Genomic DNA, 57671 nt, shown 5'->3' with positions numbered 1-57671 from the left:
GTTGTCAGCCATGATGGCCATTTCAGTCTGCTGCACGTGGTCGGCGCTGAGGATGCCGCCCTTGTAAGGCAGGTCGCGGGTGGCGCAGGCGTCTTCCACCAGGGTGCAGCGAAAGCCCAGGTTTTTTGCCGCACGCACCGTGGTGCTGACGCTGGAGTGGCTCATGAAGCCGCAGACGATCAGGTCCAGGGAACCGAGGTCTTGCAGGTGTTTCTCCAGGCCGGTGCCGTGGAAGGCGCTGGGCAGCAGCTTGCCGATGATGGTTTCGTCGGCCTGTGGCTCAAGGCCAGGAATGAACTCACCGCGCTCGCCCTGAGGGTCAAACAACCCGCCGACAGTGCCCAGGTGGCGCACATGCACGATCGGGCGCCCGGCGTTGCGCGCGGCAGCCGCCAGTTGCTTGATATGTTCGACAGCAGCGTCCATGCCCGAGAGGGCGAGGGGACCACTGAGGTATTCCTTCTGGGCGTCGATGATCACGAGGGTCGCATGGTTCAGGTTCGCCGCTGCGTAACCACGACCGCTGAGTTGAAACATCGTCTTTGGAACGGACATTCTGGGGCTCCTGTGAGTGGGGCTTTTGTGACATTGTCCTCTGGCTGAGCGCTTCTGTGAATCGCTACCATCGTAAGGTACGCCGTTGTTGGCGTGCAGCGATGTCAATAGGGCACTACGTTTAGGCAAAAACCACGTTTAAGATGAAATCCGACGTGCGGCAAAGGGTTTTTTCGTACATCGTCGGTACAGCTTAAGACTGTTAGAATCGCCGGTCGTTTTTTCCAGGAGCTTGCCCCCGTGATCACTTCCCGCCTGCGCACCTTGCGCGACCACATCCGATGGGCCGTCAGCCGTTTCCATGGGGAAGACCTGTTTTTTGGCCATGGCACCGACAACGCCTGGGACGAAGCCCGGCAACTGGTGCTCGGCGCCTTGCACCTGCCATGGGAAATTGCCGACAGTTACCTGGATTGCAACCTGGAAGAAGAGGAAATCTCCCACGTGCAACGGTTGCTGCACCGCCGTATCCACGAGCGTGTGCCGACCGCTTACCTGTTGAAGGAAGCCTGGTTCTGCGGCATGTCGTTTATCGTTGATGAGCGTGTATTGATTCCCCGCTCACCGATTGGCGAACTGATCGAAAACCGCTTCGAACCGTGGCTGGGCACACCGCCGGCACGCATTCTGGACCTGTGCACCGGTTCCGGTTGCATCGGTATTGCCTGCGCCTACGAGTTCCAGGACGCCGAAGTGGTACTGGGCGACCTGTCCTTCGAAGCGCTGGAGGTGGCCAACCAGAACATCGAGCGCCATGGCGTCGATGAGCGCGTGTATACCGTTCAGGGCGACGGCTTTGATGGTTTGCCGGGCCAGCGTTTTGACCTGATCGTGTCCAACCCGCCGTATGTCGACGCCGAAGACTTTGCCGACATGCCGGATGAATACCAGCACGAGCCGGAGCTGGGCCTGGCCTGCGGTGACGACGGCTTGAACCTGGTTCGGCGGATGCTGGCCGAGGCGGCAGATCACTTGACCGAGAAGGGCTTGCTGATTGTCGAAGTGGGCAACAGCCAGGTTCACGTCGAGGCGTTGTACCCCGAAGTGGACTTCGCCTGGCTGGAGTTCCAGCGCGGCGGGCATGGCGTGTTCATGTTGACGGCCGAGCAGTGCCGGGCGCATCAGGCGGTGTTTGCCGCCAGGATTTAACCGCTTCCAAGTGGGTAACGCGGTCAGTGTGGGAGCGGGCTTGCTCGCGAATGCGGTGGCTCAGTCAAGATATCCGGTGACTGACACACCGCATTCGCGAGCAAGCCCGCTCCCACATTTTGATCCGGTTTCAATTGATAAACCGGATTACCGATGCGTCGCAATCCAGATCAACAACCCCGCCTGAAACACGGTAAACGCCACCAGGCACGTAATCGTGAAGCGCAACCCGCTGTCTTCGCGCTTGAACTTGGTGACTTTTTCCTCTTCCTTGCGCAGTTTCACTTCCTGTTCCGCCAGGTTCTGCTCGGCCTGTTGCAGCATCTGCGCCGCTTCCAGAATCTCCACGAACTGCAGCTTTTCGGTGTTCCAGCTGTCCAGCACATCGCTGACCTTGCCCGGCTGCACGTTGCCCTTCAAATGCTGGACATCGGCGTACGCCACATCAAAGCCCTGGATACGCAGGAAGTGATCCCGGCGCAGGCGCGTGGCTTCGTTGAGGGCGTCCTTGTTGGCCAGGTCGACGCCGTCGACGCGGTAGTGCGACCACTTCTTTTTCGCCCAGGCGGCGCCCTGGGCTACCAGGAAACGGCCGATGCCGCGGTTAGCCGGCTCGATCTCCAGGCTGTTGCCCGGGCCAAAGTGCACCCGATGGGTCGCGTGATCGACCCAGATATCCAAATGGTTCTGTTCCCGGCGCACCCGCTGGCCCGGCAACTGAATGACCATGCGCAGCAGGCTGTGGTCCTTGTTGTTGCGTTCGGCCCAGCCAAACTGCACAAAGCGCAGGGGCCGCACGCCCGTGGCACGGTCGGTGGCCAAAGGGGCCAGGCGCAGCATCTTGAAATGTTCGGCCTGCACCTCCGCCCACGGTAACGCGGCCGATGCGGCGGCCTCGGTGTCAGCCGTGGTGTCGGCGGTAGGTTCGGGTGTTGCTTCGGTGTTCGTCATTCGGCGCGATCCTGTCCAAGCTCTGCGGGCCGACAGGCTTTTTGCTGTCGACCCATGGCTTATCGGCCGTTTTGCTCAGGACTGGAGGGGCAATACTCGCTTAACTGGCGCGAAGTCCGTCGATAAAGCGAACCAGGCGGGTGCCCAGTTCAGCCGCCAGCGGCAACTGCGGGTCGTTATAGGACTCCAGTTGCTGCTTCACGTTGTTGGGCACGATGCGCATCACGTGGTTCATGCCTTCGATCACCGTCAGCTCGGCGTCGGGCTTGGCCTTCTGCAATTGTTGCGCATCGGCCACGCCGACCTGCAGGTCATTGGTGCCCTGGACGATCAGCGCCGGCATGGTCAATTTGGCAAAGGCCGCCGAAGGGTCGGCGCGGAACAGGCTGATCAGATAGGGCTGCACGCTGGGGCGGAAAATGCCCTCAAGGGGGGTGGGCACATCGGCGTCCACCTGGCCGGCCTTGAGGTGATCGAGAATCTGGTTGCTGCGCAGTAACAGCGCTGGAGGCATATGGTCGGCCAGTTGCTGGCGGATCACCTGGTCCACCGGGCGCGCGCTGCCCGACAGGGAAATCACCCCGGCCGGGTTGAGCTGCGGGGCGGCGAGGGCGGCCACCAGTGCACCTTCGCTGTGGCCCAGCACAATCAGCGGGCCCATGCGTGGGTCGGCCTTGAGCAACTTGCCCCAGGCCACGGCGTCGGACACGTAGGCATCCAGAGTCAGGTTGCGTTCATCGGGGGTGGCGGCAAGGCTGGCGGCCACGCCGCGCTTGTCGTAGCGCACGCTGGCGATGTTGTGCCTGGCCAGCACCCAGGCCAGGCGCTTGAGGCTGTCGTTGCGTGCGCCGTCGGCGCTGTTGCCGTTGCGGTCGGTGGGCCCGGAGCCGGCGATGATCAGCACCACCGGCACCGGCTTGTCGGATTTGGGCAGCAACAGCGAACCAAACAGCTCGCCACTGCCGGTGTCCAGGCTGATGGGCCGTTGCAGCACGACAGGGGAGGCGGCGAAGCCAAGGCTGGAAAACAGAGTGAGGGTCAAAAGCAGAACTCGCAGCATCATCGCGCCATCATGAGGAAGGTGCCGGTTGGACCAACGTCTACCGGTAAGGTTTCGAGGATGAACTAGTCGGTTAGCCTGCGTATACTGGCCGCCTTAAGTTATTACGGTTGACTTGATTCAACTGATTTCACGGAGCGCCCTGCATGTCCGGCAATACCTACGGCAAGCTGTTCACTGTTACCACCGCGGGCGAAAGCCATGGCCCGGCGTTGGTCGCCATTGTCGACGGCTGCCCGCCGGGCCTCGAGTTGTCCCTGGAAGACCTGCAGCGTGACCTCGACCGCCGCAAGCCCGGCACCAGCCGCCACACCACCCAGCGCCAGGAAGCCGACGAAGTCGAAATCCTCTCCGGCGTGTTCGAAGGCCGCACCACCGGCTGCGCCATCGGCCTGCTGATTCGCAACACCGACCAGAAGTCCAAGGACTACTCGGCGATCAAGGACCTGTTCCGCCCGGCCCACGCCGACTACACCTACCACCACAAATACGGCGAGCGCGACTACCGTGGCGGTGGCCGCAGCTCGGCGCGGGAAACCGCGATGCGCGTGGCGGCCGGTGCGATTGCGAAGAAGTTCCTGGCGACCCAGGGCATCGTGATCCGCGGCTACATGAGCCAGCTGGGCCCGATCGAAATCCCGTTCAAGACCTGGGACAGCGTCGAAGACAACGCTTTCTTCTGCCCAGACCCGGATAAAGTGCCGGAGCTGGAAGCCTATATGGACCAGTTGCGCCGCGACCAGGATTCCGTCGGCGCCAAGATCACCGTGGTTGCCGAAGGCGTGATGCCGGGCCTGGGCGAGCCGATCTTCGACCGCCTCGATGCCGAACTGGCCCACGCGCTGATGAGCATCAACGCGGTCAAGGGCGTGGAAATCGGCGCCGGGTTCGATTGTGTGGCCCAGCGTGGCACCGAGCACCGTGACGAGCTGACCCCGGAAGGTTTCCTCAGCAACAACGCCGGCGGCATTCTCGGCGGCATTTCCTCCGGCCAGCCGATCGTTGCGCACCTGGCCCTCAAGCCGACGTCCAGCATCACCACGCCAGGCCGTTCGATCGATGTGCACGGCAACCCGGTGGACGTGATCACCAAGGGCCGTCACGACCCTTGCGTCGGCATCCGCGCCACGCCGATTGCCGAAGCGATGATGGCCATCGTGTTGATGGACCACCTGCTGCGCCATCGTGGGCAAAACGCCGACGTAAAAGTCAGTACTCCGGTATTGGGCCAGCTGTGACCGTGGGTGGCGAGCGAGCTTGCTCGCGCTGGGCTGCGCAGCGGCCCCAAAGCCTGCAATCCGGTAGTACCTGGAGAACTGCGGCGCTTCTATCGGGGCCGCTTCGCGACCCAGCGCGAGCAGGCTCGCTCGCCACAAGTCACTTATGCTGACGCAAGCCCTTCCATACTGGCGACTCTCCAGCTTCTACCTGTTCTATTTCGCCCTGCTGGGGGCGACGGCGCCGTTCCTGGCGTTGTACTTCGATCACCTTGGGTTCTCCAGCGCGCGCATCGGCGAGCTGGTGGCCATCCCCATGCTGATGCGCTGCGTGGCACCCAACCTGTGGGGCTGGCTGGGGGACTACACCGGCCGGCGCCTGGCCATCGTGCGCTTTGGCGCGGTGTGCACCCTGGTGAGTTTCTCGTTGATCTTTGTCAGCAAGACTTACGCCTGGCTGGCGCTGGTGATGGCCTTGCACGCGTTCTTCTGGCACGCGGTCCTGCCGCAGTTTGAAGTCATCACCCTCGCGCACCTGCAAGGCCAGACCTCGCGCTACAGCCAGGTGCGGTTGTGGGGCTCCATCGGTTTTATCCTCACCGTGGTGATCATGGGCCGCTTGTTCGACTGGCTGAGCCTGGATATCTACCCGGTGGTGGTCGTGGTGATCATGGCCGGCATCATCGGCGCGAGCCTCTGGGTGCCGAATGCGCAGCCGCCGGCCCAGGGCAACCGCCTGGCCGGTGACGGCTTTTTGCGGCAACTGCGCAGCCCCGGCGTCCTCGCGTTTTATGCCTGCGTGGCGCTGATGCAAATGAGCCACGGCCCGTACTACACCTTCCTCACCCTGCACCTTGAACACCTCGGTTACAGCCGTGGCGTGATCGGCATGTTGTGGGCGCTGGGCGTGGTGGCGGAAGTCTTGATGTTCCTGGCCATGAGCCGGATTCTCACGCGCTGTTCGGTACGCCGGGTATTGATGGCGAGTTTCCTGCTGGCCGCACTGCGCTGGTTGCTGCTGGGCTCATTTGCCGAATTCTTCTGGGTGCTGTTGCTGGCGCAGGTGATGCACGCGGCGACCTTCGGCAGCTTCCACGCGGCGGCCATCCAGTTCGTGCAACGCAGCTTTGGTGCTCGCCAGCAAGGGCAGGGCCAGGCACTGTATGCGGCACTGGCCGGTACCGGCGGTGCGCTGGGCGCACTCTATTCAGGTTACAGCTGGAACCTGCTGGGGCCGACCCTGACCTTCAGCATTGCCAGCATCGCGGCCCTGGCCGCCGCCCTAATCATTGGCATTCGATTGCAAGAGGAGCGGCCATGAGCGGCTCCCGTGACAGAGGAAGAGTTTGATGAGCTATCTCGCGGTTTACCACGTCTGCACCCCCGACACCCCGAACAAGGTCCTGACTCACCAGGACGATATCGCCTCGACCCTGGCCGAGCTGGGTGTGGGGTTCGATCGCTGGCAGGCGGCTACCCGACTTGAGCCCGGGGCCAGCGAGGTTGAGATTATCGCCGCCTACCAGGCGCCCATCGACAAGCTGATGACCGAGCGCGGCTACACCACCGTTGATGTGCTCCGCATCAGCAATGATCACCCGCAGAAAGCCCAATTGCGCGCCGAGCGACTCGACGAACACCGCATGGCCCAAGACCACGTGCGTTTTTTCGTAGCGGGTCGTGGGCTGTTTACCTTGCACATCGAAGATTATGTGTACGCGGTGTTCTGCGAGAAAAACGACCTGATCTTGGTGCCGAGCGGCATCCCGCACTGGTTTGATATGGGGGAGAACCCGCACTTTGTGGCGATCCGCCTGTTCAGTGACCCTGAAGGGCTGGCGGTCATGCTGACGGGCGACGCGATCGCCGAGGGTTTTCCCCGGCTTGATGACTAAGTTCGTCCGGCAATGCCTCCTGAACAGGGGGCATTTTTTTAACTTCAATTCCTTCAGGTTGGAAATCGCTGTAGGAATAAACTTGAAAGTTTGTGGGTAACAGCTGTTTATCGTTGACCTTACTTGTTACTTCCACTCTTTGTGTAACTCTCTCTGGTCTCAATATTTATTCGCCTGTCAATAGGAGTAATCCGACTTCGGGCGTTACAAGACCTATATGAAGAGAGAGGCCTGCATGAGCGGTTCGGAGCCACAGGAACAACCGTCCACGCAAACGGACAGCGCGCCGGTTGCCAACCGCAAGGCGCGTGCGATGTTGTCGGGTAAACCCCTGACCCCAAAGGAACGGGAAATCCTGCATTGGGCGGTCGAGGGCAAGACGGTGTGGGAAATCAGCAGGATTCGCTCCATCTCCCAGGCCACGGTGAAGTTTCACCTGCGCAACATCTACGGCAAGTTGCAGGTGACTAACCGGGTCCAGGCCGTGAACGAGGCGGTGAAACAGGGATTGTGCAAATAAAAAAAGGCCGTGGTGCGCAACGGCACCACGACCTGTTCGGGTCCTGCATGACGGTCAAGCCGAATGGTAGGTCGGCAGGGCAAAGCGGTTCTGGCTTTGCAGCATCGAAATCTGTGGCAGGTCGCTGGCTTGTTCAGCCAGGTCGCGGCGAATGGCGCTGATGACCCACGTCAGTTGGTCGGCCGTGTGCAGTTGCTGATAAGAGATCGAACGTTTGATCTGCTTGCCTTCGCTGTTACGCAAGGTCAGCAGGATGCCGCCATCAGGACGCGCCTGGGTGGTGACGTCGAAATTGGAGAACACAGAAGAAAATTTATCTTGGATCAGGCTCATGTCTATCAGCTCCGTTAGCTCATGTTTTGCAGCGTGGAGTGATAGGTGCAGTGATTGTGCCAGTACTGACTATCTTAAAAAATCGTTATAAATCAATCAGTTATAAAATTTTAAGATTTCCGGTTTCGTGCAATTTGCATGAATGGCCATCGTGCATCCTGCATTTTGCGGGGTTTTGCCAAGTGTTTCACCGCTGGCACGCAAGGCAGGTCTTCCATAGTGACCACCTGGCGGTGCGCTAAATTCCTTTTCCTTTCGGGATACAAAACTTTTCAAATCCTGCGTGTACAGCCGAAGAACGGCTGGCGTATTTTTCTGCAAGGCATTCGGCGCGGGTCTTACAGTGCGATGGGTGCCTTGAGGGTCATACGAACAATAAGAAAAAGGACGTTCCCGCCATGAACCACCCGCCAAGTGACATGATCACCTGGGGCATGATGCTGCGTAAGGTGCCCACCATTGTCCGTGCACTGCCGCGCCTGGTGCGCGGAATCCGCGTTGCCAACATCACCGATCCCGACCAGCCGTGCGGCCTGGGCTGGACCTTTGAACAAGCCACCCAACGCAACCCCGACGGCGCCGCGCTGCTGTATGGCGACACGGTGCTGAGCTACCGCCAGGCCAACCAGCAGGCCAACCGCATGGCTCACTACCTGCAGCAGCAGGGGATCGGCAAGGGCGACGTGGTGGCGTTGTTTATCGAGAACCGCCCCGAGTTGTTGCTCAGCGTACTGGCCGTGGCCAAGGTGGGCGGCATTTGCGCGATGCTCAATACCTCGCAAACCCAGACCGCACTGGTTCACAGCCTCAACTTGGTGACGCCGGCGGCCATTGTGGTGGGTGCCGAGTTGGTAGGGGCCTACGAGGCCGTGCGCAGCCAGGTGGCCATCGAGGCGGATAAAACCTGGTTTATTGCCGATCAGCAGCACAGCCATGTGCCGCCGGATTACGTCGACCTGATGGCTGCCAGCGCCGACTGCCCGGTGGAAAACCCCGCCAGCACCCAGCAGATTTTTTTCAACGACCCTTGCTTCTATATCTACACCTCCGGCACCACCGGCTTGCCCAAGGCCGGCATTTTCAAACACGGCCGCTGGATGAAGTCCTCGGCCAGTTTCGGCACCATCGCCCTGGATATGGGGCCCGAGGATGTCGTCTATTGCACCTTGCCGCTGTATCACGCCACTGGCCTGTGCGTGTGCTGGGGTTCGGCGATTGCCGGGGCGTCGGGGTTCGCGATTCGCCGCAAGTTCAGCGCCAGCCAGTTCTGGGACGATGTGCGCAAATTCAATGCGACCACCCTGGGTTATGTCGGCGAGCTGTGCCGCTACCTGATCGACCAGCCTGCCCATGGGCGCGACCTGGACAACCGGGTGACGAAGATGATCGGCAACGGCCTGCGCCCTGGGGTTTGGGCTGAGTTCAAGCAGCGCTTTGGCGTTGATCATATCTGCGAGCTGTACGCCGCCAGTGACGGCAACATCGGCTTCACCAATGTGCTGAACTTCGACAACACCATCGGCTTTTCCCTGATGCACTGGGCACTGGTGGACTACGCCCATGACAGCTGTGAGCCGATTCGCGGCGCCGACGGTTTCATGCGCGAAGTGCCCAAGGGGGGCCAGGGGCTGCTGCTGGCCAGGATCGATGACAAGGCACCGTTCGACGGCTACACCGACCCCGAGAAGAACCGCAAGGTGGTGCTCAGCGACGTGTTCGAGAAGGGCGACCGTTATTTCAACACCGGCGACCTGTTGCGCAATATCGGCTTCGGCCACGCCCAATTCGTTGACCGGCTGGGGGACACCTACCGCTGGAAAGGTGAAAACGTCTCCACCACCGAAGTCGAGAACATCTTCCTGCAGCACCCGCAGATTTCCGAAGTGGTGGCCTACGGCGTGGAGATTGAAAACACCAACGGCCGCGCGGGCATGGCGGCCATTACGCCTGCCGAATCCCTGGCCTCCCTGGACATGCGCGAGTTGCTGACCTTCGCCCACGGGCAATTGCCCGCGTATGCGGTGCCGTTGTTCCTGCGGATCAAGGTGAAGATGGAAACCACGGGCACCTTCAAATACCAGAAGGTAAAGCTCAAGGAGGAAGCGTTCGACCCGGGCAAGGCCGGTGATGATCCGATCTTTGCCTGGCTGCCTGGGTCGGACAGTTATGTGCCGGTCACCGGGCAACTGTTGGCGGATATTCAGGCGGGCAAGTTCCGTTATTGATTCTGCCTATCGCCGCTTTTGGGAAAAAAGGCATGACAGTGGGGAACTCCATCGCGAGACTGGGCGCCTTATGAAACACCAGACAAGGAGCCCCACATGTCAGACCAAGCCAAACAAATGACCGAAGACGAAGCCGCCGAATTTGCCGAGCAGGTGTTCGACGTGGCGCGCAAGGGCGATGCCGCGATGCTGGCTGCGTTGCTGGCCAAGGGCTTGCCGCCGAACCTGCGCAACCACAATGGCGATACGCTGTTGATGCTGTCGGCCTACCATGGTCATGTGGACGCGGTGAAAGTGCTGCTGGAATTCAAGGCCGACCCCCAGATTGCCAACGACAAGAACCAGCTGCCGATTGCCGGCGCGGCGTTCAAGGGCAACCTGCCGGTGGTCAAGGCATTGATCGAAGGCGGAGCGTTGGTCGAAGGCGCATCCTCTGATGGTCGCACCGCCTTGATGATGGCGGCGATGTTCAACCGTACCGAAATGGTGGACTACCTGATCAGCCAGGGCGCCAATCCCAAGGCCACCGATGCCCAGGGCGTGACCGCGCTGGCAGCGGCCCAGACCATGGGGGCGGTGGATACGGCGGCGCAGTTGCAAAAACTGGTGTAGGCTTTGCGCCCTCAAAATCAGCCCCGCCACAGGACCACCCCATGAAAACCGCACTCGTCGAACTCATCAGCAAAATCAGCTCCGGCTGCATGAGCGAACCCGAGATCGCCAGGGTGGCGGACGAGGCGGCCCAGGCCTACGCCGATCCCGACGCTTTCCTGGCCGCCAACCCCGACATCAACTACGACGACACTTTCCCGATTCCCCTGGGCGAGTGGATCGTTGTCGGCAGCCTGCCTGACACCGTGCTGTTCCAGGCCGACACCTACCTGGACCTGTTCGCCCAGATCGTCGCCTCCTTTGGCCCCGGCGTGGCGTTCAACCTCAAGCCCAAGCAACTGGCCAAGACCGAAGCCCTGACCGCGCTGAACCGCATCCAGATCCAGATGAGTGCCCTCAACCCGGAGAACGGCGGCTACGTGCTGATGAACTTCAGCCAGTTGCTGGACGACGAGATCCAGGCTGTGCTGGTCTACGGCGACGACGTGCCACGGGTGCTGGAGTTGTGTGCTGAAACCGGCATAAAGGGCGAACCATCGCTGGAAGCCCTGCGGGTTGCGGTACACGTCTGAAATAAAACGGAACCCCCGGCCACGGCTGACTATCCTAAGCAGGCAAGCCCTCACTTAGGAGCGACACCATGGGTTCCACTTTTAATGGTCTGATCGGGTTGATCATCCTCGCGCTGGATATCTGGGCGATCATCAACGTGTTCAAAAGCGGCGCGAGTACCGGCGCCAAAGTGTTGTGGATCCTGTTGATCCTGCTGCTGCCGGTACTGGGCTTGATCATCTGGGCGATCGCCGGGCCGCGCGGTAACGTGCGGATCTGATCCAAACAACGCTATCCAGAGCGGGCACAGTAAGTGTGGGAGCGGGCTTGCTCGCGAATACGGTGTAACAGTCACCTGATGTATCGACTGATTTACCGTATTCGCGAGCAAGCCCGCTCCCACATCTGTTTCCGTACGCCCGTTATTGTGTTTCGAGATATTCGCTGTACAAAATTTTCACATTCCATCCAAGACAATTCGCCGGCTATTTCCCCTGTCGAGTGCTCTAAAACGAGTGCCCACCTACTGCAGGAGTGAGTAATCAATGGCGTTGCCGGCGTTGATCGGGCACCATTTGCGCCATTGCGTTCACCGTCTACCCCAGCCTGCCTGGGCGAGGGCGGGGCGCCGCTGTATTCATTCGCAACTTAAACTTCCAATGGGTCCTAAAACGACATGGCAAACCCGGACGCCCTGAATCAGCAGCGAGCTTCTAATCGCTTGCTGCAACCGACCGTCAAATCCCATCTGGCGTACACGCTGCTTTGTGCCTTGATCATGATGGTGATGTTCTCCCTGCTGCGCCTGGCGCTGCTGGTCTACAACCGCGAGATGATCCTCGACACACCGGCCTCGACTTTCCTTGAAGCGTTCGCCAACGGCCTGCGCCTGGATATCCGCCTGGTGATGTACGTGCTGGTGCCGTTGCTGCTGGCGTTGTTCAGCGTACGGGCCATGGCGGCGCGCGGGTTCTTCCGCTTGTGGCTGACGGTCGCGTCCAGCATCGCGCTGTTCCTGGGCCTGATGGAAATGGACTTCTACCGCGAGTTCCACCAGCGCCTCAACGGCCTGGTCTTCCAGTACGTGAAGGAAGACCCGAAAACCGTGATGAGCATGCTCTGGTACGGTTTCCCGGTGGTGCGCTACCTGCTGGCCTGGGCCGTGGGTACGCTGATCCTGAGCATCGCCTTCAAAGGCGCCGACCGTGCAACGCGCCCACGCGGCCCGTTCAGCGGTGGCAGCATCGGCACTCGCCAGGTAGCGCCGTGGTACACGCGCATCGCGGTGTTCGTGGTCTGCCTGCTGGTCGCCGTGGTCGCCATCCGTGGCACCCTGCGCCAGGGCCCGCCACTGCGTTGGGGCGACGTGTACACCACCGACTCGAACTTCGCCAACCAGTTGGGCCTCAACGGTACCTTGTCGCTGATTGCGGCGGCGAAATCGCGCTTCTCCGAGGAGCGTTCGAACATCTGGAAAGCCACCCTGGAGCAGCCGCTGGCCACCCAGACCGTGCGCGACATGCTGGTATTGCCGAGCGAGAAACTGGTCGACACCGACACCGCCGCGGTACGCCGTGACTTCACGCCGCCGGCCGAGAAGACCCTGCCGATCAAGAACGTCGTGGTTATCCTGATGGAAAGCTTCGCCGGTCACTCGGTGGGCGCCCTGGGCCGCCCGGGCAATATCACGCCGTACTTCGACAAACTGTCCAAGGAAGGCCTGCTGTTCGACCGCTTCTTCTCCAACGGCACCCACACCCACCAGGGTATGTTCGCCACCATGGCCTGCTTCCCGAACCTGCCGGGTTTCGAATACCTGATGCAGACTCCGGAAGGCAGCCACAAGCTGTCGGGCCTGCCGCAGTTGCTCAGCCATCGCGATTTCGATGACGTGTACGTCTACAACGGCGACTTCGCCTGGGATAACCAGTCGGGCTTCTTCAGCAACCAGGGCATGACCAACTTCATCGGGCGTAATGACTTCGTCAACCCGGTGTTCTCGGACCCGACCTGGGGCGTGTCCGACCAGGACATGTTCAACCGTGGCCTGGAAGAGTTGAAGGCCCGTGAAGGCGGCAAGCCGTTCTATGCGCTGCTGCAAACCCTGTCCAACCACACGCCGTACGCGTTGCCGACGCCATTGCCGGTCGAGAAGGTCACCGACCGTGGCAGCCTCAACGAGCATTTGACGGCCATGCGCTACTCCGACTGGGCCTTGGGCCAGTTCTTTGAAAAGGCCCGCAAGGAGCCGTACTTCAAGGAAACCCTGTTCGTGATCGTGGGCGACCACGGCTTCGGCAACGAGCAGCAGATCACCGAGATGGACCTGGGCCGCTTCAACGTGCCGATGCTGATGATTGCACCGGGCATGCAGGAGAAGTTCGGCGAGCGTGACCACACCGTGGGCACCCAGATCGACATCGTGCCGACCATCATGGGCCGCCTGGGCGGTGACACCCTGCACCAGTGCTGGGGCCGTGACCTGCTCAACCTGCCGGAAGGTGACAAGGGCTTTGGCGTGATCAAGCCGTCGGGCAGCGACCAGACCGTCGCCTTGCTCACCGGTGACCGGGTGCTGGTACTGCCCAAGGAAATGCCGCCGAAGTTGTGGGAATACGAACTGGGCGCCAACCCGACCGGGAAAGTGATTCCAGAGTCGCCGGACGAGGCTGCGTTGAAGCAGAAACTCGAATCGTTCCTGCAGACCGCTACCAAGAGCCTGCTGGACAACACCGCCGGTGTAGTGGACGGCAAGCCGGACTAAACACCCGCGCATAAAAAAAGAGGCCTTTCAAGGCCTCTTTTTTTTGCACGCTGGAACGCGTTATATCTTGCCGAGCAACAACAGAATCAACAGCACTACCAACACAGTACCGAGAATACCCGATGGCCCGTAACCCCAATTGCGTGAGTGAGGGAACACTGGAAGACCGCCGACCAGCAGGAGGATCAGAATAATGATAAGAATGAGGCTCATGTTTTGTTTTCCTTATTGTCTTCTGAAAAGACCTGTTATTTAACGAATAGGCCCGACAACTGATACGGACGCCTTAATAACTCCGACCCATGTGTTTGGCAGAAAATTCCGTGTTTTTTTAAAGCTTTTCGCTAACTTGCTTATTTCCTTTAACCCCGTTGCAAATAACTGTCCTTAGTTCAAATAAATGGAACTTGGCGGGTTTCCCGCTATCCGACCCGGCCCACGGTTTGCCTGGGGCATTCAGCAGTCTGATGGTGCGTGGGTGCGGGAAAAACCTTCGCTACACTGCGGCTCACTTCTTCCGTGAACCACAAGGCTACTTTCCTATGCAAAATCGCATGATGATCACCGGCGCCGGTTCTGGCCTGGGTCGCGAAATCGCTCTGCGCTGGGCCCGTGAGGGTTGGCAGCTGGCCTTGTCGGACGTCAGCGAAGCGGGCCTGCAAGAAACCCTCAAGCTTGTACGCCAGGCCGGCGGTGACGGTTTCACCCAGCGCTGCGACGTGCGCGACTACAGCCAGCTCACCGCGTTCGCACAGGCCTGTGAGGAAAAGTTCGGTGGCATCGACGTGATCGTCAACAACGCCGGTGTGGCGTCGGGCGGGTTCTTCAGCGAACTGTCCCTGGAAGACTGGGACTGGCAGATCGCGATCAACCTGATGGGCGTGGTCAAGGGCTGCAAAGCCTTCCTGCCGCTGCTGGAAAAGAGCAAGGGCCGCATCATCAACATCGCGTCCATGGCCGCCCTGATGCAGGGCCCGGCCATGAGCAACTACAACGTGGCCAAGGCCGGCGTGGTGGCACTTTCGGAAAGCCTGCTGGTGGAACTCAAGCAACAGGAAGTCGGCGTGCATGTGGTGTGCCCATCCTTCTTCCAGACGAACCTGCTGGACTCGTTCCGCGGGCCGACGCCGGCGATGAAGGCCCAGGTGGGCAAGCTGCTGGAAAGCTCGCCGATTACCGCCGCACAGATCGCCGACTACATCTACCAGCAGGTGGCTGAAGGGCAATTCATGATCCTGCCCCACGAGCAGGGGCGCATGGCCTGGGCATTGAAACAGAAGAACCCGCAACTGCTGTATGACGAGATGACCGTGATGGCGGACAAGATGCGGGCGAAAGCTCAGTCGCAGGCGGTAAAAGGTTGAATTTCAGGTGAGCACCTGATGTGGCGAGGGCTTGTTGTGGCGAGGGAGCTTGCTCCCTCGCCACAACAAGCTCTCTAGCCACAGAGAGTGCCTGCAAATTTGAACATATCGTTTGGTTCTTGGGTGTAATTCGAGTTTATTCACTGCCTGTCTGTAGGGTAATTTACCCTGATGTGTAAGGCATGCCTGTTTAACCTGAAGGCCATTGATGGTGCCAGGCAGGGAGCGCATGGTCGGGGTTCGGTAACTTAAAAAGGACGAACCCCATGCTGGTATTAAGCCGCGCGGTAGGTGAAATAATTTCGGTGGGTGACCAGATCACCTTGCGCATTCTGGAAGTGAACGGCACCCAAGTGAAGCTGGGTGTGGAAGCGCCGGTGGGGGTCAATGTGCACCGGGCGGAGGTCTATCAGAAGATCCTCAGTCGCCACGGGCAGCAGGCCAACACCCATCCAGTGCCTGTGCCCAATCCTTGAGTCTCAGTCGAACAGGTGCTTGGGCACATCGTGCTTGAGCATCAACTGGCACTGCTCGCTTTCGGGGTCGAAAACAATCAGCGCCTGGCCCTTGGTCAGCGCCTGGCGTACCCGCAGCACCCGGGTTTCCAGAGGTGTGTCGTCACCATTGTCGGTGCCGTCGCGGGTCACGAAGTCTTCGATGAGGCGGGTCAGGGTGTCGACTTCAAGTGCATCGTAGGGAATCAGCATACAAGCCTCGGCTAGGGAATCCCGGCGATGCTACTGCGCCGGGATCCGAGTTGCCAGTCTCAGGTTTTTTGGCCCACCAGGCTGTCCACCGACGGCACGCGGGTATCACTCTCCATTTGTGTGTCGTGTTCGATCTGGTGACTGAACCGGTCGAGGGAGCCTTTGGCCGGCTGTGCATCGCTGGCGAACACCGGCGGGCTGAGGATGTACGCGCCCAGCAGGCGACTCAGCGCGGCGAGGCTGTCGATGTGCGTGCGCTCATAACCATGGGTGGCATCGCAACCGAATGCCAGCAGCGCGGTGCGAATGTCGTGGCCGGCGGTCACCGCCGAATGCGCGTCGCTGAAGTAGTAGCGAAACAGGTCGCGACGCACCGGCAACTCATTCTCCGCCGCCAGGCGCAGCAGGTGGCGGGACAGGTGATAGTCATACGGCCCGCCGGAATCCTGCATCGCCACACTCACCGCGTGCTCGCTGGAGTGCTGCTCGTGGGCCACCGGCGCAATGTCGATGCCGACGAACTCACTCACATCCCACGGCAATGCCGCCGCCGCACCACTGCCGGTTTCTTCGGTGATGGTGAACAGCGGATGGCAGTCGATCAGCAGCGGCTGGCCGCTGTCGACAATCGCCTTGAGCGCCGCCAGCAGTGCGGCAACCCCGGCTTTATCGTCCAGGTGACGGGCGCTGATGTGGCCGCTCTCGGTGAACTCCGGCAGCGGGTCGAAGGCGACGAAATCGCCGACGCTGATACCCAGGGAGTCACAGTCGGCGCGGGTGGCGCAGTAGGCATCCAGGCGCAGTTCGATGTGGTCCCAACTGATGGGCATTTCATCCACGGCCGTATTGAACGCGTGACCGGAGGCCATCAACGGCAACACGCTGCCACGGATCACGCCGTTATCGGTAAACAGGCTGACGCGGCTGCCTTCGGCAAAACGGCTGGACCAGCAGCCCACCGGCGCGAGGGTCAGGCGGCCATTGTCCTTGATCGCCCGCACGGCGGCGCCGATGGTGTCCAGGTGCGCGGAAACGGCGCGGTCGGGGCTGTTTTTCTGGCCCTTGAGGGTGGCGCGGATGGTGCCGCGCCGGGTCATTTCAAAGGGAATGCCCAGTTCCTCAAGGCGCTCGGCAACGTAGCGCACGATGGTGTCGGTAAACCCGGTGGGGCTGGGAATGGCGAGCATTTCCAGCAGTACTTTTTGCAGGTAAGCGAGATCCGGTTCGGGGATGGTTCGGGTCATGGAAACTCCTGATGAGTTGAGGGCATCGATGGTTTCGATGAAAGGGGCGCCTCAGAGATTGTGTTGGCTGTACCGGCGTCTTCGCGAGCAAGCCCGCTCCCACATTTGGAATGCATTCCCCTGTGGGAGCGGGCTTGCTCGCGAAAGCGCCAGTCAAGGCAACACCTTTCTCAAGCCGTCGGTTGGCTATGCGGGAACAACAGGTCCACGAACTTTTCAGCCGTCGGCTGCGGTTCATGGTTGGCCAGCCCGGCCCGTTCGTTGGCTTCGATAAACACGTAGTCCGGTTGGTCGGCGGCCGGCACCATCAGGTCCAGGCCCACCATGGGAATGTCGAGGGCACGGGCGGCGCGCACGGCGGCGTCCACCAGGGTCGGGTGGAGGATGGCGGTGACGTCTTCCAGGCAACCGCCGGTGTGCAGGTTGGCGGTACGTCGCACCGCCAGGCGTTCGCCACGGGGCAGGATGCTGTTGTAGTCGTAGCCGGCCGCCTGCAGGGTGCGTTGGGTTTCATGGTCCAGGGGGATTTTGCTTTCGCCATCGGTGGCGGCCTGGCGTCGGCGGCTCTGGGCTTCGATCAACGCGCCAATGGAATGCTGACCATCGCCGGTGACTTCCGCCGGGCGGCGAATGGCGGCGGCGACCACTTCAAAGCCGATCACCAGAATGCGCAGGTCGAGGCCTTCGTGGAAGCTTTCCAGCAGTACACGGGTGTCGAATTGGCGGGCCGCCTCAATGGCTTTTTGCACGTCTTCAATGGTCTGCAAATCCACCGCCACACCCTGGCCTTGTTCGCCATCCAGCGGCTTGACCACAATACGCTGGTGCTCGTCGAGAAACTCCAGGTTGTCATCGGCACTGCCGGCCAATTGCTGGGCCGGAAGGTTCAGGCCTGCGGCCTTGAACACCTTGTGGGTCAGGCTCTTGTCCTGGCACAAAGTCATGCTGATGGCGCTGGTCAGGTCGCTGAGGGATTCGCGGCAGCGCACCCGGCGGCCACCGTGGCTCAGGGTAAACAAGCCGGCATCGGCATCGTCCACCTGCACGTCAATCCCGCGCCGATGCGCTTCCTCGACAATGATCCGCGCATAGGGATTGAACTCCGCCTGCGGGCCAGGGCCGAGGAACAGCGGCTGGTTGATCCCGTTCTTGCGCTTGATGGCGAAGGTGGTCAGCGCGCGAAAGCCAAGCTTGGCGTAGAGACTTTTCGCCTGGCGGTTGTCGTGCAGCACCGACAGGTCGAGGTAGCTCAGGCCGCGGCTCATGAAGTGTTCGATCAAGTGGCGTACCAGCACTTCACCCACCCCGGGGCGGGTACATTGCGGGTCGACCGCCAGGCACCAGAGGCTGCAGCCGTTCTCCGGATCGTTGAAGGCTTTGTGGTGGTTCAGGCCCATCACGCTGCCAATCACCGCGCCGCTGTCTTCGTCCTCGGCGAGCCAATACACCGGGCCGCCTTGATGGCGTGGCGTGAGCAGCGCCGGGTCCACCGGCAACATGCCGCGCCCCTGGTACAGCTGGTTCACCGCCTGCCAGTCCGCCTCGGTTTGTACCCGGCGAATCCGGAACCCGCGAAACACCCGGGTTGCCGGGCGATAGTCGGTGAACCACAGGCGCAGGGTATCGGACGGGTCGAGAAACAACTGCTGGGGATCAATCCCGAGGATCTGCTGCGGCGCCGCCACATACAGCGCGATATCCCGCTCGCCGGGCTGCTCGTTGAGCAACTCCAGGGCCAGGCTCGCCGGGTCCGGGAAGGTGTGGCCGATCAACAGCCGGCCCCAACCGCAATGCACGGCAATCGGCGTGGGGTCCAGTTCGCTGCCGTCTTCGGCGAAGCGGGCTTGCAGGCGCTCGTAGGAGGGCGCCTGGCCTCGCAGCAAGCGTTGGCTGTAAGCCGTGGCATGAGGTTTCATGAATCAGATTCCTTGTTCGCTGAGCCACAGGTTCAGCGCCGCCAGTTGCCACAGCTTGGAGCCGCGCAACGGGGTCAGTTGGCCTTGGGGATCGGTGAGCAGGCGGTCGAGCATGGCCGGGTTGAACAGGCCGCGGTCCTGGCTTGGGTCCAGCAGCAGCTCACGCACCCAGTTCAAGGTGTCACCCTGCAAATGCTTGAGGCCGGGCACCGGGAAGTAGCCTTTCTTGCGGTCGATGACCTCGCTCGGGATAACCCGGCGCGCCGCTTCTTTGAGCACTTGCTTGCCGCCGTCCGGCAATTTGAATTTGCCCGGCACGCGGGCCGACAGTTCTACCAGGCGATAGTCGAGAAACGGCGTGCGCGCTTCCAGGCCCCAGGCCATGGTCATGTTGTCGACGCGCTTGACCGGGTCATCCACCAGCATAACGGTGCTGTCCAGGCGCAGGGCTTTGTCCACCGCCGCATCGGCGCCGGGCTGGGCGAAATGCTCGCGCACGAAGTCGCCGGCGGCGTCATTCGCGGTCAACCATTTCGGCGCGACGGTAGCGGCATAGTCGTCGTAGCTGCGGTCGAAAAATGCGTCGCGGTAGGCCGCGTACGGGTCGCTTGCGCCATCCACCTGCGGGTACCAGTGGTAACCGGCGAACAGTTCATCGGCGCCCTGGCCGCTTTGCACCACCTTGCAGTGCTTGGCCACTTCCCGGGACAGCAGGTAGAAGGCGATGCAGTCATGGCTGACCATCGGCTCGCTCATGGCGCGGAACGCCGCCGGCAATTGCTCGATGATTTCGCTTTCGGCGATACGCAGTTGGTGGTGACGGGTGCCGTAATGCTTGGCGATCAAGTCTGAATACTGGAACTCGTCGCCGCGCTCGCCTCCAGCGTCTTCAAAACCGATGGAGAAGGTCGACAGGTCCTGCACGCCGACTTCCCGCAACAGACCCACCAGCATGCTGGAATCGACACCGCCGGAAAGCAGCACGCCCACATCCACCGCCGCCCGCTGACGAATCGCCACGGCTTCGCGGGTGCTGTCGAGTACGCGGTCGGTCCAGTCTTCCAGGGTCAGGTTGGCTTCGTCGGCGTGGGGGCCGTAGGGCAGGGTCCACCAGGTTTTCTGTTCAGTCTTGCCATCGGCGTCGATGCGCATCCAGGAGGCGGGCGGCAGCTTTTCAATGCCCGCCAGCAGGGTGCGCGGCGCCGGCACCACGGCGTGGAAGTTCAGGTAGTGATTGAGGGCCACCGGATCGAGGATCGGGTTGATATCGCCACCCTTGAGCAGCGCCGGCAGGGCCGAGGCAAAACGCAGGCGCTGGCCGGTGCGCGACAGGTACAGCGGCTTCACGCCGAGGCGGTCACGGGCGATAAACAGGCGCTGGGCATCGCGCTCCCAGATGGCGAAGGCGAACATCCCGTTGAGCTTGGGCAGCAGGGCTTCGCCCCAGGCGTGGTAGCCCTTGAGCAGCACTTCGGTGTCGCCACCGGAATAGAAGGCGTAGCCCAGGGCTTCCAGCTCTTCACGCAATTCCGGGAAGTTATAGATCGCGCCGTTGAACGCCAGGGACAGGCCCAGCTGGGCGTCGACCATCGGTTGGGCGGAGCCATCCGACAGGTCCATGATTTTCAGGCGTCGATGGCCCAGGGCAATCGGCCCCTGGGCATGAAAGCCCCACGCGTCAGGACCGCGTGGCGCCAAGTGATGGGTGATTCGTTCCACCGCTGCCAGGTCGGCAGGTTGGTGATCGAAACGTAACTCTCCAGCTAATCCGCACATAAATTCCTTACCGGTTTTTCCGTTGGGGAGGGATAGAAATGCAGCCCGCCAAAACGGCGGGTACCCAGAGACTGACCCGGGTAAATTGTGGGAGTTTTAGAACAATACGTTATAAGGCAAAGAGCCTTGACGGGTTGCAAGCCCGTCGTGGCCCTCAGGATTTGCCTGGGTTACCGCGGATCAGGGCACGCAGCGCGAACCGATTGGGGTGACAGGCTTCGCTGACATTGCGCGGCAGCGGCAGGGGCTCATTGTCGAGCCAGGCGGCCAGCAGCTCTGCACAGAGTGGCGCGGTGACCAGCCCCCGTGAGCCATGGCCACTGTTGATATACACGCCGTGCAACCACGGGCACGGCGCATCAGGGACCTGCCGGGCGTCTTTGCCAAGGGCGGCGTAGGTGTGATCAAACGCCTCTCGCTGCGCCAGCGGCCCGACGATCGGCAGGTAGTCCGGGCTGGTGCAACGGAAGGCGGCGCGGCCTTCAAGCTGTTCGGGTGCCAGGCTGTCGGCGCCCAGGCGTTGCAGCAAATCGAGGGAGATTTCCCGCAGCATCTCCAGATTGCCCGCGTGCTCGGCCACCGTGGGCGTAAGGTCATCGCTCTTGAAGTCGAAGCTGGCACCGAGGGTGTGCTCGCCCAGGCGTGGCGGGGCGACGTAGCCCTCGGCGCACACTACTGTGGCCAACGCCTGGCTTTGCGCCGTTTGCGGCAGGCGAGTGATTTGCCCGCGGATGCGCTTGAGGGGCAAGTCAGCGCTGAAGGAAAACCGCTTGATCTCGGCGGCGCCGGCCAGCACAACCACACTGGCTTGAGCCAGAACCGTATCGCCCTGCAACGCCTGCCACTGACTGTCGACCTGCTTGAGCTCAAGGGCGTCGTGGTGCTGGAGCACTTCGATCAGCGGGTGCCTGGCTTGCCATTCGCACAGCGCCGGCGGGTGAACCCAGCCGCCTTCGGGGAAGAACAAGCCGCCGTGCTCCAGCGTTATCCCGGCGCGCGCCTGTGCCTGCTCTTTATCCAGCAGGTGCAACAGGTCCTGGGCAAAAGCGCCGGCCAGTTGTGCCTGGCGCTCGGCTTCCTTGGCGTTGAAGGCCAGTTGCAGCACGCCGCAGCCATCCCAGTCCACGCCACGTTGCAGGTGTTCCAGCAGGCGCCGGGTGTGGCCGAAACCGCTGAGAATCAACTGCGAAAGTGCCGTGCCATGGGCGGAAAGCTTGAGGTACAACACCCCTTGCGGGTTGCCGGAGGCTTCCTGCGCGAGCGCTGCGTGGCGTTCCAGCAAACTGACGCGCCAGCCGCGTGCCGCCAGGCTGGCCGCCGTGGCGCAACCGGCCAGGCCACCACCGATGACCAGTGCATGGCGTTCACCGGAAACCGCAGGTGGGCGCGCAAACCAGGGTTTTGCCGCGGCAGGCGCAGGCGTTTCAGCGGGCCAGCCGAGAAACTCACCCCGCAGGATTTCCCACTTGTGGCCGATGCCGGGGGTGCGCTTCATCTTGAACCCGGCGGCGTTGATCAACCGCCGTACCCAGCCGGTGCTGGTAAAGGTGCTGATGGTCGAGCCCGGCGCCGCCAGCCGCGCCAGTTCGGCGAACAGCTCGGCAGTCCACATGTCGGGGTTCTTGGCCGGGGCGAAACCGTCGAGGAACCAGGCGTCGACTTGCGCGTCCAGTTGCGGCAATTGCTCCAGGGCGTCGCCGATCAGCAACGTCAGGGTGACTCGACCGTTATCCAGTACCAGCCGCTGGAAGCCTTGGTGAATCGCGATGTATTGCGCCAACAGTTGCTCGGCGAACGGTGCCAGTTCCGGCCAGAGGGCGAGGGCGCGCTGCAGGTCGGCGTGGCTCAGCGGGTACTTTTCCACGCTGACAAAATGCAGGCGCGCACCCGCCTCCGCGTGTTGATCAAACAACTGCCAGGCGCACAAAAAATTCAGGCCGGTGCCGAAGCCCGTCTCACCAATCACCAAGCGCCCGCCCACCGGCAGCGCCGCAAAACGTTCCTGCAGACGGTTCTGTTCGAGGAACACGTAGCGGGTTTCTTCAAGGCCCGACTTGTCGGAGAAGTACACGTCATCGAAGACCCGCGAGTGCGGGCGACCTTGGTCATCCCAGTCAAGCTGGGCGTGGGATACGGGGTTCATGAGCGGCTCGGCAAAGGCAAGGCGGCCATTCTAGCTGATCAACAGGGTTGTCATTGATCCATGGCAAGCCGCTGCGGAATTTCCTGCCACGTGTTGTTGCCCAATCCGCTAGTCTTGATCACTTCTGGAACGGAGCCGCCCATGTTCGAATCTGCCGAAATCGGTCACGCCATCGACAAAGACACCTACGACGCCGAAGTGCCGGCCCTGCGTGAAGCCTTGCTGGAAGTGCAGTACGAACTGCAACAGCAGAAGCGCTTCCCGGTGATCATCCTGATCAATGGCATCGAAGGCGCGGGCAAGGGTGAAACCGTCAAATTGCTGAATGAATGGATGGACCCGCGCCTGATCGAGGTGCGCACCTTCGACCAGCAGACCGACGAAGAACTGGCCCGCCCACCGGCCTGGCGCTACTGGCGCCAGCTTCCGGCGAAAGGCCGCATGGGGATCTTTTTTGGTAACTGGTACAGCCAGATGCTGCAGAGTCGCGTCCATGGCGAGATCAAGGACGCGCGGCTGGACCAGGCCATCGCCGGGGCCGAGCGCCTGGAAAAGATGCTGTGTGATGAAGGTGCGCTGATCTTCAAGTTCTGGTTCCACCTCTCCAAGAAGCAAATGAAATCCCGGCTCAAAGCCTTGCAGGACGACCCGCTGCACAGCTGGCGCATCAGCCCGCTGGACTGGCAGCAGTCAAAGACCTACGACAAGTTTGTGCATTTTGGTGAGCGGATCCTGCGCCGCACCAGCCGTGACTATGCGCCTTGGTATGTGATCGAGGGTGTCGATGCGCACTACCGCGGGCTGACCGTCGGCAAGATCCTGCTCGAAGGCCTGCAAAACGCCTTGAAAGTGCCCAAGGGTAAAGCCAGCGGCATGAACCCGGCGCCGCTGCCATCGGCGGTTGACCAGATGAGCCTGCTGAACAGCCTGGACATGAGCCTGAGCCTTGAAAAGGACGATTACGAAGAACAACTGATTACCGAGCAGGCGCGGTTCTCCGGGCTGATGCGCGACAAACGCATGCGCAAGCACGCGTTGGTGACGGTGTTTGAAGGCAACGACGCGGCGGGCAAGGGTGGGGCCATCCGGCGTGTGGCGGCAGCCCTCGACCCCCGGCAGTACCACATCGTGCCGATTGCCGCGCCCAGTGAAGACGAGCGCGCCCAGCCTTACCTGTGGCGTTTCTGGCAGAAGATTCCGGCGCGGGGCATGTTCACCGTGTTCGACCGCTCCTGGTATGGCCGGGTGCTGGTGGAACGCATCGAAGGCTTCTGCACGCCGACGGACTGGATGCGCGCCTACGGCGAGATCAACGACTTCGAAGAGCAACTGCGCGACGCCGGGGTGATCGTGGTCAAGTTCTGGCTGGCGATCGACAAGCAGACGCAGCTGGAGCGGTTCCAGGCCCGCGAGGAAATCCCGTTCAAACGCTTCAAGATCACCGAGGACGACTGGCGTAACCGCGAGAAGTGGGACGACTACCGGGCGGCGGTGGGTGACATGGTGGACCGCACCAGCACCGAGATTGCGCCGTGGACGCTGGTTGAAGCCAACGACAAGCGCTGGGCGCGGGTGAAGGTGTTGCGCACCATCAACCGGGCGCTGGAGGAAGCGTTCGACAAGACCGACAAGCATGACAAGAAGGACAAGAAGAAGTAACGCCATGCTTTTGCATACGCGGGGTGAATGATTGTCGCGGTTGAAGAGGGCGGGATCTATGCTCGATCCATCTCTCAACAACCACAACAATTGAGGTAGCCCATGCGTGAAGTAGTGATCGTCGACAGCGTGCGAACCGGCCTGGCCAAGTCCTTTCGCGGCAAGTTCAACCAGACCCGTCCCGATGACATGGCTGCCCATTGCGTGAACGCGTTGCTGACCCGCAATGGCATCGACCCGGCCACGGTCGAGGACTGCATCGTCGGCGCCGGATCCAACGAAGGTGCCCAGGGCTACAACATCGGCCGCAATGTGGCGGTGTTGTCGCAACTGGGTACCGGTACGGCGGGCATGACCCTCAACCGTTTCTGTTCCTCGGGGTTGCAAGCGATTGCGATCGCCGCCAACCAGATTGCTTCCGGTTGCAGCGAGATCATCGTGGCCGGTGGAGTCGAGTCCATCAGCCTGACCATGAAGAGCGTCAACACCGATAACCTGATCAATCCGTTGCTCAAGGAGCAGGTGCCGGGCATTTACTTTCCCATGGGGCAGACGGCGGAAATCGTTGCGCGGCGGTATCACGTCAGTCGTGAAGAGCAGGATCTGTATGCGCTGCAAAGCCAGCAGCGTACGGCTCAGGCCCAGGCTGACGGGTTGTTCGATGATGAAATCGTGCCGATGGCGGTGAAGTACAAGGTTGAGGACAAGAACACTGGCGCGGTGCAGGTGTTGGAGGGGGTGGTGGATCGGGATGATTGCAATCGTCCGGATACGACGTTGGCCAGTCTTGCGGGATTGAAGCCGGTGTTTGCGGAGGATGGGTCGGTGACGGCGGGGAATTCGTCGCAGTTGTCTGATGGGGCTTCCATGACACTGGTGATGAGCCTGGAAAAAGCGCTGGAACTGGGGCTTAAGCCCAAGGCGTTTTTTCGCGGGTTTACGGTGGCGGGGTGTGAGCCGGATGAGATGGGGATCGGGCCGGTGTTTTCGGTGCCCAAGTTGCTCAAGGCCCGTGGGCTGGCGGTGGCGGATATTGATTTGTGGGAGTTGAATGAGGCGTTTGCCTCGCAGTGCCTTTATGCGCGTAATCGGCTGGAAATTGATAACGCCAAGTACAACGTCAACGGTGGGTCGATTTCCATCGGGCATCCGTTTGGGATGACGGGGTCGCGGCAGGTGGGGCATCTGGTGCGTGAGTTGCAGCGGCGCAAGTTGCGTTACGGCATTGTCACTATGTGTGTGGGCGGCGGCATGGGGGCCACCGGCTTGTTCGAAGCCGTACGCTGACTCAGTGTGGGAGTGGCGGTGCGACGATTCGACTTGCTCGCGAATGCGGCGGGGCAGTCGATGAAAATGTTGGCTGATAGACCGCCTTCGCGAGCAAGCCCGCTCCCACATTTGATCAGCACCGTATCCCAATCCGTTCACATCCCCCTAGAATGCACCTCCTCCACCTCAGGCATTCGGGGCACTCATGCACATCTCATCGGGCCGTTGGGTCTACGGTTTATCCCTGGCCCTGCTGACCGCGCTGCTCTGGGGCATTCTGCCGATCAAACTCAAACAGGTCTTGCAGGTGATGGACCCCGTCACCGTCACCTGGTTTCGCCTGGTCGTCTCCGGCAGTTGTCTGTTTATCTATCTCGCCGCCGTAAGGCGCCTGCCCAGCTGGCGTTCCCTCGGACCAAAAGGTGGCTGGCTGGTAGCGATCGCCGTGTGCGGCCTGATGGGCAACTATGTGCTCTACCTGGTCGGCCTCAAACTGCTGAGCCCCGGCACCGCGCAACTGGTGGTACAGGTGGGCCCGATCTTCCTGATGATCGCCAGCGTCTTCGTGTTCAAGGAACGCTTCAGCCTCGGGCAGGGCATGGGCCTGCTGGTGCTGATCATCGGCTTCGGCCTGTTCTTCAACCAGCGCCTGACCGAGTTGTTGACCTCCCTGGGCAGCTACACCGCCGGGGTGCTGACGATTCTCTTGGCCACCACCATCTGGACCTTCTACGCCCTGGGCCAGAAGCAGTTGCTGACGGTATGGAATTCGTTGCAGGTGATGATGGTGATCTACCTGTCCTGCGCGCTCTTGCTGACGCCATGGGCGCACCCGATGGAAGCGCTGCAACTGAGCCCGCTGCAAGGCTGGCTGCTGCTGGCCTGCTGCTTCAATACGCTGATTGCCTACGGCGCATTCGCCGAAGCCCTGGCCCACTGGGAAGCCTCGCGCGTCAGCGCCACCCTGGCGCTGACGCCATTGGTGACCTTTGTCGCGGTGGCGCTGGCCGCGTGGATGTGGCCCGAGTATGTGCACGCCGAAGACATCAATGCCCTCGGCTACGGCGGTGCCGTGTTGGTGGTGCTGGGGTCTGCGACCGTGGCGTTGGCGCCGTCGCTGTTCGCCGGGCTCAGGGCCCGGCGTGCACGATTGGCGTCTTAATGACCGGCTTCCAGCATGTTTTCCGGACGCACCCACTGGTCGAACTCTTCGTCCGTGAGATAGCCCAGCTTCAGCGCCGCTTCCCGTAGGGTCAGCCCTTCGGCATAGGCCTTCTTGGCAATCTCGGCGGACTTGTCGTAGCCGATGTGCGGGTTCAGCGCCGTCACCAGCATCAGGCCACGCTCAAGGTGCGCGGCCATTTGCTCGGCGTCGGGTTCCAGGCCGGCGATGCAGTGCTCCTGGAAGTTGCTGCAACCGTCGGCCAGCAGGCGGATCGATTCCAGCAGGTTGTGGATGATCACCGGCTTGTACACGTTCAACTGCAAGTGGCCCTGGCTGGCGGCGAAGCCAATGGTCACGTCATTGCCCAGCACCTGGCAGGCCAGCATCGACAGCGCTTCGCACTGGGTCGGGTTGACCTTGCCGGGCATGATCGAGCTGCCCGGTTCATTCGCCGGCAACTTGACTTCCGCCAGCCCGGCACGCGGGCCGGAGCCCAGCAGGCGCAGGTCGTTGGCGATTTTCATCAGGGCCACGGCCAGGGTCTTCAAGGCGCCGTGCAGGGTGGTCAACGGCTCATGGCCCGACAGCGCGGCGAATTTGTTCGGTGCGGTGACAAACGGCAGGCCCGACAGCGCGGCCAATTCCGAGGCAATCGCCTCGCCAAAACCGTGGGGTGAATTGAGCCCGGTGCCGACGGCAGTACCACCCTGGGCCAGTTCACACACGGCGGGCAGGGCGCTGCGGATCGCGCGTTCTGCGTAGTCGAGTTGCGCTATAAAGGCCGAGACTTCCTGGCCGAAGGTGATGGGCGTCGCATCCATCATGTGGGTGCGGCCGGTTTTCACCAGCTTCATGTGGCGCGCCGACAACTCTGCCAAACCACCAGACAGTTCACGGATCGCCGGCAACAGCTTCTCGGTGACGGCCTGCACGGCGGCGATGCTCATGGCGGTGGGGAAGCAGTCGTTGGAGCTCTGGGAACGGTTGACGTGGTCGTTGGGATGCACCGGGCTCTTGCCGCCACGGGGCTTGCCCGCCAGCTCGTTGGCACGGCCGGCGATCACTTCGTTGGCGTTCATGTTGCTCTGAGTGCCGCTGCCGGTCTGCCACACCACCAGGGGAAACTGGTCGTCGTGTTCGCCGGCGAGCACTTCGTCGGCGGCCTGTTCGATCAGCCGGGCGATGTCGGCGGGCAGGTCGCCATTGCGGTCGTTGACCCGGGCCGCAGCCTTCTTGATCAGGGCCAGGGCGTGCAACACAGCCAGGGGCATGCGCTGGTCGCCGATGGCGAAGTTCACCAGCGAGCGTTGGGTCTGCGCGCCCCAGTAAGCGTCATCCGGGACTTGCACTTCTCCCAGGCTGTCGGTTTCGATACGGCTCATCGGGCACACTCCTTCAGGTTCGTTTGCGCAGTTTAGGCCCTGATCGCCCGGTGGGGTTCCCTTAAAAGACTTTTCATCGGATTAAGCCCCGCAAAACCAGGCCCCACAAGGCGTGGGGTTGAGCCGCGGCGTTTTTTAGGCGCAGAATGGGCGCCCTTGGGGTCTTACCTCGCCTGCTAGAAAAGGAAACTCGATGACTCGTCTTCGTGCCATCTGTACCGCGGTTGCTCTGGTATGTGCCAGCGGCCAGGTTTTTGCCGATACCGCCAGCCACAACGCCAGTGCCGAAGCCTTCCTTACCCTGGCCCATGCCGACAAGCTGGGTACCCCGGTGTACATGCAAGTGCAACAAATGTTCGCCCAGCGTTTCGAGCAGACCAAGGCGCCTGCTTCCAAGCAAACCGTCCTGGACACCTACCAGGCCAAGGCCAACACCGCCCTGGACCAGGCCATCGGCTGGAACAAGCTCAAGCCGGACATGATCAAGCTCTACACCGACAACTTCAGCGAATCCGAGCTCAAGGACCTGGTTGCGTTCTACCAGTCGCCACTGGGCAAGAAAGTCCTGGAGAAAATGCCCCAGCTGACCCAGCAATCGGCCCAGATGACCCAGGCCAAGCTGGAAAGCGCGGTACCTGTGGTGAACAAGCTGCTGGAAGACATGACCAACGAGCTGACGCCAAAAGCCCCGGCCCCGGCCAAGAAGAAGTAAACAGGAATGACCATGCAACAGCGTATCGAATCGGCACTCGTCGCCCTGAGCCCGGAACACTTGAGCGTGCTGGATGAAAGCCATATGCACAGCCGTGGGTTGCAGACCCACTTCAAGGCCGTGCTGGTCAGCCAGCAGTTCGAGGGCCTCAACCGCGTCAAGCGCCACCAGAAGGTCTATGCCACGTTGGGTGACCTGATGAGCGAATTCCATGCGTTGGCGCTGCATACCTACACGCCTGAAGAATGGGCGAAAATCGACGCAGCCCCGGCCTCGCCGACCTGCGCCGGCGGTCACTGACACTGTGGCACATCAGCTTGATCTGGCGAGGGAGCTTGCTCCCGCTGGGCTGCGCAGCAGCCCTTCTGCCAATCACCGCGATCTTTCTGAAAGGTTGCAACTGCCTGGTTGGGGCCGCTCCGCAGCCCAGCGGGAGCAAGCTCCCTCGCCACAGTAAGAGGCGGTCCATAATCGTCGCCATTTTTGTTAGAATCCGCAACGCGCCGCTCAGTCGGCGCGTTTTTTTTGCATCCGGTTCACCCTTTACGAGGGTAGCCACCTGGAGAGAACACCCATGACTCAACCGATTGTCGTGGCGGCACTGTATAAGTTCGTCACCCTCGAAGATTACGTCGCCCTGCGCGAGCCACTGCTGCAGGCGATGGTCGACAACGGCATCAAAGGCACCTTGCTGATTGCCGAAGAAGGCATCAACGGCACCGTTTCCGGCAGCCGCGAAGGCATTGATGGCTTGATGGCCTGGCTCAAGAACGACCCGCGCATGGACGACATCGACCATAAAGAGTCGTACTGCGACGAGCAGCCGTTCTACCGCACCAAGGTCAAGCTCAAGAAAGAGATCGTGACCCTGGGCGTCGAAGGCGTCGACCCGAACAAGAAAGTCGGCACCTACGTCGAGCCGCAGGACTGGAATGCGCTGATCAGCGACCCTGAAGTGCTGCTGATCGATACCCGCAACGACTACGAAGTGTCCATCGGCACCTTTGAAGGCGCGATCGACCCGAAGACCACCAGCTTTCGCGAATTTCCCGACTACATCAAAGCCAACTTCGACCCGGCCAAACACAAGAAAGTCGCCATGTTCTGCACCGGCGGCATTCGTTGCGAAAAGGCCTCGAGCTATATGCTCAGCGAGGGTTTCGACGAGGTGTATCACCTCAAGGGCGGCATCCTGAAGTACCTCGAAGAGGTGCCGCAGGAAGAAACCAAGTGGCAGGGCGACTGCTTTGTGTTCGACAATCGCGTGACCGTGCGCCACGACTTGAGCGAAGGCGACTACGATCAATGTCATGCCTGCCGCACACCGGTCAGCGTCGAGGACCGTGCATCCGAACACTATGTAGCTGGCATCAGTTGCCCGCATTGCTGGGATAAGCTTTCAGAGAAGACCCGTCGCAGCGCGATCGACCGGCAAAAGCAGATTGAACTGGCCAAGGCCCGCAATATGCCGCACCCGATTGGCTACAACTACAAGCAATCCCCATCCTCCGAGGCCTGAGCCATGTCCGCACGCCTGCTCTATGTAATGGATCCGATGTGCTCCTGGTGCTGGGGTTTCGCCCCGGTGGCCAAGGCGCTGGTTGAGCAGGCCCAGGCCGCAGGCGTGGAGCTGCACCTGGTGGTGGGCGGCTTGCGCACCGGCAGTGGCGCGGCGCTGGAGCCGACGACCCGGCGCTATATTCTTGAGCATTGGCAGGCCGTGACCGACGCCACCGGCCAGCCGTTCAAGCGTGAAGGTGCACTGCCTGATGGTTTTGTCTACGACACCGAGCCTGCTTGCCGCGCCGTGGTCACTGCCCGCAGCCTGGCGCCGGATTGCGCGTGGAAACTGCTGGGCCTGATCCAGCAGGCGTTCTACGTCGAAGGGCGCGACGTGACCCGCGCCGACGTATTGGTGGAACTGGCCGAGACCGCCGGCGTGCCGCGTATCGAGTTCGCCGAAGCTTTCGACCGCGCCGACCAGCACGCGGCCACCGCGGCGGATTTCACCTGGGTCCAGGACCTGGGCATCGCCGGTTTCCCGACCTTGCTGGCGGAGCGTAATGGGCAACTGGCGCTGCTGACCAACGGCTACCAGCCGCTGTCCGAATTGGCGCCGCTGCTGAGCCGTTGGCTGGAGCGAGCTGCCTGTGCATGATCAGCCCGATCCCGTTGAGCAACCCAAGCGTGTCGACCGGCTGACCTGGGCGGAAGTCCGCCGCCTGGCGCTGCATCACAAGAAATCCCTGTGGATCGCCAATGGCGTCGCCGTGCTGGCAACCTTGTGCAGCGTGCCGATTCCATTGCTGCTGCCGTTGCTGGTGGACGAAGTGCTGTTGGGCCATGGCGATGCGGCACTGAAGGTGATGAACCACGCATTGCCCCTGGGTTGGCAGAAGGCCGCCGGCTATATCGGCCTGATGTTGCTGGTGACGTTGCTGTTGCGTTGCGGCGCCCTGGTGTTCAACGTGCTGCAGGCGCGGTTGTTTGCGCGGCTGGCCAAGGACATCGTCTATCGCATTCGCGTGCGGCTGATCGAGCGCCTCAAGCGCATTTCCCTCAGCGAATACGAAAGCCTGGGCAGCGGCACGGTGACCACGCACCTGGTCACCGACCTGGACACGGTGGACAAATTCGTCGGTGAAACCCTCAGCCGGTTCCTGGTGGCGATGCTCACCCTGGTAGGCACCTCCGGGATCCTGATGTGGATGCACTGGAAGCTGGCACTGTTGATCCTGCTGTTCAACCCGCTGGTGATCTACGCCACGGTGCAGTTGGGCAAGCGGGTCAAGCACCTGAAGAAGCTGGAAAACGACAGCACGTCGCGGTTCACCCAGGCGCTGACCGAAACCCTCGATGCGATCCAGGAAGTGCGTGCCGGCAATCGCCAGGGCTTTTTCCTCGGGCGCCTGGGCCAGCGGGCCCAGGAAGTGCGGGATTTTGCGGTCAATTCCCAGTGGAAAAGCGACGCCTCCAGCCGCGCCAGTGGCTTGCTGTTCCAGTTCGGTATCGACATCTTCCGTGCGGCGGCGATGCTGACGGTGCTGTTTTCCGACCTGTCCATCGGCCAGATGCTCGCGGTGTTCAGTTACCTGTGGTTCATGATCAGCCCGGTGGAACAGTTGCTGAACCTGCAATACGCCTACTACGCGGCGGGCGGGGCGCTGACGCGGATCAACGAACTGCTGGCCCGCGCCGATGAACCGCAATACGCGGGCGGTGCCGATCCGTTTACCGGACGCGAGACCGTCGGCATCGAAGTGCGCGGCCTGAATTTCGGCTACGGCGAGGAACTGGTGCTGGACCAGTTGAACCTGAACATCGCCCCGGGTGAAAAAGTCGCGATTGTCGGCGCCAGCGGCGGCGGCAAAAGTACCCTGGTGCAACTGTTGCTGGGGCTGTATACGCCGCAGGCCGGCAGCATTCGCTTCGGTGGTTCGACCCAGCAGGAAATCGGCCTGGAGACGATTCGCGAGAATGTCTCCGTGGTGCTGCAGCACCCGGCACTGTTCAATGATACGGTGCGCGCCAACCTGACCATGGGCCGCGAGCGCAGCGACCAGGCCTGTTGGCAGGCGCTGGAAATTGCCCAGCTGGATGCGACCGTCAAGGCGCTGCCGCTGGGCCTGGACAGCGTGGTCGGACGCTCCGGCGTGCGCTTTTCCGGTGGGCAGCGTCAACGCCTGGCCATTGCACGGATGGTGCTGGCGGAGCCGAAAGTGGTAATACTCGACGAGGCCACCTCGGCCCTGGATGCGGCAACCGAATACAACCTGCACCAGGCGCTGGCGCGGTTTCTCAGTGGCCGTACCACCTTGATCATCGCCCACAGGCTGTCGGCGGTGAAACAGGCGGATCGGGTATTGGTGTTCGATGGCGGCCATATTGCCGAAGATGGCGACCATCAGCAGTTGATTGCTGATGGTGGCTTGTACGCCAAACTTTACGGACACTTGCAACAAGTGCGGTGATTTAGCCTACGCTGAGCTATCAGGAGCGGTTTTCACTCGCGTGCGTATTTTAGTTGTGCATGTGCAAGGGACCTCATGAAGCAAAAGCAGACTCTCGGAACCCCTCGGTTATTGGGCATTGTGTGGCCTTTTATCGCCGTCGTGCTGTTCCAGGCATTGTTAGGCTGCGTCAGTCTCTACGTACTCTCGGCGGTGCGCGGTTATGTGGCGGGCGAAAGCCTGTGGTCCAAGGGCCAGAAAGACGCGATATTTTACCTGACGCTCTACGCCGACAGCCGCGACGAAGCCACCTACCTCAAATACCAGAACGCGATTGCCGTACCCCAGGGCGGGCATGAGCTGCGGCTGGCCCTGGACCGCCCGACGCCGGACCTGCCTGCCGCGCGCCAGGGCATCCTCAAGGGCGGTAACCACCCTGACGACGTTTCCAGCCTGATCTGGCTGTACCTCAACTTCCGCCATTTCAGTTACCTGGAAAAAGCCATTGAACTGTGGACGGTGGGCGATGGCTACCTGGTGCAACTGGACGACCTGGCCCAGGAGATGCACCGAGCGATCATGGCCAATCAGGTCAGCGGCAGCGACGTACACCGCTGGAAGCAGCGGATCTTCGCGATCAACGACGGGGTGACGCCGGCCGCGAAAGCCTTCAGCGATGCCCTGGGTGAAGGCTCGCGGATGATCCTGCGCCTGCTGCTGGTGACCAACCTGGCCACGGCACTCGGCTTGATCGTGCTGGCGCTGTTGCGCACCCACAAGCTGCTGGCCCAGCGACATGCGTTTGCCGACGCGCTCCAGTTGGAGAAGGAGCGGGCGCAGATCACCCTGGAGTCGATTGGCGACGGAGTGATCACCACCGATGTCGACGGCGCCATTGCGTATATGAACCCGGCTGCCGAAGCCCTGACCCATTGGAAAGCCGCCCAGGCCCAGGGGCTGCCGCTGGCGGCGCTGTTCAACCTGCTGGACGAAAATGCCCAGGCCGACGGCTTTACCCTGATCGAACACATATTGGGCGGCCAGCTCGGTGGGGGCAGCGAGCACTCCAAGCTGATCCAGCGCCTGGATGGCACCACCGTGTCCGTCACCCTGGTGGGCGCGCCGATCCGCAGTGCCGGCAAAGTCGTCGGCGCGGTGCTGGTGTTGCACGACATGACACAGGAACGCCAGTACATCGCCAACCTGTCCTGGCAGGCCACCCACGACGCCTTGACCGGCCTGGCCAACCGCCGCGAGTTCGAGTTCCGCCTGGAGCAGGTGCTGCACAACGTCGGGCGCCAGCAAACCGGGCGCCATGCCTTGATGTTCCTCGACCTGGACCAGTTCAAGCTGGTCAACGACACCTGTGGGCATGCCGCGGGGGATGAACTGTTGCGGCATATCTGCGCGCTCTTGCAGTCCGACCTGCGTGAAGGTGACACCCTGGCCCGGCTGGGGGGCGACGAGTTCGGCATCCTGCTGGAGAACTGCCCGGCGCCGGTGGCGGAAAAAATCGCCGAAAGCCTGCGCCACACCGTGCAGAGCCTGCACTTTGTGTGGAAGGGCAGGCCGTTTGTCACCACCGTGAGTATTGGCCTGGTGCACATCACGCACGCCCCGACCACCCTGGAGACTTCCCTGCGAGCCGCCGACATGGCGTGCTACATGGCCAAGGAAAAGGGCCGCAACCGGGTGCAGGTGTATCACGCCGATGACTCGGAATTGTCCCTGCGCTTTGGCGAGATGGCCTGGGTGCAACGCCTGCACATGGCGCTGGAAGAGAACCGTTTTTGCCTGTACGCCCAGGAAATCGCGCCCCTTGGGCACACCGAACAGGGGGATGGGCATATCGAAATCCTGCTGCGCCTGCATGACGAGGCGGGGCGGATCATCCTGCCGGACAGTTTTATCCCGGCCGCCGAGCGTTACGGCTTAATGACCTCCCTGGACCGTTGGGTGGTGGAGAACGTGTTCAAGATCATCGCGGGCTGCATGCGTGAGCGCCCGGGCCGGCCCATGGCCATGTGTGCGATCAATCTGTCAGGCACTACCATCGGCGATGAGGACTTTCTTGGGTTCCTGCGTGAGCAATTCATTGCCTATGGCATTCCACCGGAAATGATTTGTTTTGAAATTACAGAAACCAGCGCTATAGCGAATTTGGGTAGTGCGATTCGTTTTATCAACGAGCTCAAAGAGTTAGGGTGCCATTTCTCCCTGGATGACTTCTGCGCCGGGATGTCCTCGTTCGCATATCTTAAACATTTACCTGTAGACTTCTTGAAGATCGATGGAAGTTTCGTAAAGGATATGCTGGACGACCCGATTAACCGCGCTATGGTCGAAGTGATCAATCACATCGGTCATGTCATGGGTAAGCGCACAATTGCCGAATTTGTCGAGACACCTCAGATCGAACAAGCCTTGCTTGAGATCGGGGTCGACTACGCTCAGGGATACCTGATCGAGCGACCGCAGTTGTTTACCTTTGATAGTTTGCAGTGTCGACCTGTGCGACCGCAGCCTCTGTTATTCAAGGCGCCTGGCACGTTCCGATGAAACATTTGCTGGTCTGTACATATCACAAATCAAAAGGAGCCCGACAGTGATCGACACATTCAACAGAACCGGCCCGCTTATGGAAGCCTCAAGTTACCCCGCCTGGGCGCAACAGCTGATCCAGGACTGTAGCGAGAGCAAGCGTCGCGTTGTCGAACACGAACTGTACCAGCGCATGCGCGATAACAAGCTCAGCGCCAAGACCATGCGCCACTACCTGATTGGTGGCTGGCCGGTGGTTGAGCAGTTTGCGTTGTACATGGCACAGAACCTCACCAAGACCAAATTTGCCCGCCATCCTGGGGAGGACATGGCGCGCCGCTGGCTGATGCGCAATATTCGCGTGGAACTCAACCACGCCGATTATTGGGTGCATTGGGCCCGCGCCCATGGTGTCAGCCTGGAAGAATTGCAGGCACAGGAAGTGCCGCCGGAGCTGCATGCACTGAGCCACTGGTGCTGGCACACCAGCTCGGCCGACTCGCTGATTGTCGCGATTGCCGCCACCAACTACGCCATCGAGGGGGCCACTGGGGAGTGGTCCGCCGTGGTGTGTTCCACCGGCGTCTATGCCGCGGCTTTCCCTGAGGAAGACCGCAAGCGCGCGATGAAGTGGCTGAAGATGCATGCCCAGTACGATGACGCACATCCCTGGGAAGCCCTGGAAATCATCTGCACCCTGGCCGGCATGAACCCGACCAAGGAACTGCAGGTAGAGCTGCGCCAGGCGGTCTGCAAGAGCTACGACTACATGTACCTGTTCCTGGAACGTTGCATGCAGCTGGAAAAGTCGGTGGCCGCCCCCCGCAAACAACCGGCCCTGGTTGCCAGCGAGGCGTAAACGGGGTGATGGCGGGGTAAATTACCCCGCCATTGCCAGCCGATTGCGGCCTTCACGCTTGGCCACATACAAGGCACTGTCCGCCCGGCGCAACAGGCTCTCGGCGGACTCTCCCGCCAGCAAGGTCGAGCAGCCCAGGCTCACCGTCAATTCGATCCGCTCATCATCCGCCCAATAATCCTGGGCCTGTGCCGCCTGGCGCAGGCGCTCGCCGACCATCGATGCCGCGTCCCGGCCGGTGTTGGACAGCAGGATCAGAAACTCTTCCCCGCCAAACCGGAACACCATGTCCACATTGCGCAGCTGGCTCTTGATCGAGGCGGCGACCGCCTTGAGCACCTTGTCGCCCGTGGCATGGCCGTGGCTGTCGTTGATGTGCTTGAAGTGGTCGATGTCCAGCATCAGCAAGGACAGGGGTTGCAGGTGCCGGCGAGCCATGTCGATTTCCCGTTGCAGGGTCTGGTCCATGGCGATGCGGTTACCGGTTTCGGTCAGTGGGTCGCGCAGGGCACTGCGAGTCGCCGCACGGTAGAGCAGGGCATTGCGCATCGGGTAGAGCAAGGTGGCCAGCAGCGATTCCAGGTTGGCCAGTTCGTCTTCGAGAAAGCGTTGGTTGCGCCGAAACACCAGTTCGCCAAGGTGCTCGCCTTCATGGCTGAGGGCATAGCTCACCGAATGATGGCCGCGGTGACCGTACTCCAGGCGCAGGTCGCTGGCTTCGTGGCGGTATTGCAGGGCGTCCAGCGGCACCAGGCGTTGGATCTCGCGGAAGAACAACGCAAGGATATGCTCCGGCTCCAGGCTGGTTTGCAATTGCATGCCCAGTTGCTGGCGAAGTTGCTCAACCGTCGCGGGGCGTCGTGTAAGAAGGGAAGGCTGACCAAAGCCCAGGCGTTGCAATTTGGCGCTGTCGAAGTCAATTGCGTTGGTCTGGGTCGGTGTTTTCATAAACGAATGAGCCTCTAAGCACAAAACTGTCTTACAGGCTGGGTGAGAGCGTCGTACTGTTCCTTCAGTTCCGTAGGACTGACGTACAGTCTAGCCCGGTTTGTCTAAGGGTATAACTGCCGCACGTCTTATAGCCGGGGCCGCGTCGCCGCGGGCCCCGGATTAGGGCTTATTGTTTTTGCGGGTCGAACTGCTTGTCGCGGATAAACAGCGCTGGGATCACGCCGCAGATAAAGTACGCGCCGCCCATGACCAGGAATCCCACGCCAATCGAGCCATGGGACGCCAGGAAACCAATGGCTGCCGGTGCCACCGCCGCGCCGATTCGGCCAATGTTGTAGGCGCCGCCCACTGCCGAGCCGCGAAATTTCGCTTCGAAGCTTTCGGTCATGTAGGTCGCATTCACGCCGTAGGGGATGCCGTACAGGAAACCGAACACAATCAGCATCCACAGGATGTTGTCCGGGCTCTGGAACAGCACGATCACCGGCAGGAAAATCGCCGTGCCCAGCGCGCCGACGGCGAACACCAGGCGCCGGCCCAGGCGGTCTGCCGCGAGCCCGGCGAGGATCTTGCCGAAAATCATCGCCGCGTAGGTGCCGACCATGTAGCTGGTCATCGACTTGAAGTTCATCCCCAGCTCGCCTTCCAGGTATGACGGCATCCAGTTGTTCACGCCGTAGTAGCCGAACTGCAGGAAGCCTGCGGTCAGCGCCCAGAGGATAAACATGCGGCTGGCTTTCGGGTCGCTGAAGATCAGCTTGAACATGCCGTCGGGTTTCTTCGCCGACACGCGCTTGATGCCTTCGGCCTTTTCCCGGGCACGTTGGGCCTGGGCCTTGATCCAGGCTTGCGGCTCCGGCACCAGGCGTTGCATCAGTACGGCGAGGATCACCGGGATGATCGCCACGTAGAACAACCAGCGCCAGCCGTGGTTCGGCAGGATCCAGCCGGCGAGCAGGGTGGCGACGATGTAGCCCACCGACCAACCGGCCTGCAAGGTGCCGAGCACGGTGGTGCGATAGCGGGTCGGCACGTATTCGGCCATCAGGGTGTTGCACGCGACATACAGCGCGCCGAGTCCCAGGGACGCGAAGAAACGGGTGCTCGCGAACTGCCAATAGCTGTGGGTCATGCCCAGGATCGCCGTGCCGGCGGAGAACAGCACGATGCTCCAGACCACGGTTTTCACCCGGCCAAAACGGTCACAGGCCCAACCGCCGTAAATCCCGCCGATGGCCATCCCGGCCAGGGTGAAGCTGCCCAGGCTGCCGGCTTCGACGCTGGTCAGGCCGAACTCGGCCTTGAGGCTGCTGAGGCTGTAGGACAGCAGCATCAAGTCGGCACCGTCGATCAGCAGGCCGAGGAAGCAGAAGATGAATACGATGATCCACAGTTTGTTTTGCGCGGGCGACAACGCACCCGCCGAAGCGGCGACTTCCATAGCGATACCTTGTTGTAGTTGTTAGGGCACAAGTTATGGGTGTTGCGGTAATGCGGTTGGAACACGGTCACTGTAGGAGCTGGCTTGCCTGCGATGGCATCGCCGCGGTGTTACTGCCAGACCGAGTTGTCTGCATCGCAGGCAAGCCCGCTCCCACATGGGTTTTGTGTTGTTCCCGGGGTTCAGTGCTTGGCCTCGCGAATCATGTTGCGGGCGATCACCAATTGCTGGATCTGCGTAGTGCCTTCATACAGGCGGAACAAGCGCACATCGCGATAGAACCGCTCGATGGCGTACTCGCTCACATACCCGGCACCGCCGTGAATCTGCACACAACGGTCGGCCACCCGACCGCACATCTCCGTGGCGAACATTTTCGAGCAGGACGCTTCGGTGCCGATGTTCAGGCCTTCGTCACGCTTGCGCGCAGCGTCCACCACCATGCAGCGGGCGGCGTAGATCTCGGCCTTGCTGTCGGCGAGCATCGCCTGGATCAACTGGAACTCGGCGATCGGCTGGCCGAACTGCTTGCGTTCCAGGGCGTAGTTCAGGGCATCGTTGAGCATGCGCTCGGCGGCCCCGACGCTGACGGCGGCAATGTGCAGGCGGCCCTTGTCGAGCACCTTCATTGCGGTCTTGAACCCCACGCCTTCGACGCCACCGATCAGTTGGTCGGCCGGTACGCGCACGTTGTCGAATATCACGTCGCAAGTGTGGGCGCCTTTCTGGCCCATCTTGTGGTCGCGCTTGCCCAGGGACAGGCCGGGGGTGTTGCGCTCGACAATGAATGCACTGATGCCGCCCGCGCCCTTGATGTCCGGGTTGGTACGGGCCATCACCGTGTAGATCCCGGCGTGGGGGGCGTTGGTGATAAAGCGCTTGGTGCCGTTGATGACATAGTGGTCACCGTCGCGCACCGCCGTGGTTTTCAGCGAGGCGGCGTCGGAGCCGGAGTCCGGCTCGGTCAGGCAGAACGAACTGAGCAGTTCACCGCTGGCGAGTTTTGGCAGGTAGTGCTGCTTCTGCGCCTCGGTGCCGTCCAGCAGGATGCCGATGGAGCCGATGCCGTTGTTGGTGCCGAAGTAGGAGCGGAATGCCGGCGAGGTGCGGCCCAGTTCAAAGGCCACGTTGACCTCTTCTTCCATGGTCAGCCCGAGGCCGCCGTAGGCTTCAGGCAAGGTCAGGCCAAACAGGCCCAGCTCGCGGAACTGGCTGACGATATCCGCCGGGACGTCATCGGTCTCGGCCAGTTCGTTTTCCCGGGGGATCAGCGCCTCGTTGACGAACTGCTGCAGGGTTTCCAGCAACAGATGAAGCGTTTCGGGGTCTCGGATCATGTGCATTCCTCAGCGGCCCGTTCGGCGGGCCTGTTGTCGTCAATCTGCCGAGGCCTTGCACCGATCTGTCTAGCGGGCGGCGGCCTCGATGTTGTTCACCATGTGCTTGAGACGGGGCCCGATGTCGTCCTCGAGTTTCTCCCGGGAAAGGTGAAAACTCGGTCCGCCACAGTTGAACGTCAGCAGCCCATGTTGTGCATGCAGCAGCGGTACGGCGATGGCGTTTACATCGCGGTGCCACTCACCGATCGACATGCAGTAGCCGAAGTCGGTGTAATCCCGGAAGGCACGTTCCAGACCCTTCCTGATGCCCGGCCAATCCTCCAGATGACGCTGGCGGATATGGTCGAGGATAAATTCCCGCTCGTTTTCCGGCATCGCTGCCAGGCAGGCGCGGCCTGCGGAACTCAAGTGCAACGGCAACCGTGTGCCGACCTGGCGGCGCATGGTCATGTTGGCTTCACCCTGGACCACGTCCAGGTAAACCATGTCCAGGCGGTCCCGCGTGGCCATCGCCACCGCGGCCTGGGCGTACTTGGCCATCGTCTCCATCAGCGGATGGGCCACGGCCCGCACCGACAGGTTCGACAGCATTGCGTAACCGAACGCCATTACGCCCACATCCAGCTGATACCGGCCTGACTGCGGCAGGTGCTTGAGATAGCCCAAGCGGGTCAGCGTATGGGTCATCCGCGTAATCGTTGGCTTTGGCAGCCCGGTCTTGCGCGCCAGCTCCTGGTTACCCAGCACGCTTTCGCTGGGGGTGAAGCAGCGCAGCAATTCCAGGCCACGGGCCAGGGCGGTGACGAACTGGCGGTCCTTGTCTTCTTCCTCGTCGGCATTCATCGGATCGATCAGCAAGTGCTCGAAGGCGTGGTTGCCGGCAGGTGTTTCGGGTGTGTTCGGGTCCAGGTTTCGACGGCGCATGTTAGTCCCCCTTTTTTTAGAAAATCAACAAAACAAAATTGTATTCCGCACAGCGAAACTAATCAACTTTGCGTGGCGTTGTCTTTTTGTTTAATAAAACTCGTCTAAACAACGAGTTATAGCCCGATTTATCGAAGGGTCAGGTTTTTACGTTTACATCACGGCGACTCGGTCCTTATGATTATCGCTAAATACGGAATGTTGTTTCGCATAGCGAAACTGGCGATATCCGAACTAACAAGAACATTGCAGCAGGAGAATTTGTGGCCAGCCTCGACCAACCCGTAGTGCACCTCGACGTCCAGGACAATGGCGTCGCCGTGGTACGCATCCACCGTCCCGAAGTGAAAAACGCCTTGAACGCCCAGGTTCGCGAAGAGCTGGCCGAGCACTTTCGTGCTCTGGCCAAGCGCCGTGATGTGCGCGCCATCGTGCTTACCGGCGGCGACCAGTTCTTCGTGGCCGGTGCCGACATCAAGGAATTCGCCAGCGCCAGCCCGATCGAGATGTATCGCCGCCACACTGAATACCTGTGGGAAGCCATCAGCCGCTGCCCCAAGCCGGTGATCGCCGCGGTGAACGGGTTTGCCCTGGGCGGCGGTTGTGAGCTGGCCATGCATTGCGACCTGATCGTCGCCGGGGAATCGGCGCGCTTCGCCCAGCCCGAGGTCAAGCTGGGCCTGATGCCGGGCGCCGGTGGCACCCAGCGCCTGGTACGCGCCGTGGGTAAGTTCCAGGCCATGCGCATCGCGTTGACCGGCTGCATGGTCAAGGCCCCGGAAGCCCTGGCCATGGGCATGCTCAGCGAAGTGGTGGCCGATGACCAGACCATCCCCCGCGCCCTGGAACTGGCCGCGCAGATCGCCGCCTTGCCGCCACTGGCGGTGGAACAGATCAAGGAAGTGATGCTGGCCGGCGCCGACCTGCCGCTGGAAAGCGCGCTGGTGTTGGAGCGCAAGGCCTTTCAACTGCTGTTCGATTCGGCAGACCAGAAGGAGGGCGCCGCGGCGTTCTTCGAAAAACGCACCGCGAACTACCTGGGGGAATGACAATGGCTGATTCAATCAAGATCATGGGCCTGGTAGGCACCGGCGTGATGGGCGCCGGGATTGCTCAGATTGCCGCTCAGGCGGGCGTGTTGGTGCGCTTGTTCGATGCCCGCGACGGTGCGGCGCAAACCGCTCGGGATAACCTCGGCGCCACGCTCTCGAAGCTGGCCGCCAAGGGCAAGATCACCCAGGCAGCGGTGGACGCTGCGCTTGCGAACCTGCAAGTTGCCGCCACCATTGAGGCGCTGCACGACTGCGACCTGGTGGTGGAAGCCATTGTCGAAAACCTCGACGCCAAGCGCGGCCTGTTGCAGCAGCTGGAAGGTGTGGTCAGCGCGGCGTGCATCCTCGCCACCAACACCTCGTCGCTGTCGGTCACGGCCATCGCCACCGGCTGCCAACACCCTGAGCGGGTCGCCGGGCTGCACTTTTTCAACCCGGTACCGTTGATGCGCGTCGTCGAAGTAATCGACGGCCTGGCCACCGCACCGAAGGTCGGCGATGACCTGTTGGCTTTCGTCGCCCGTACCGGCCATCGCGGCGTGCGCGCCAAGGACACTCCGGGTTTTATTGTCAACCACGCCGGCCGTGCGTACGGCACCGAAGCCTTGAAGATGCTCGATGAAGGCATTGCCGAGCGCGGCGACATCGACCGTATCCTGCGTGAAGGCGCAGGCTTTCGCATGGGGCCGCTGGAACTGCTGGACCTCACCGGGCTCGACGTTTCCCACCCGGTGATGGAGTCGATCTACAACCAGTTCTATCAGGACCCGCGCTACAAACCATCGCCCCTAACGCGCCAGATGCTGGTGGGCGGACGCTTCGGGCGCAAGAGCGGGCAGGGCTTCTACCGCTATGAAAATGGCCAGGTGGTGGACGGCCCGCAGCCGCAGCCGGTGCCTTCCATCAAGCAATTCCCGCCGGTATGGATCGCCACCGAAAACGCCGAAGACTACGAGCGCCTCAGCGCCCTGGTGATCGAGTTGGGCGCACACCTTGAAAGCGCGGCGCAGCCTTCGCCTGAAGCGTTGTGCCTGCTGGCGCCCTACGGTCTCGACGCCACCTCGGCCAGCGAGCGCTTCCACACTGACCCGGCACGCACCCTGTGCATCGACCTGCTGACCGACCTGTCGCGCCACCGCACCCTGATGCAAAACCCGCTGACGTCCACCGCCACCCGCGATGCCGCCCACGCGTTGCTCGCCAATGACGGTGTAGGTGTGACAGTGATCAGCGACAGCGTCGGCTTCGTTGCCCAGCGCACCCTGGCGATGGTGGTCAACCTGGCCTGCGACATTGCCCAGCAACGCATCGCCAGCGTCGACGACATTGACCAGGCCGTACAACTCGGCCTGGGTTATCCACAAGGCCCGCTCGCCTGGGGCGATGCCCTCGGGCCACGGCGCATCCTCACGATTTTGCAACGCATGAGCGAACTCACCCACGACCCACGTTATCGCCCCAGCCCCTGGCTGCGGCGGCGTGCGGCGCTGGGGATTTCCCTGCGTCATGAAGAGCCGGCAGTCGGCTGATTTCGATTCATCACAGGACAAGAATAATGGGTGCATTGACAGGTTTGCGGGTGCTGGACTTAAGCCGGGTATTGGCCGGGCCCTGGTGTGGCCAGGTGTTGGCCGACCTCGGCGCGGAAGTGATCAAGATCGAACGGCCACAGAGTGGCGACGATACCCGCGGCTGGGGCCCGCCGTGGATGAAGACCGACACCGGCGAGTCGTCCGGGCAGGCGTCTTATTACCAGTCCACTAACCGCGGCAAACTATCCGTGGCCATTGACCTGGCCACCAGCGAAGGCCAGGAACTGGTGCGGGCCCTGGCGGCCAGCTCCGACGTACTGATCGAAAACTACAAGGCCGGTTCCCTGGCGCGTTATGGCCTGGATTACGCGACCCTGGCCGAGATCAATCCACGGTTGGTGTACTGCTCCATCACCGGCTTCGGCCAGACCGGCCCGCGCGCCGAAGAACCCGGCTACGACTTCATCATCCAGGGCATCGGCGGCCTGATGAGCATCACCGGCGAACGCGACGACCTGCCCGGCGGCGGCCCGCAAAAAGTCGGCGTGGCGTTCTCCGACCTGATGACCGGCCTGTATTCCACCGTCGCGATCCAGGCCGCACTGCTCAGCCGCGAACGCACCGGCGTTGGCCAACACATCGACATGGCGCTGCTGGACGTACAAGTGGCAACCCTGGCCAACCAGAGCATGAACTACCTGGCCTCGGGCAAGGTGCCGCAGCGTTTCGGCAACGCCCACGCCAACATCGTGCCGTACCAGGTGTTCCGCGCCGCCGACCGCGACTTCATTATTGCCTGCGGCAACGACAGCCAGTTTGTAGCGCTGTGCCACAGCATCGGTTTGCCGCACCTGCCGGAAGACCCGCGCTTTCGGCGCAATGCCGATCGGGTTGCACATCGGGCGGAGATTGTCGAACTGTTGTCGGCGCACTTCCTGGGGCGCACGGCGGACGAGTGGGTGGCGAGTATTCACGCCTCGAAAGTACCGGTGGGGGCGATCAACAACATCGCGCAATCCCTGGAAGAGCCGCAGGTGATTGCCCGTGGGTTGATGGTGAAGATCCCGCACCCCAGGAATCCGCAGTTCGAGATGGTCGGCAGCCCGATCAAGATGTCAGGCACGCCGGTAGAGTATGTAAGGCCCGCGCCGATGTTGGGGCAGCATACCGATGAGGTACTGGGCGAGCGCCTCGGGTTGTCGGCAGAGCAGTTGGGGCAGCTCAAGGCAGGAGGGGTGATTGAGCAACTTGACTGAAGGATGGCGGCCCATAAGGCCGCCATCTTTGCGCACGACTTTTTAGCGCACGACTTCTTTAAGGTAGGCAGTTCGGGCCGCAACGGCAGTCGGCGTGAAATCCGTAAACACACCGTCAACACCGGCGCGGAAAAAGGCCATGTATTCCGCCGCCGGGTTGCCCTTGTAGGCACCTGCCAGGTATTTGGCTTCGTTGCGGAAGGTGAAAATATGCACGAACAGGCCGGCCTTGTGCGCATCGCTGATCAGGCTGGTGGGCTTGAAGGTATCGACCTCGGGCAAGCCGGGGTTTTGCGCTGAAGCGGCGGTCAGCGACATCGCTTGCGGCTTCCATGGCCCGATGCCGTCGGCGTAGGTCTTGACCTCGGCCAGCCCGGCCGGGGTCAGCATCGCACCAAAGGCGCGTGGGTCGCCGGCGACGGTCCAGCTGTAGGGGCGGCCGCTGACGAAGGTGTTGGGTTTGTCGGTGATGAAAATGGTCTCGCCGGTCTTGAAGTTCACCCCGTTCCCATCCACCAGTTGAACCGCCCTGGTTTGCAGGCCGATGGAGCGCAGGTATTTCAGGCTGTTCGGGTCGAAGCTCTGCACGAACACCGGCGCATCTTTGCGATTGAGGTTGTTGTCTTCAAGGGTCTTGAGAAACGCCGCTTCGAACGGATGACTGCCCGGCGCGCCGCAGCCGTTGGCGATGGCCTGGGCATTGTTCCAGATCGGGTTCTTGCTTTCCGGGTAGGTGGTAATCACGCGGCCCGTGGCGGCGCTTTTGGCTTTCGCGATGTCGATCACTTCCTGGAAACTCAGGATCGGCAGCTTGCCGTTGAGTTCGGTCGGGCGCTCGTCGCGGGCGTCGTACGTCGTGCCGCCGATCCATTGCTTGAGTTCGGCCAGGGTGAAATCGCTGATTGACCAGTCGTTGGTATGGTCTTCGCCATCCACGATCAAGGACTTCAACACGGATTTTGGATCGTTGGGGTCAGTCAGATCACTCAGGTACTGGGCCGGGCCATTTTCTGCAGTGGCCGGATACCTGACGTTAACCAGTACACCCGGCACCGTGCGCTTGCGGCGTGCAACTTCGGGATTGGTCTTCGCGACGTCGCTGATGTTGGTGTTGTCGCTCAACCAGGGATTGTGCCGGGCCACCAATACACAGTCCTTGGTCATGTGCAGGTCCAGCTCCAGCGAATCTGCACCAGCGTCGGCTGCATGCTCGTAGGAGGCCCGGGTTTCTTCCGGGTACAGTCCTGGCAGGCCGCGATGGCCGATAACCAGCGGCGGTGCACCGTCCAGGGTTTTGAACGAAGCAGGCGCGACAGGCGCGGTCCTGGTCACACTGTCACACGCGCTCACCGTCAGGCTGCATCCGATAACGATAAAACGGGCAAGCAGGGTTTTTACCGCTGGCGGGCCTGAGCGAGTGTGCATGTGTCGTCCTTCAAGAAGAGGGTAGGGGCGGGGTATCTGCGGATGTTGGCGTTGACGTATGACAGCGTCGTGACAGGAAGTGGCGTGGTGATTTTCCAGCGCGGCGCACCTGGGGTGAAGCAAAAATCTCACTGAATGCTTGACTTCTCCTTTTCAATCAGTAACATACGGCGCATTCCGCGATAGCTCAGTTGGTAGAGCAAATGACTGTTAATCATTGGGTCCCTGGTTCGAGTCCAGGTCGTGGAGCCAGATAGTAAAAAAGCCTGCAGCGATGCAGGCTTTTTTTTGCCTGGAATTTGTCCCGGACACTCGATTCAGGCGTGCCCTCGAAACAGACGATATTCGGCAGGCATGCACACCGCACAAGGACGAAATCCCGCGGCGACAGCCGTCGCTTCATCGAGAAAAAACACGCGATTTTTCACGTAGCCGCCACGCGCAATGGCTCGCAGCGCCGCACGACAGTCGAGCTTTCCATAGCGCTTGCCGCCTCGGTGGCCGCCCAGCGTTCCCGGCTCGGGGCTTGGGAAGGGGCTTGCGTCTGCGCCCATCAGCATCCACATGTTTTTGTCAGTCATCGCCTGTCCTCCTGCCGCACCAGCCTGCGGTACGTCCGCCATGTATCGCCGATCAGATCGGCTGGCACACCCGGTTTCTTGCTTTTTTTATCACTCAAAAAGGCTCAAAGTCGGGCACGCTATCCATTTCTGCTTTTCGACAGGATTCGAACATGTCAAAACTTCCCGAAACGTCCAACGATCCCTACCAATGGCTTGAAGACGTCGACGGCACGCGTTCACTGGACTGGGTACGCGCCCAGAACCTCAGGACCGAAGACCGGCTCGCCCGCTCCGACAGCTTCAAGCAGATCAAGGCCGATGTGCTGGAGATACTGGACTCGGACAGCAACATCCCCTACGTCGATAAGGTCGGCGCCTATTACTACAACTTCTGGATGGACGCCGCCCACCCGCGGGGCCTGTGGCGTCGCACCACGCTGGCGGAGTACCGCAAGCCTCAACCTGCCTGGGAAACGTTGCTGGACCTTGACGCACTGAACGCCGCCGAGGGCGAAAACTGGGTGTGGCACGGTGCTGATTTCTTGCGCCCGGACTACCAGCGCTGCCTGCTGGCGCTGTCCCGTGGCGGCGCCGATGCGAATGTCACCCGCGAGTTTGATCTGGCCAGCAAGACCTGGGTCGAAGACGGCTTCCAGTTGCCCGAGTCCAAGGGCGGCCTGGGCTGGATCGACCGTGACAACGTCTATGTCTATACCGATTTTGGTGAAGGGTCGATGACCCGTTCCGGTTACCCGCGCATCGTCAAGCAGTGGCAGCGCGGTACGCCGTTGAGTGCCGCCAGTCTTGTCTATGAAGGCGCGCTGGATGATATGTACATCGCGGCGATGCACGACGACACGCCCGGCTACGAGCGTGACTTTGTCAGCCGCACGCTGGCGTTCTACAACAACGAGCTGTACCTGCGGTGCAGCGACAACCAGTTAAGCAAAATCGACGCGCCGAACTCGGCGGAAAAGTCGGTGTACAAAGACTGGCTGCTGCTGGAACTGCGGGAGGACTGGACGCTTGATGAAGTGTTTGTGGCCGGCTCGTTGCTGGCGATCCGGTTTGATCGCTTCATGGCAGGCCAGCGGGATTTCGAGGTGCTGTTCACCCCTACGGACAGCACCTCGCTGGCAGGGTTTTTCTGGACGTTGAATCACCTGGTGCTGAACGTACTGGATCACGTCAAGAACCGCCTCAGCGTCCTCACTCCCGGCGCGAACGGCTGGCAGCACAGCCCGTTCACCGGGGCGCCGAGCATGGGGACGGTGGGTGCCAGCGCAGTGGACAGCGACGACAGTGATGCCGTCTGGCTGGTGACCACTGACTACCTGACGCCGACCACCTTGTCGCTGGCCGAGATCGGTCATCCGCCCGAGGTACTGAAAACCCTGCCGGCCTTTTTCGATTCCAGCCAGCACGTGATCGAGCAGCACTTTGCGGTCTCCAGGGACGGCACTCGTGTGCCGTATTTCCTGGTGCTCGGCAAAGACCTGCCGCGCAACGGCACGGCGCCGACCTTGCTCTATGGTTACGGCGGCTTTGAATACTCCCTGACCCCGTATTACTCCGGTAAGGCAGGCCGCGCCTGGCTCTCGAAGGGCGGGGTGTACGTGGTTGCCAACATTCGCGGTGGCGGTGAATACGGCCCGCGCTGGCACCAGGCCGCACTCAAGCAGAACCGTCCGCGTGCCTACGAAGATTTTGCCGCAGTGGCCCGTGACCTGATCGACCGCGGGATTACTTCGCCCCGACATCTGGGCGCGGAGGGTGGCAGCAACGGTGGTCTGTTGGTCGGCAATATGCTTACTCAATACCCGGAACTGTTCGGTGCAATCGTCTCCCAGGTGCCCTTGCTCGACATGCAGCGCTATCACCTCCTGTTGGCCGGGGCGTCGTGGATGGGGGAATACGGCAACCCGGACGTACCTGAAGAGTGGGCGTACATCCAGACATTTTCTCCATACCACCTGTTCGATCCGGCGAAGGCCTACCCACCGGTGTTTTTCCTGACCTCGACCCGCGATGACCGGGTGCATCCAGCCCACGCCCGCAAGCTGGCGGCGAAGATGATCGAGGCCGGCAAGGACGTGACGTACTACGAAAATATCGAAGGTGGGCACGGCGGGGCGGCAGACAATGCACAGGCTGCGCATATGAGTGCGCTGGTCTACAGCTTTTTGTGGGAGAAGTTGAGTTCTAATCGGGACTGAGTGTTGCCAGCCTTAATTGCTGGTACGCCTGCACCAATTGGTCGAGCGTAAACCCAAGGTTCCTGCCGCTGGGATTGGGCAGAACCCACACCGCCGCACACCCCAGGGTGTGCGGTTGAAGCCCCCAGGCAATCTGCTTCTGCCCGCTCAACGCGCTATAGGCGGCCTTTCCCAGAAACGCCACATACCGTGGCGCATAACGTGCGATCTTGCGTTCAAAACCCGCCGCCGCCGCCCTGAATTCATCCGCCGACAACTGGTCCGCCCGGGCCGTAGGCCGCTCCACCACCGTGGTCAGCCCGCATTGGTATTGCAGGATCGTGCGGTCGTTCTCCGGCTGCACTTCATGGGGCGTAAACCCGGCCAGGTGCAGCGTGCGCCAGAACCGATTGCTCCTGCCCATGAAGTGATGGCCGGTGGCAGCGGCCTTCAGGCCCGGGTTTATCCCGCAGAAAATCACGGCCAGGTCTTTGGTCAGAATGTCTTCGAGTGTTTCGTTCATGCTGAGTCTCAGGCAAGTGTCTTTCACGACGTTGGGAAAAACACAGGGGCGGTCTGGCGTATCGTTAGTCGGAATACCCTGTGAACCTGTTCAGGCTATCTTTACAGCGGCCATCGTGGTTAACGGGGCCCGCAGATCAACAGCAGAGCTGCTTTATGTGGGAGCGGGCTTGCTCGCGAAAAACCCGAGAGCGCCGCGTTGAATCAGGATGCCAGCGTCATCGTTGACGACCTTCGCGAGCAAGCCCGCTCCCACATTTGACTGTGCCCGCTCTTGATTTTGATCTTGGGCGGCCCGCGGAGTAATGCCGGCAAGAGCGGAACCAATATCAGCCATTACCTAAATAACGGATATGCCCCCTAACCCAACAACGCCCGAGCAAACTCATCAGACGCAATAAAGTCCATGGCCTTACGCAACTCGCAAGCCGCCTCAGCCCCAAACACCTCATCAAACCGCACCGCCATCTGCCTGGACACCACCCGCGCCTCTTCGTATTTACGCTGCCCCGCGTCGGTCAACAGCACCCGCCGGCTGCGACGGTCCAACTCATCCACCCGCAACACCACAAGCCCATCCCGCACCAGCGGCTTGAGCGTATGCCCCAGGGCCGACAAATCCATCACCAACGACTGCGCCAGGTCGCGCATCTTCGGAGCGTCGCCATTGGCGATGTGGTTCATCAGCGAATACTGGGTGGCCTTCAAACCAAACGGCGCAAACGCCTCGTCATAGATCTGCGCCATACGACGGGACGCGCGCCGCACGGCTCCGTTGGAACAGGTGCTCGGGCTATTCAGGACAGGCGGTGCGCATTTCACAGGCTGATCACTCGCTACAGATCAAGGGTTAACCGAACGTTAATCCGGCAAGATGAATATTGACACATGCTGCAACAAATTAGTTGCGTATGCCACTAAACGCTATATCGTGGCATATGCCTCTATTTTGACCGGATGTCAGTGCAGTTGGCCCGGAACACAGACGGGCGGGGCAGGAGGGAAGCGCTGTTCGGTACCTCCTTCAGTCATCAACTTCCTGTCTGGATCACATCTATGCTCAACCTCGTGCGCATCGCATTGCGGCGCCCCTATACCTTCCTGGTATTGGCTATTTTCATTCTGATTGTGGGCCCGCTCGCGGCCTGGCGTACACCGACCGACATCTTCCCCGAAATTCGCATCCCCGTGATTGCCGTGATCTGGCAGTACACCGGCTTGCCGCCCGACCAGATGGCCGGCCGCATCACCTCGCCGTTCGAGCGGGTGCTGACCACCACGGTCAACGACATCCGCCATATCGAGGCGCAATCGCTGAACGGCTACGGAATCGTCAAGGTGTTCTTCCAGCCGGGAGTCAACATCAGTACGGCCAACGCGCAGATGACTTCGGTGTCCCAGGCCATCCTGCGTCAACTGCCGCCGGGCACCACGCCGCCGCTGATCCTCAACTACAGCGCCTCGACAGTGCCGATCGTGCAGTTGGCGTTGTCCGGCAAAGGCCTCAGCGAACAGAAACTCGGTGACCTGGGCCTCAACACCGTGCGCCTGATGCTGACCACGGTGCCCGGTGCCGCACTGCCATACCCGTTCGGCGGCAAGACCCGCCAGGTGCAGATCGACCTCGACTCCGCACGCATGCAGGCCCGTGGTCTCTCGGCGCAGGACGTGGCCACTGCCCTGGCCACGCAGAACCTGATCACCCCGGTGGGCACGCAAAAGATCGGCAGCTACGAGTTCAACCTGCAACTGAACAACTCGCCGACGGACTTCCACGACCTGGAAAACCTGCCGATCAAGACCGCCGACGGCACCACGGTGTTGATTCGTGACGTGGCCACGGTGCGTGACGGCAACCCGCCGCAGACCAACATCGTGCACGTCAACGGCAACCGCTCCGTGCTGCTGCCGGTGCTCAAGACCGGTTCGGCGTCGACCCTCGGGGTGATCGCCGGGATCAAGGACAAACTGGCCGACAACAAAGGCGCCTTGCCGCCCAACCTGAATATCGACCTGATCGGCGACCAGTCGCTGTTCGTGCGCTCGGCCATCAGCGGCGTCGCCCGGGAAGGGATCATAGCGGCCGCGTTGACCAGCCTGATGATCCTGTTGTTCCTCGGTAGTTGGCGCTCCACGGTGATCATCGCCACGTCGATCCCATTGGCCATCCTGTCGTCGATTGCGACACTGTCGGCGCTCGGCGAAACCCTCAACATCATGACCCTCGGCGGCCTGGCATTGGCGGTGGGGATCCTGGTGGATGACGCTACGGTGACCATCGAAAACATCAACTGGCACCTGGAGCAGGGCAAGCCGGTGGAGACGGCGATCCTCGACGGCGCGGCGCAGATCGTCACGCCGGCGTTCGTGTCGCTGCTGTGTATCTGCATCGTGTTTGTGCCGATGTTTTTCCTGGAAGGCGTGGCGCGCTTCCTGTTTGTGCCGATGGCCGAAGCGGTGATCTTCGCGATGATCGCCTCGTTCATCCTCTCGCGAACCCTGGTGCCGACCCTCGCCAATTACCTGCTCAAGCCTCACGAACATCATGCGGACGGTACGCCGGTGGTGGTGCCGTCGAGCAACCCGCTGGTGAAATTCCAGCGCGGGTTCGAGCGCCAGTTCGAGGCGTTTCGCGGGGTTTACCACGGGGCATTGGAGAGTGCCTTGCACCACCGTCGTATCGCGGTGATCGCGATGCTGGCGTTCGTCGCCGTGTCGTTTGCGCTGGTGCCATTCCTGGGTCGCAACTTCTTCCCCGACGTCGACTCCGGGCAGATCCTGTTGCATGTGCGTGCACCGATCGGCACGCGGGTCGAGAGCAATGCGCGGCTGGTCTCGCAGATCGAGAACACCATTCATAACGTGATCGAGCCCCGGGAGCTGGCGGCCATCGTCGACAATATCGGCCTGGCCATCAGCGGGATCAACGTGGCCTACAACAACACCGGCACCGTGGGTTCACAGGACAGCGACATCCAGATCAGCCTGAAAGAGGGCCATCGTCCCACCGCCGAATACATGCGCGAACTGCGGGAGCGGCTGCCCCGTGAATTCCCGAATGCGGTGTTCTCGTTCCCGGCTTCGGACATCGTCGGGCAGATCCTCAACTTCGGTTCTTCGGCGCCGGTGGATGTGCAAGTCAGCGGGAATAACCTGCCCGCCAACTTCACCTACGCCAGCACGTTGCTGCGGGAAATCCGGCGGGTGCCGGGTGTGGTGGATGCGCGTATCCAGCAGTCGCGGCAACTGCCCACGTTCAAGATCGATGTGGACCGTACCCAGGCCCAACTGGTGGGCCTGAACGAGCGCGATGTGACCAACAGCCTGGTGGTCAACCTGGCGGGTTCCAGCCAGGTGGCGCCGACGTTCTGGCTCAACCCGGCCAACGGCGTGTCTTATCCGATTGTGATGCAAACCCCGCAGTACGGCCTCGACACCCTGGCCGCCCTGCATAACCTGCCGTTGAGCGGCAGCCCCGGTTCGGCGCAAGACCAGACCCTCGGCGGCCTGGCGTCCATCGAACGCAGCCACGCGAACTCGGTGGTGACCCAGTCGGACATCCAGCCGGTGGTCGAGGTGTTGACCGCAATTCAGGGCCGCGACCTCGGTGCCGTTGCCGCCGACATCCAGAAGATCATCGCCGCCCACGCCAGCGAAGTGCCCACCGGCTCCAAGGTGCTGTTGCAGGGTCAGGTGCAAACCATGAACGCGGCCTTCAGTGGCTTGCTGTTTGGCCTGCTTGGCGCGGTGGTGCTGATCTACCTGCTGATCGTGGTCAACTTCCAGTCCTGGGCTGACCCGTTCGTGATCATCACCGCCTTGCCGGCGGCGCTCGCGGGCATCGTGTGGATGCTGTTCATCACCCACACGCCGCTGTCGGTACCGGCGCTGACCGGGGCGATCATGTGCATGGGCGTGGCCACCGCCAACGCCATCCTCGTGGTGAGCTTCTGCCGCGAACGCCTGGCCGTGCACGGGGATGCGGTGCAGGCGGCGCTTGAAGCCGGCTTTACCCGTCTGCGCCCGGTATTGATGACCGCGATTTCGATGATCATCGGCATGGCGCCGATGGCGCTGAGCCTGGGGGAGGGCGGCGAACAGAACGCCCCGCTGGGCCGTGCGGTCATCGGCGGGCTGGCCTTCGCCACCATTGCCACGTTGTTCCTGGTTCCGCTGATTTTCAGTCTTGTGCACGGGCGGCGTCAGCACGCCACGCTTGCGACCACCGCCACTCAAGGGGTTTGACATGTCTGCTTCCGTTTCCAATCCGGGTTCGCCCCGCCGTAAATCCCGTGGTCTGCTCTGGCTGGTGCTGGGGCTGGTGGTCCTGGTTGCCGTGGTGGTATTCGGCATTGGCGTGCGCGCCAGCGAATCCCATGACCTGAAAACCTGGACCGATGCCCAGGCGTTGCCTAGCGTGATCCTGATCACCCCAAGCGTGCAGCCCCAAGGGCCGATCCTGAACCTGCCGGGGCGTCTTGAGGCGTACTCCCGGGCGTCGATCTTTGCCCGGGTCAATGGCTACCTCAAGACCTGGAACGTCGACATCGGCGACCACGTGAAGGCCGGGCAACTGCTGGCCGAAATCGACACGCCGGAGCTCGATCAGCAACTGCTGCAAGCCAAGGCCGTGCTGGCTTCGGCCCAGGCCGACGAGTCGCTGGCACAGACCACCGCCAAGCGCTGGCAGGCAATGCTTTCGTCGGACTCGGTGTCGCGCCAGGACGTGGATGAGCGCACCGGCGACCTGACTGCCAAGCAGGCCAAAGTGGTCGCGGCCAGGGCCAACGTCGACCAGTTGGTTGCCACCAAGGGCTTCCAGCGCTTGACTGCGCCGTTCGCCGGCGTGGTCACTGCACGCTCCACCGATGTGGGGGCGTTGATCAGTGCCGGTGGTGCCACTGGCAAAGAGCTGTTCGCGGTCTCTGACGTCAGCCGCCTGCGGGTGTATGTGCAGGTGCCGCAGTCGTCGGCGCCGCAGATCCAGGTGGGCACCGTGGCGCGTCTGAGCGTGCCGGAGTATCGCGGTGAAACCTTCAACGCCAAGGTGATCGCCACTGCCGATGCGGTGAACGCCGCGTCCGGCAGCACCCTGGTGCAACTGTTGGTGGACAACCCCGGCAGCCGCCTGCTGCCGGGCGGCTACACCAGCGTGCAGTTCACCTTGCCGGTGCAGACCGACGTGCTGCGCCTGCCTGCCAGCGCCCTGGTGTTCGATGACAAGGGCATGCGCGTGGCCACCCTCGACGCGAATAATCATGTGCACTTCAAGACCGTGACCATCGCCCGGGACTTCGGTGACAGCGTGGAAATCGGCAGCGGCCTGGTCGCCACCGACCGCGTGATCGACACCCCGCCCGACGGCCTGGCCGACGACGATTCGGTGCAACTGGCCGCCAATCCCGTGGAGGCCAAACCCCATGGCTAAGCGCACTTGCCTGGTATTGGTCGCGACCCTGGGCCTGGGCGCCTGCCATCTTGCGCCGCCGCTGGAGGTGCCGGAGGTGCCCATTGCCGCGCAGTTCCATACCCAGGGACCGTGGACCGTCGGCACGCCGAACGACCAAGCAAGTCGCGACGGTTGGTGGCACATCTACAAGGACCCGCAACTGGATGCGATGGAGCAGCAGTTGCTGCAAAGCAACCCGGACTTGAGCGCGGCACTGGCTCACTATTCCCAGGCCCAGGCGTTTTTGGCCCAGGCGCAATCCGGGCTGTTTCCAAAGCTGATCGGTTCCAGCAATGCCCAGCGCATTCGCCAGTCGGACACCCGCCCACTGCGCTCGGCCAGCCCGCCGAATGTTTACGATTCCGGGACAGTGGGGGTAGAGCTGGACTATGAAGTCGACCTCTGGGGCCGTGTGCGCGACACCGTTGCCGCCGGCACCAGCGACGCCCAGGCCGCCAAGGCCGACCTGGCCTCAGTGCGTCTGAGCTTGCAGGCGCAATTGGCCGACAGCTACATCCGCCTGCGTGGTATCGACCGGCAAGACCAGTTGCTGCAGGAAACCAGCGATGCCTATGCCAAGGCTTTGAGCCTGACCGAAGGCTTGCACGGCGGCGGTATCGTCTCTGGGCTGGACGTGGCGCGGGCGCGTACCCAACTGTCGACGGTCAAGTCGCAGCTGAGCCAGAATTTGGTGCAGCGTGCAGTGCTTGAACACTCGATAGCGGCGATGCTGGGTGAGTCCGCATCGACCTACACGATTGCCCCCAGCGTCGCGGATATCGCCTTGCCCGGCGTGCCCACCGGTGTACCGTCTACGCTGTTGCAGCGTCGGCCGGACATCGCCGCTGCCGAGCGCCGGATTGCCTCGGCCAATGCACGCATAGGGGTGGCGAAAGCCGCCTGGTTCCCGGCCCTTACCCTGAGTGCCCAGGGTGGTTTCCAGAGTGATGAGTTCGCGCACTTGTTGAGCGCGCCCAACATTTTCTGGGCGATTGGCCCGTCGCTGGTGGGGACGATTTTTGACGGCGGCGCGCGCCAGGCCGGGGTGGACAGTGCCAAGGCGGCAACCGATGAAGCCGCAGCCAAGTATCGTGGTGTAGTGTTGACCGCGTTCGAGCAGGTGGAGAACAACCTGTCGATCATCTCCGGGCTCGACACCGCCCTAGTTGACCAGCGCGATGCCGCGGCAGCCGCGCAGTACGCCGAGGACTTGTCCCTGGCACGCTATCGCCAGGGTGGCGCGGCGTACCTGGACGTGGTGACGGCGCAGGTAGCGTCGTTGCAGGCACAGCGCACGGTGCTGGATCTGCAGACTCAACAGTTAAGCGCCAACGTAGGGCTGATCAAGGCATTGGGTGGCGGCTGGAATATGGCCCAACTGGCCCAAAAGAACCTGTAGGAGCGAGCGTGCTCGCGAAGGTCGTCGACCACACCGCGGGCATCCTGAAAGAACACGGCGCCCTCGAGTTTTTCGCGAGCAAGCTCGCTCCTGCCGTTAGTTGTTGTGAACATTGAATCCAAGGAGTAGTGGCATGACTGATTACGTACCGCCAAAAGTCTGGACCTGGAAGACCCAAAACGGCGGCACCTTCGCCAGCATCAACCGGCCCATTGCCGGTGCGACCCACGACAAGGAATTGCCGGTAGGCCGTCATCCGTTGCAGCTGTATTCGTTGGCAACGCCCAATGGCCAGAAGGTCACGATCCTGCTGGAAGAGCTGCTGGCCCTGGGTCACAAGGGTGCGGAATACGATGCGTGGTTGATCAGGATCGGTGACGGCGACCAGTTCGGCAGCGGCTTCGTCGGCGTGAACCCGAACTCGAAGATTCCCGCGCTGCTGGACCGCAGCGGGCCCAAGCCGATTCGGGTGTTCGAGTCGGGTGCGATCCTGCAGTACCTGGCCGAGAAGTTCGGCGCGTTCCTGCCCACCGAACCGGCGGCCCGTGCCGAATGCCTGTCGTGGTTGTTCTGGCAGATGGGCAGCGCGCCGTACCTGGGCGGTGGTTTCGGGCATTTCTATGCCTACGCGCCGACCAAGATCGAATACGCCATCGACCGCTTCGCCATGGAAACCAAGCGCCAACTGGACGTACTGGACAAGCAATTGGCCGAGCACGAATACATCGCCGGGGATGAGTACACCATCGCCGACATGGCGATCTGGCCGTGGTACGGCGGCCTGGTGAAAGGCCGCTTGTATGAGGCGGGAGAGTTTCTCTCGGTGCAGGATTACAAGCACGTCGTGCGCTGGGCCAATGCCATCGAAGCGCGGCCGGCGGTGCAGCGTGGGCGCCGGGTCAACCGTGTGTCGGGCGAGCCGTCAGAGCAACTGCGCGAGCGGCATGAGGCGTCGGACCTCGACCTGCACCGTTGATAGAGCTGGCAACCCACACCTTGTGGCGAGGGGGCTTGTCCCCCGTTGGGCTGCGCAGCAGCCCTGAAAATTCACCGCGTTTTTTCAGGAAAATTCGGTGAGCTTATTGGGGCTGCTGCGCAGCCC

The 57671-nt window shown here is 61.7% G+C and carries 49 protein-coding genes and 1 tRNA gene (1 of these 50 running past the window's edge); 31 read left to right on the top strand and 19 right to left on the bottom strand.

Going from position 1 to position 57671, the window contains the following annotated elements; translation table 11 throughout:
* A protein-coding gene (locus HX869_RS20410; RefSeq protein ID WP_003213131.1) for a cysteine hydrolase family protein crosses the window boundary here: on the bottom strand, window positions 1-555 show its 5' portion. The gene continues 36 nt to the left of window position 1, outside the view; 555 of the gene's 591 nt are visible here — the first part of the coding sequence; it begins with the start codon at window positions 553-555; its stop codon lies off the left edge, out of view.
* Window positions 556-795: 240 nt separating this feature from the next.
* Between HX869_RS20410 and prmB the strand changes: the two genes are divergently transcribed.
* Entirely contained in the window at window positions 796-1704 is a 909-nt protein-coding gene (gene prmB / locus HX869_RS20405) for a 50S ribosomal protein L3 N(5)-glutamine methyltransferase (RefSeq protein WP_008433201.1), read from the top strand.
* Between the two features lie 147 nt (window positions 1705-1851).
* On the opposite strand, the gene HX869_RS20400 is transcribed toward prmB, so the two are convergent.
* Together HX869_RS20400 and HX869_RS20395 are read right to left on the bottom strand one after the other, a co-directional pair.
* Entirely contained in the window at window positions 1852-2655 is an 804-nt protein-coding gene (locus HX869_RS20400) for a hypothetical protein (protein WP_003213127.1), read from the bottom strand.
* A gap of 100 nt (window positions 2656-2755) precedes the next feature.
* The gene (locus tag HX869_RS20395; RefSeq protein ID WP_003213124.1) at window positions 2756-3718 is read right to left on the bottom strand and encodes an alpha/beta hydrolase; all 963 of its coding nucleotides are present in this window, start codon (window positions 3716-3718) and stop codon (window positions 2756-2758) included.
* Window positions 3719-3861: 143 nt separating this feature from the next.
* Between HX869_RS20395 and aroC the strand changes: the two genes are divergently transcribed.
* From aroC to HX869_RS20375, 4 genes are all read left to right on the top strand, one after another.
* Window positions 3862-4953 (top strand): chorismate synthase, encoded by a 1092-nt coding sequence (aroC, locus tag HX869_RS20390; protein ID WP_003213122.1) that lies wholly within the window; start codon window positions 3862-3864, stop codon window positions 4951-4953.
* A gap of 148 nt (window positions 4954-5101) precedes the next feature.
* Window positions 5102-6253, top strand: a complete 1152-nt coding sequence (locus HX869_RS20385) for an MFS transporter (protein WP_178903573.1) — start codon at window positions 5102-5104, stop codon at window positions 6251-6253.
* Window positions 6254-6281: 28 nt separating this feature from the next.
* Window positions 6282-6827: an acireductone dioxygenase gene (locus tag HX869_RS20380; RefSeq protein WP_134326014.1), complete on the top strand. Its 546-nt coding sequence runs from the start codon at window positions 6282-6284 to the stop codon at window positions 6825-6827.
* Window positions 6828-7062: 235 nt separating this feature from the next.
* Complete coding sequence (locus tag HX869_RS20375) at window positions 7063-7347, top strand: response regulator transcription factor (protein ID WP_003216779.1); 285 nt, start codon at window positions 7063-7065, stop codon at window positions 7345-7347.
* A 54-nt stretch (window positions 7348-7401) separates the two neighbouring features.
* Here HX869_RS20375 and HX869_RS20370 read toward each other — a convergent pair whose 3' ends face one another.
* The gene (locus HX869_RS20370) at window positions 7402-7680 is read right to left on the bottom strand and encodes a DUF3509 domain-containing protein (RefSeq protein WP_003216777.1); all 279 of its coding nucleotides are present in this window, start codon (window positions 7678-7680) and stop codon (window positions 7402-7404) included.
* Window positions 7681-8078: 398 nt separating this feature from the next.
* Between HX869_RS20370 and HX869_RS20365 the strand changes: the two genes are divergently transcribed.
* The 5 genes from HX869_RS20365 (at window position 8079) to HX869_RS20345 (ending at window position 13833) form a co-directional block, all read left to right on the top strand.
* Window positions 8079-9905: a long-chain-acyl-CoA synthetase gene (locus HX869_RS20365; RefSeq protein WP_102368460.1), complete on the top strand. Its 1827-nt coding sequence runs from the start codon at window positions 8079-8081 to the stop codon at window positions 9903-9905.
* Between the two features lie 96 nt (window positions 9906-10001).
* Entirely contained in the window at window positions 10002-10517 is a 516-nt protein-coding gene (locus HX869_RS20360; protein ID WP_010176046.1) for an ankyrin repeat domain-containing protein, read from the top strand.
* A gap of 41 nt (window positions 10518-10558) precedes the next feature.
* Window positions 10559-11089 (top strand): hypothetical protein, encoded by a 531-nt coding sequence (locus tag HX869_RS20355; RefSeq protein ID WP_134326016.1) that lies wholly within the window; start codon window positions 10559-10561, stop codon window positions 11087-11089.
* A 68-nt stretch (window positions 11090-11157) separates the two neighbouring features.
* Window positions 11158-11349, top strand: coding sequence for a PLDc N-terminal domain-containing protein (locus HX869_RS20350; RefSeq protein ID WP_003172956.1), 192 nt, complete (start codon window positions 11158-11160; stop codon window positions 11347-11349).
* Window positions 11350-11745: 396 nt separating this feature from the next.
* Window positions 11746-13833: an LTA synthase family protein gene (locus tag HX869_RS20345; protein WP_003216769.1), complete on the top strand. Its 2088-nt coding sequence runs from the start codon at window positions 11746-11748 to the stop codon at window positions 13831-13833.
* A 60-nt stretch (window positions 13834-13893) separates the two neighbouring features.
* Here HX869_RS20345 and HX869_RS20340 read toward each other — a convergent pair whose 3' ends face one another.
* Window positions 13894-14046 carry a DUF3309 family protein gene (locus tag HX869_RS20340; RefSeq protein ID WP_003216767.1) on the bottom strand — a complete coding sequence of 51 codons (153 nt, stop codon included), beginning with the start codon at window positions 14044-14046 and terminating at the stop codon, window positions 13894-13896.
* A gap of 329 nt (window positions 14047-14375) precedes the next feature.
* Between HX869_RS20340 and HX869_RS20335 the strand changes: the two genes are divergently transcribed.
* A complete protein-coding gene (locus tag HX869_RS20335) occupies window positions 14376-15197 on the top strand; it encodes an SDR family oxidoreductase (protein WP_008433217.1) in 822 nt (273 codons plus the stop codon).
* A 266-nt stretch (window positions 15198-15463) separates the two neighbouring features.
* Window positions 15464-15673, top strand: a complete 210-nt coding sequence (gene csrA / locus HX869_RS20330) for a carbon storage regulator CsrA (RefSeq protein WP_008433220.1) — start codon at window positions 15464-15466, stop codon at window positions 15671-15673.
* 3 nt (window positions 15674-15676) lie between these two features.
* Here csrA and HX869_RS20325 read toward each other — a convergent pair whose 3' ends face one another.
* The 5 genes from HX869_RS20325 to mnmC all read right to left on the bottom strand — a co-directional run bounded on the left by HX869_RS20325 (window position 15677) and on the right by mnmC (window position 22983).
* Window positions 15677-15904 carry a YheU family protein gene (locus HX869_RS20325; protein ID WP_003192759.1) on the bottom strand — a complete coding sequence of 76 codons (228 nt, stop codon included), beginning with the start codon at window positions 15902-15904 and terminating at the stop codon, window positions 15677-15679.
* 59 nt (window positions 15905-15963) lie between these two features.
* A complete protein-coding gene (locus HX869_RS20320; protein WP_003216760.1) occupies window positions 15964-17148 on the bottom strand; it encodes an osmoprotectant NAGGN system M42 family peptidase in 1185 nt (394 codons plus the stop codon).
* A gap of 170 nt (window positions 17149-17318) precedes the next feature.
* Window positions 17319-19064, bottom strand: coding sequence for an N-acetylglutaminylglutamine synthetase (gene ngg, locus HX869_RS20315; protein WP_178903571.1), 1746 nt, complete (start codon window positions 19062-19064; stop codon window positions 17319-17321).
* A gap of 3 nt (window positions 19065-19067) precedes the next feature.
* Window positions 19068-20840 carry an N-acetylglutaminylglutamine amidotransferase gene (locus HX869_RS20310; protein ID WP_003216754.1) on the bottom strand — a complete coding sequence of 591 codons (1773 nt, stop codon included), beginning with the start codon at window positions 20838-20840 and terminating at the stop codon, window positions 19068-19070.
* 154 nt (window positions 20841-20994) lie between these two features.
* The gene (gene mnmC / locus HX869_RS20305) at window positions 20995-22983 is read right to left on the bottom strand and encodes a bifunctional tRNA (5-methylaminomethyl-2-thiouridine)(34)-methyltransferase MnmD/FAD-dependent 5-carboxymethylaminomethyl-2-thiouridine(34) oxidoreductase MnmC (RefSeq protein ID WP_178903570.1); all 1989 of its coding nucleotides are present in this window, start codon (window positions 22981-22983) and stop codon (window positions 20995-20997) included.
* A 141-nt stretch (window positions 22984-23124) separates the two neighbouring features.
* Here mnmC and pap point away from each other — a divergent pair, with 141 nt between their 5' ends.
* From pap to HX869_RS20290, 3 genes are all read left to right on the top strand, one after another.
* A complete protein-coding gene (gene pap, locus HX869_RS20300; protein ID WP_177009485.1) occupies window positions 23125-24642 on the top strand; it encodes a polyphosphate:AMP phosphotransferase in 1518 nt (505 codons plus the stop codon).
* 102 nt (window positions 24643-24744) lie between these two features.
* Window positions 24745-25929, top strand: a complete 1185-nt coding sequence (locus HX869_RS20295) for a thiolase family protein (RefSeq protein WP_003216747.1) — start codon at window positions 24745-24747, stop codon at window positions 25927-25929.
* A 187-nt stretch (window positions 25930-26116) separates the two neighbouring features.
* A complete protein-coding gene (locus HX869_RS20290; protein ID WP_003216745.1) occupies window positions 26117-27073 on the top strand; it encodes a DMT family transporter in 957 nt (318 codons plus the stop codon).
* On the opposite strand, the gene HX869_RS20285 is transcribed toward HX869_RS20290, so the two are convergent.
* Window positions 27070-28458 carry a class II fumarate hydratase gene (locus tag HX869_RS20285; RefSeq protein WP_003216744.1) on the bottom strand — a complete coding sequence of 463 codons (1389 nt, stop codon included), beginning with the start codon at window positions 28456-28458 and terminating at the stop codon, window positions 27070-27072. The two genes, HX869_RS20290 and HX869_RS20285, sit on opposite strands and share 4 nt — an antisense overlap.
* Before the next feature lie 193 nt (window positions 28459-28651).
* Here HX869_RS20285 and HX869_RS20280 point away from each other — a divergent pair, with 193 nt between their 5' ends.
* From HX869_RS20280 to HX869_RS20250, 7 genes are all read left to right on the top strand, one after another.
* Window positions 28652-29170, top strand: a complete 519-nt coding sequence (locus HX869_RS20280) for a DUF2059 domain-containing protein (protein ID WP_003216742.1) — start codon at window positions 28652-28654, stop codon at window positions 29168-29170.
* 6 nt (window positions 29171-29176) lie between these two features.
* Window positions 29177-29470 carry a BolA family transcriptional regulator gene (locus HX869_RS20275; RefSeq protein ID WP_003216739.1) on the top strand — a complete coding sequence of 98 codons (294 nt, stop codon included), beginning with the start codon at window positions 29177-29179 and terminating at the stop codon, window positions 29468-29470.
* A gap of 274 nt (window positions 29471-29744) precedes the next feature.
* Window positions 29745-30689 (top strand): rhodanese-related sulfurtransferase, encoded by a 945-nt coding sequence (locus HX869_RS20270; RefSeq protein WP_003216738.1) that lies wholly within the window; start codon window positions 29745-29747, stop codon window positions 30687-30689.
* A 3-nt stretch (window positions 30690-30692) separates the two neighbouring features.
* Window positions 30693-31328 (top strand): DsbA family protein, encoded by a 636-nt coding sequence (locus tag HX869_RS20265; protein WP_008433236.1) that lies wholly within the window; start codon window positions 30693-30695, stop codon window positions 31326-31328.
* Complete coding sequence (locus HX869_RS20260; protein WP_003216734.1) at window positions 31321-33141, top strand: ABC transporter ATP-binding protein; 1821 nt, start codon at window positions 31321-31323, stop codon at window positions 33139-33141. The genes HX869_RS20265 and HX869_RS20260 overlap by 8 nt, the downstream gene beginning before the upstream one ends.
* A gap of 75 nt (window positions 33142-33216) precedes the next feature.
* On the top strand, window positions 33217-35679 hold the full coding sequence (locus HX869_RS20255) for an EAL domain-containing protein (RefSeq protein ID WP_008433239.1): 2463 nt from the start codon (window positions 33217-33219) through the stop codon (window positions 35677-35679).
* Window positions 35680-35758: 79 nt separating this feature from the next.
* A complete protein-coding gene (locus HX869_RS20250; RefSeq protein WP_218166164.1) occupies window positions 35759-36520 on the top strand; it encodes a TenA family transcriptional regulator in 762 nt (253 codons plus the stop codon).
* A 21-nt stretch (window positions 36521-36541) separates the two neighbouring features.
* Here HX869_RS20250 and HX869_RS20245 read toward each other — a convergent pair whose 3' ends face one another.
* The 4 genes from HX869_RS20245 to HX869_RS20230 form a co-directional block, all read right to left on the bottom strand.
* Window positions 36542-37468 (bottom strand): GGDEF domain-containing protein, encoded by a 927-nt coding sequence (locus tag HX869_RS20245; protein ID WP_003216729.1) that lies wholly within the window; start codon window positions 37466-37468, stop codon window positions 36542-36544.
* A gap of 169 nt (window positions 37469-37637) precedes the next feature.
* Window positions 37638-38912, bottom strand: coding sequence for an MFS transporter (locus HX869_RS20240; RefSeq protein ID WP_177028903.1), 1275 nt, complete (start codon window positions 38910-38912; stop codon window positions 37638-37640).
* Window positions 38913-39094: 182 nt separating this feature from the next.
* Window positions 39095-40249: an acyl-CoA dehydrogenase family protein gene (locus tag HX869_RS20235; protein ID WP_003216725.1), complete on the bottom strand. Its 1155-nt coding sequence runs from the start codon at window positions 40247-40249 to the stop codon at window positions 39095-39097.
* A gap of 69 nt (window positions 40250-40318) precedes the next feature.
* On the bottom strand, window positions 40319-41176 hold the full coding sequence (locus HX869_RS20230) for an IclR family transcriptional regulator (protein WP_008433245.1): 858 nt from the start codon (window positions 41174-41176) through the stop codon (window positions 40319-40321).
* Window positions 41177-41439: 263 nt separating this feature from the next.
* Here HX869_RS20230 and HX869_RS20225 point away from each other — a divergent pair, with 263 nt between their 5' ends.
* Genes HX869_RS20225 through HX869_RS20215 form a run of 3 tightly spaced genes read left to right on the top strand, consistent with a single transcriptional unit; the run spans window position 41440 to window position 45016 of the window.
* The gene (locus HX869_RS20225; protein ID WP_010175990.1) at window positions 41440-42225 is read left to right on the top strand and encodes an enoyl-CoA hydratase; all 786 of its coding nucleotides are present in this window, start codon (window positions 41440-41442) and stop codon (window positions 42223-42225) included.
* A 2-nt stretch (window positions 42226-42227) separates the two neighbouring features.
* Window positions 42228-43757 (top strand): 3-hydroxyacyl-CoA dehydrogenase, encoded by a 1530-nt coding sequence (locus tag HX869_RS20220; RefSeq protein ID WP_178903569.1) that lies wholly within the window; start codon window positions 42228-42230, stop codon window positions 43755-43757.
* Window positions 43758-43783: 26 nt separating this feature from the next.
* The gene (locus tag HX869_RS20215) at window positions 43784-45016 is read left to right on the top strand and encodes a CaiB/BaiF CoA-transferase family protein (protein WP_003216714.1); all 1233 of its coding nucleotides are present in this window, start codon (window positions 43784-43786) and stop codon (window positions 45014-45016) included.
* A 42-nt stretch (window positions 45017-45058) separates the two neighbouring features.
* Here the strand turns inward: HX869_RS20215 and HX869_RS20210 are convergent, their stop codons facing one another.
* The gene (locus HX869_RS20210; RefSeq protein ID WP_178903568.1) at window positions 45059-46441 is read right to left on the bottom strand and encodes a glycerophosphodiester phosphodiesterase family protein; all 1383 of its coding nucleotides are present in this window, start codon (window positions 46439-46441) and stop codon (window positions 45059-45061) included.
* A 176-nt stretch (window positions 46442-46617) separates the two neighbouring features.
* On the opposite strand from HX869_RS20210, the gene HX869_RS20205 reads away from it, so the two are divergent.
* Window positions 46618-46693 (top strand) — tRNA-Asn (locus HX869_RS20205).
* A 65-nt stretch (window positions 46694-46758) separates the two neighbouring features.
* On the opposite strand, the gene HX869_RS20200 is transcribed toward HX869_RS20205, so the two are convergent.
* Window positions 46759-47022 carry an Ada metal-binding domain-containing protein gene (locus tag HX869_RS20200; RefSeq protein ID WP_178903567.1) on the bottom strand — a complete coding sequence of 88 codons (264 nt, stop codon included), beginning with the start codon at window positions 47020-47022 and terminating at the stop codon, window positions 46759-46761.
* Window positions 47023-47174: 152 nt separating this feature from the next.
* Here HX869_RS20200 and HX869_RS20195 point away from each other — a divergent pair, with 152 nt between their 5' ends.
* Window positions 47175-49220, top strand: a complete 2046-nt coding sequence (locus HX869_RS20195; protein ID WP_178903566.1) for a prolyl oligopeptidase family protein — start codon at window positions 47175-47177, stop codon at window positions 49218-49220.
* Here HX869_RS20195 and mug read toward each other — a convergent pair.
* Window positions 49207-49722: a G/U mismatch-specific DNA glycosylase gene (gene mug / locus HX869_RS20190; RefSeq protein WP_178903565.1), complete on the bottom strand. Its 516-nt coding sequence runs from the start codon at window positions 49720-49722 to the stop codon at window positions 49207-49209. The genes HX869_RS20195 and mug overlap by 14 nt on opposite strands.
* A 359-nt stretch (window positions 49723-50081) precedes the next feature.
* A complete protein-coding gene (locus HX869_RS20185) occupies window positions 50082-50468 on the bottom strand; it encodes a MarR family winged helix-turn-helix transcriptional regulator (protein WP_003207888.1) in 387 nt (128 codons plus the stop codon).
* Window positions 50469-50777: 309 nt separating this feature from the next.
* Here HX869_RS20185 and HX869_RS20180 point away from each other — a divergent pair, with 309 nt between their 5' ends.
* From HX869_RS20180 to yghU, 4 genes are all read left to right on the top strand, one after another.
* On the top strand, window positions 50778-53966 hold the full coding sequence (locus HX869_RS20180) for an efflux RND transporter permease subunit (protein WP_003207890.1): 3189 nt from the start codon (window positions 50778-50780) through the stop codon (window positions 53964-53966).
* A 1-nt stretch (window position 53967) separates the two neighbouring features.
* A complete protein-coding gene (locus HX869_RS20175; protein ID WP_177020675.1) occupies window positions 53968-55149 on the top strand; it encodes an efflux RND transporter periplasmic adaptor subunit in 1182 nt (393 codons plus the stop codon).
* Window positions 55142-56569 carry an efflux transporter outer membrane subunit gene (locus HX869_RS20170; protein WP_178903564.1) on the top strand — a complete coding sequence of 476 codons (1428 nt, stop codon included), beginning with the start codon at window positions 55142-55144 and terminating at the stop codon, window positions 56567-56569. The genes HX869_RS20175 and HX869_RS20170 overlap by 8 nt, the downstream gene beginning before the upstream one ends.
* A gap of 133 nt (window positions 56570-56702) precedes the next feature.
* Window positions 56703-57545: a glutathione-dependent disulfide-bond oxidoreductase gene (yghU, locus tag HX869_RS20165; protein ID WP_008433268.1), complete on the top strand. Its 843-nt coding sequence runs from the start codon at window positions 56703-56705 to the stop codon at window positions 57543-57545.
* Window positions 57546-57671 lie beyond the last annotated feature (126 nt).

This window comes from Pseudomonas sp. P7779 (assembly GCF_013386315.1).
GTDB lineage: Bacteria > Pseudomonadota > Gammaproteobacteria > Pseudomonadales > Pseudomonadaceae > Aquipseudomonas.
This window is presented reverse-complemented; position numbering and strand designations above follow the sequence as displayed.

Bases quoted from the DNA above. Each gene is read 5' to 3' on its own strand.
- HX869_RS20400 (WP_003213127.1), bottom strand. From the start codon at position 2,655: ATGACGAACACCGAAGCAACACCCGAACCTACCGCCGACACCACGGCT.
- HX869_RS20395 (WP_003213124.1), bottom strand. From the start codon at position 3,718: ATGATGCTGCGAGTTCTGCTTTTGACCCTCACTCTGTTTTCCAGCCTT.
- aroC (WP_003213122.1), top strand. From the start codon at position 3,862: ATGTCCGGCAATACCTACGGCAAGCTGTTCACTGTTACCACCGCGGGC.
- HX869_RS20380 (WP_134326014.1), top strand. From the start codon at position 6,282: ATGAGCTATCTCGCGGTTTACCACGTCTGCACCCCCGACACCCCGAAC.
- HX869_RS20375 (WP_003216779.1), top strand. From the start codon at position 7,063: ATGAGCGGTTCGGAGCCACAGGAACAACCGTCCACGCAAACGGACAGC.
- HX869_RS20370 (WP_003216777.1), bottom strand. From the start codon at position 7,680: ATGAGCCTGATCCAAGATAAATTTTCTTCTGTGTTCTCCAATTTCGAC.
- HX869_RS20365 (WP_102368460.1), top strand. From the start codon at position 8,079: ATGAACCACCCGCCAAGTGACATGATCACCTGGGGCATGATGCTGCGT.
- HX869_RS20360 (WP_010176046.1), top strand. From the start codon at position 10,002: ATGTCAGACCAAGCCAAACAAATGACCGAAGACGAAGCCGCCGAATTT.
- HX869_RS20355 (WP_134326016.1), top strand. From the start codon at position 10,559: ATGAAAACCGCACTCGTCGAACTCATCAGCAAAATCAGCTCCGGCTGC.
- HX869_RS20350 (WP_003172956.1), top strand. From the start codon at position 11,158: ATGGGTTCCACTTTTAATGGTCTGATCGGGTTGATCATCCTCGCGCTG.
- HX869_RS20345 (WP_003216769.1), top strand. From the start codon at position 11,746: ATGGCAAACCCGGACGCCCTGAATCAGCAGCGAGCTTCTAATCGCTTG.
- HX869_RS20340 (WP_003216767.1), bottom strand. From the start codon at position 14,046: ATGAGCCTCATTCTTATCATTATTCTGATCCTCCTGCTGGTCGGCGGT.
- HX869_RS20335 (WP_008433217.1), top strand. From the start codon at position 14,376: ATGCAAAATCGCATGATGATCACCGGCGCCGGTTCTGGCCTGGGTCGC.
- csrA (WP_008433220.1), top strand. From the start codon at position 15,464: ATGCTGGTATTAAGCCGCGCGGTAGGTGAAATAATTTCGGTGGGTGAC.
- HX869_RS20325 (WP_003192759.1), bottom strand. From the start codon at position 15,904: ATGCTGATTCCCTACGATGCACTTGAAGTCGACACCCTGACCCGCCTC.
- HX869_RS20320 (WP_003216760.1), bottom strand. From the start codon at position 17,148: ATGACCCGAACCATCCCCGAACCGGATCTCGCTTACCTGCAAAAAGTA.
- ngg (WP_178903571.1), bottom strand. From the start codon at position 19,064: ATGAAACCTCATGCCACGGCTTACAGCCAACGCTTGCTGCGAGGCCAG.
- HX869_RS20310 (WP_003216754.1), bottom strand. From the start codon at position 20,840: ATGTGCGGATTAGCTGGAGAGTTACGTTTCGATCACCAACCTGCCGAC.
- mnmC (WP_178903570.1), bottom strand. From the start codon at position 22,983: ATGAACCCCGTATCCCACGCCCAGCTTGACTGGGATGACCAAGGTCGC.
- pap (WP_177009485.1), top strand. From the start codon at position 23,125: ATGTTCGAATCTGCCGAAATCGGTCACGCCATCGACAAAGACACCTAC.
- HX869_RS20295 (WP_003216747.1), top strand. From the start codon at position 24,745: ATGCGTGAAGTAGTGATCGTCGACAGCGTGCGAACCGGCCTGGCCAAG.
- HX869_RS20290 (WP_003216745.1), top strand. From the start codon at position 26,117: ATGCACATCTCATCGGGCCGTTGGGTCTACGGTTTATCCCTGGCCCTG.
- HX869_RS20285 (WP_003216744.1), bottom strand. From the start codon at position 28,458: ATGAGCCGTATCGAAACCGACAGCCTGGGAGAAGTGCAAGTCCCGGAT.
- HX869_RS20280 (WP_003216742.1), top strand. From the start codon at position 28,652: ATGACTCGTCTTCGTGCCATCTGTACCGCGGTTGCTCTGGTATGTGCC.
- HX869_RS20275 (WP_003216739.1), top strand. From the start codon at position 29,177: ATGACCATGCAACAGCGTATCGAATCGGCACTCGTCGCCCTGAGCCCG.
- HX869_RS20270 (WP_003216738.1), top strand. From the start codon at position 29,745: ATGACTCAACCGATTGTCGTGGCGGCACTGTATAAGTTCGTCACCCTC.
- HX869_RS20265 (WP_008433236.1), top strand. From the start codon at position 30,693: ATGTCCGCACGCCTGCTCTATGTAATGGATCCGATGTGCTCCTGGTGC.
- HX869_RS20255 (WP_008433239.1), top strand. From the start codon at position 33,217: ATGAAGCAAAAGCAGACTCTCGGAACCCCTCGGTTATTGGGCATTGTG.
- HX869_RS20250 (WP_218166164.1), top strand. From the start codon at position 35,759: ATGGAAGCCTCAAGTTACCCCGCCTGGGCGCAACAGCTGATCCAGGAC.
- HX869_RS20245 (WP_003216729.1), bottom strand. From the start codon at position 37,468: ATGAAAACACCGACCCAGACCAACGCAATTGACTTCGACAGCGCCAAA.
- HX869_RS20240 (WP_177028903.1), bottom strand. From the start codon at position 38,912: ATGGAAGTCGCCGCTTCGGCGGGTGCGTTGTCGCCCGCGCAAAACAAA.
- HX869_RS20235 (WP_003216725.1), bottom strand. From the start codon at position 40,249: ATGATCCGAGACCCCGAAACGCTTCATCTGTTGCTGGAAACCCTGCAG.
- HX869_RS20230 (WP_008433245.1), bottom strand. From the start codon at position 41,176: ATGCGCCGTCGAAACCTGGACCCGAACACACCCGAAACACCTGCCGGC.
- HX869_RS20220 (WP_178903569.1), top strand. From the start codon at position 42,228: ATGGCTGATTCAATCAAGATCATGGGCCTGGTAGGCACCGGCGTGATG.
- HX869_RS20215 (WP_003216714.1), top strand. From the start codon at position 43,784: ATGGGTGCATTGACAGGTTTGCGGGTGCTGGACTTAAGCCGGGTATTG.
- HX869_RS20210 (WP_178903568.1), bottom strand. From the start codon at position 46,441: ATGCACACTCGCTCAGGCCCGCCAGCGGTAAAAACCCTGCTTGCCCGT.
- HX869_RS20200 (WP_178903567.1), bottom strand. From the start codon at position 47,022: ATGACTGACAAAAACATGTGGATGCTGATGGGCGCAGACGCAAGCCCC.
- HX869_RS20195 (WP_178903566.1), top strand. From the start codon at position 47,175: ATGTCAAAACTTCCCGAAACGTCCAACGATCCCTACCAATGGCTTGAA.
- mug (WP_178903565.1), bottom strand. From the start codon at position 49,722: ATGAACGAAACACTCGAAGACATTCTGACCAAAGACCTGGCCGTGATT.
- HX869_RS20185 (WP_003207888.1), bottom strand. From the start codon at position 50,468: ATGGCGCAGATCTATGACGAGGCGTTTGCGCCGTTTGGTTTGAAGGCC.
- HX869_RS20180 (WP_003207890.1), top strand. From the start codon at position 50,778: ATGCTCAACCTCGTGCGCATCGCATTGCGGCGCCCCTATACCTTCCTG.
- HX869_RS20175 (WP_177020675.1), top strand. From the start codon at position 53,968: ATGTCTGCTTCCGTTTCCAATCCGGGTTCGCCCCGCCGTAAATCCCGT.
- HX869_RS20170 (WP_178903564.1), top strand. From the start codon at position 55,142: ATGGCTAAGCGCACTTGCCTGGTATTGGTCGCGACCCTGGGCCTGGGC.
- yghU (WP_008433268.1), top strand. From the start codon at position 56,703: ATGACTGATTACGTACCGCCAAAAGTCTGGACCTGGAAGACCCAAAAC.